Annotated in this window: 45 protein-coding genes and 1 pseudogene (1 of these 46 only partly in view); 29 read left to right on the forward strand and 17 right to left on the reverse strand. The window is 66.0% G+C overall.

Features of this window, described 5'->3' with window-relative positions; translation table 11 throughout:
• Positions 1 to 90 precede the first annotated feature (90 nt).
• The gene (locus AC3FOF_RS04385; RefSeq protein ID WP_017229276.1) at positions 91 to 1,437 is read left to right on the forward strand and encodes an MFS transporter; all 1,347 of its coding nucleotides are present in this window, start codon (positions 91 to 93) and stop codon (positions 1,435 to 1,437) included.
• A gap of 70 nt (positions 1,438 to 1,507) precedes the next feature.
• Here AC3FOF_RS04385 and AC3FOF_RS04390 read toward each other — a convergent pair whose 3' ends face one another.
• The 4 genes and pseudogenes from AC3FOF_RS04390 to AC3FOF_RS04405 form a co-directional block, all read right to left on the reverse strand.
• Positions 1,508 to 1,819 (reverse strand): non-heme iron oxygenase ferredoxin subunit, encoded by a 312-nt coding sequence (locus AC3FOF_RS04390; protein ID WP_488725876.1) that lies wholly within the window; start codon positions 1,817 to 1,819, stop codon positions 1,508 to 1,510.
• 39 nt (positions 1,820 to 1,858) lie between these two features.
• Complete coding sequence (locus AC3FOF_RS04395) at positions 1,859 to 2,332, reverse strand: nuclear transport factor 2 family protein (RefSeq protein WP_017229274.1); 474 nt, start codon at positions 2,330 to 2,332, stop codon at positions 1,859 to 1,861.
• Between the two features lie 3 nt (positions 2,333 to 2,335).
• Positions 2,336 to 3,592, reverse strand: coding sequence for an aromatic ring-hydroxylating dioxygenase subunit alpha (locus tag AC3FOF_RS04400; RefSeq protein ID WP_488725877.1), 1,257 nt, complete (start codon positions 3,590 to 3,592; stop codon positions 2,336 to 2,338).
• 41 nt (positions 3,593 to 3,633) lie between these two features.
• A pseudogene (locus AC3FOF_RS04405) lies at positions 3,634 to 4,620 on the reverse strand (2Fe-2S iron-sulfur cluster-binding protein).
• 117 nt (positions 4,621 to 4,737) lie between these two features.
• Between AC3FOF_RS04405 and AC3FOF_RS04410 the strand changes: the two are divergent.
• Entirely contained in the window at positions 4,738 to 5,640 is a 903-nt protein-coding gene (locus tag AC3FOF_RS04410; RefSeq protein WP_276263910.1) for a LysR family transcriptional regulator, read from the forward strand.
• A 348-nt stretch (positions 5,641 to 5,988) separates the two neighbouring features.
• Complete coding sequence (locus AC3FOF_RS04415; protein WP_488725921.1) at positions 5,989 to 7,074, forward strand: collagen-like triple helix repeat-containing protein; 1,086 nt, start codon at positions 5,989 to 5,991, stop codon at positions 7,072 to 7,074.
• 17 nt (positions 7,075 to 7,091) lie between these two features.
• Here the strand turns inward: AC3FOF_RS04415 and AC3FOF_RS04420 are convergent, their stop codons facing one another.
• Positions 7,092 to 7,985, reverse strand: a complete 894-nt coding sequence (locus AC3FOF_RS04420) for a LysR family transcriptional regulator (RefSeq protein ID WP_276263909.1) — start codon at positions 7,983 to 7,985, stop codon at positions 7,092 to 7,094.
• Between the two features lie 417 nt (positions 7,986 to 8,402).
• On the opposite strand from AC3FOF_RS04420, the gene AC3FOF_RS04425 reads away from it, so the two are divergent.
• From AC3FOF_RS04425 to AC3FOF_RS04440, 4 genes are read left to right on the forward strand one after another with little or no spacing between them, the layout of a single operon-like run.
• Positions 8,403 to 10,550: an FUSC family protein gene (locus AC3FOF_RS04425; protein ID WP_488725878.1), complete on the forward strand. Its 2,148-nt coding sequence runs from the start codon at positions 8,403 to 8,405 to the stop codon at positions 10,548 to 10,550.
• Positions 10,544 to 10,756: a DUF1656 domain-containing protein gene (locus AC3FOF_RS04430; RefSeq protein WP_430869496.1), complete on the forward strand. Its 213-nt coding sequence runs from the start codon at positions 10,544 to 10,546 to the stop codon at positions 10,754 to 10,756. Before AC3FOF_RS04425 ends, AC3FOF_RS04430 begins: the two co-directional genes overlap by 7 nt.
• Positions 10,753 to 11,670 (forward strand): efflux RND transporter periplasmic adaptor subunit, encoded by a 918-nt coding sequence (locus AC3FOF_RS04435; RefSeq protein ID WP_488725879.1) that lies wholly within the window; start codon positions 10,753 to 10,755, stop codon positions 11,668 to 11,670. The genes AC3FOF_RS04430 and AC3FOF_RS04435 overlap by 4 nt, the downstream gene beginning before the upstream one ends.
• A gap of 29 nt (positions 11,671 to 11,699) precedes the next feature.
• On the forward strand, positions 11,700 to 13,148 hold the full coding sequence (locus AC3FOF_RS04440) for an efflux transporter outer membrane subunit (RefSeq protein WP_488725922.1): 1,449 nt from the start codon (positions 11,700 to 11,702) through the stop codon (positions 13,146 to 13,148).
• Positions 13,149 to 13,174: 26 nt separating this feature from the next.
• On the opposite strand, the gene AC3FOF_RS04445 is transcribed toward AC3FOF_RS04440, so the two are convergent.
• Entirely contained in the window at positions 13,175 to 14,092 is a 918-nt protein-coding gene (locus tag AC3FOF_RS04445) for a LysR family transcriptional regulator (RefSeq protein WP_488725880.1), read from the reverse strand.
• Positions 14,093 to 15,088: 996 nt separating this feature from the next.
• Between AC3FOF_RS04445 and AC3FOF_RS04450 the strand changes: the two genes are divergently transcribed.
• The 10 genes from AC3FOF_RS04450 to AC3FOF_RS04495 all read left to right on the forward strand — a co-directional run bounded on the left by AC3FOF_RS04450 (position 15,089) and on the right by AC3FOF_RS04495 (position 28,678).
• Positions 15,089 to 15,658, forward strand: a complete 570-nt coding sequence (locus AC3FOF_RS04450) for a fimbrial protein (protein WP_488725881.1) — start codon at positions 15,089 to 15,091, stop codon at positions 15,656 to 15,658.
• A gap of 30 nt (positions 15,659 to 15,688) precedes the next feature.
• Positions 15,689 to 16,456, forward strand: coding sequence for a fimbria/pilus periplasmic chaperone (locus AC3FOF_RS04455; protein WP_488725882.1), 768 nt, complete (start codon positions 15,689 to 15,691; stop codon positions 16,454 to 16,456).
• A gap of 85 nt (positions 16,457 to 16,541) precedes the next feature.
• Entirely contained in the window at positions 16,542 to 19,391 is a 2,850-nt protein-coding gene (locus AC3FOF_RS04460) for a fimbria/pilus outer membrane usher protein (RefSeq protein WP_488725883.1), read from the forward strand.
• On the forward strand, positions 19,388 to 20,269 hold the full coding sequence (locus AC3FOF_RS04465; protein ID WP_488725884.1) for a fimbria/pilus periplasmic chaperone: 882 nt from the start codon (positions 19,388 to 19,390) through the stop codon (positions 20,267 to 20,269). The genes AC3FOF_RS04460 and AC3FOF_RS04465 overlap by 4 nt, the downstream gene beginning before the upstream one ends.
• A 107-nt stretch (positions 20,270 to 20,376) precedes the next feature.
• Positions 20,377 to 22,161, forward strand: a complete 1,785-nt coding sequence (locus tag AC3FOF_RS04470; protein ID WP_488725885.1) for a ShlB/FhaC/HecB family hemolysin secretion/activation protein — start codon at positions 20,377 to 20,379, stop codon at positions 22,159 to 22,161.
• A gap of 81 nt (positions 22,162 to 22,242) precedes the next feature.
• On the forward strand, positions 22,243 to 25,260 hold the full coding sequence (locus tag AC3FOF_RS04475; protein ID WP_488725886.1) for a two-partner secretion domain-containing protein: 3,018 nt from the start codon (positions 22,243 to 22,245) through the stop codon (positions 25,258 to 25,260).
• Between the two features lie 192 nt (positions 25,261 to 25,452).
• The gene (locus AC3FOF_RS04480; RefSeq protein ID WP_488725887.1) at positions 25,453 to 26,667 is read left to right on the forward strand and encodes a fimbrial protein; all 1,215 of its coding nucleotides are present in this window, start codon (positions 25,453 to 25,455) and stop codon (positions 26,665 to 26,667) included.
• A gap of 128 nt (positions 26,668 to 26,795) precedes the next feature.
• Positions 26,796 to 27,776, forward strand: a complete 981-nt coding sequence (locus tag AC3FOF_RS04485) for a pyridoxal-phosphate dependent enzyme (RefSeq protein WP_488725888.1) — start codon at positions 26,796 to 26,798, stop codon at positions 27,774 to 27,776.
• Between the two features lie 244 nt (positions 27,777 to 28,020).
• Positions 28,021 to 28,371, forward strand: a complete 351-nt coding sequence (locus AC3FOF_RS04490) for a hypothetical protein (protein WP_276267602.1) — start codon at positions 28,021 to 28,023, stop codon at positions 28,369 to 28,371.
• Positions 28,372 to 28,468: 97 nt separating this feature from the next.
• Positions 28,469 to 28,678, forward strand: coding sequence for a hypothetical protein (locus AC3FOF_RS04495; RefSeq protein ID WP_488725889.1), 210 nt, complete (start codon positions 28,469 to 28,471; stop codon positions 28,676 to 28,678).
• A 114-nt stretch (positions 28,679 to 28,792) separates the two neighbouring features.
• Here the strand turns inward: AC3FOF_RS04495 and AC3FOF_RS04500 are convergent, their stop codons facing one another.
• A complete protein-coding gene (locus AC3FOF_RS04500; RefSeq protein WP_017228310.1) occupies positions 28,793 to 29,236 on the reverse strand; it encodes a VOC family protein in 444 nt (147 codons plus the stop codon).
• 255 nt (positions 29,237 to 29,491) lie between these two features.
• Between AC3FOF_RS04500 and AC3FOF_RS04505 the strand changes: the two genes are divergently transcribed.
• The 3 genes from AC3FOF_RS04505 to AC3FOF_RS04515 all read left to right on the forward strand — a co-directional run bounded on the left by AC3FOF_RS04505 (position 29,492) and on the right by AC3FOF_RS04515 (position 34,403).
• Positions 29,492 to 30,151 carry a TetR/AcrR family transcriptional regulator gene (locus AC3FOF_RS04505; protein WP_488725923.1) on the forward strand — a complete coding sequence of 220 codons (660 nt, stop codon included), beginning with the start codon at positions 29,492 to 29,494 and terminating at the stop codon, positions 30,149 to 30,151.
• Positions 30,152 to 30,548: 397 nt separating this feature from the next.
• The gene (locus AC3FOF_RS04510) at positions 30,549 to 33,707 is read left to right on the forward strand and encodes a hybrid sensor histidine kinase/response regulator (protein WP_488725924.1); all 3,159 of its coding nucleotides are present in this window, start codon (positions 30,549 to 30,551) and stop codon (positions 33,705 to 33,707) included.
• A 45-nt stretch (positions 33,708 to 33,752) separates the two neighbouring features.
• Positions 33,753 to 34,403, forward strand: coding sequence for a response regulator (locus AC3FOF_RS04515; protein WP_017228307.1), 651 nt, complete (start codon positions 33,753 to 33,755; stop codon positions 34,401 to 34,403).
• A gap of 243 nt (positions 34,404 to 34,646) precedes the next feature.
• Here AC3FOF_RS04515 and AC3FOF_RS04520 read toward each other — a convergent pair whose 3' ends face one another.
• Both AC3FOF_RS04520 and AC3FOF_RS04525 read right to left on the reverse strand, forming a co-directional pair.
• Positions 34,647 to 34,979: a DUF2322 family protein gene (locus AC3FOF_RS04520; RefSeq protein WP_017228306.1), complete on the reverse strand. Its 333-nt coding sequence runs from the start codon at positions 34,977 to 34,979 to the stop codon at positions 34,647 to 34,649.
• Between the two features lie 324 nt (positions 34,980 to 35,303).
• Positions 35,304 to 36,101, reverse strand: coding sequence for a response regulator transcription factor (locus tag AC3FOF_RS04525; RefSeq protein WP_488725890.1), 798 nt, complete (start codon positions 36,099 to 36,101; stop codon positions 35,304 to 35,306).
• Positions 36,102 to 36,691: 590 nt separating this feature from the next.
• Here AC3FOF_RS04525 and AC3FOF_RS04530 point away from each other — a divergent pair.
• From AC3FOF_RS04530 to AC3FOF_RS04545, 4 genes are all read left to right on the forward strand, one after another.
• Positions 36,692 to 37,228 (forward strand): hypothetical protein, encoded by a 537-nt coding sequence (locus tag AC3FOF_RS04530; RefSeq protein ID WP_488725891.1) that lies wholly within the window; start codon positions 36,692 to 36,694, stop codon positions 37,226 to 37,228.
• A 996-nt stretch (positions 37,229 to 38,224) separates the two neighbouring features.
• Positions 38,225 to 38,749, forward strand: coding sequence for a hypothetical protein (locus AC3FOF_RS04535; protein WP_488725892.1), 525 nt, complete (start codon positions 38,225 to 38,227; stop codon positions 38,747 to 38,749).
• Between the two features lie 555 nt (positions 38,750 to 39,304).
• Positions 39,305 to 40,003 (forward strand): LuxR C-terminal-related transcriptional regulator, encoded by a 699-nt coding sequence (locus AC3FOF_RS04540; protein WP_488725893.1) that lies wholly within the window; start codon positions 39,305 to 39,307, stop codon positions 40,001 to 40,003.
• A gap of 188 nt (positions 40,004 to 40,191) precedes the next feature.
• Positions 40,192 to 42,546 (forward strand): ATP-binding protein, encoded by a 2,355-nt coding sequence (locus AC3FOF_RS04545; protein ID WP_488725894.1) that lies wholly within the window; start codon positions 40,192 to 40,194, stop codon positions 42,544 to 42,546.
• A gap of 97 nt (positions 42,547 to 42,643) precedes the next feature.
• Here the strand turns inward: AC3FOF_RS04545 and AC3FOF_RS04550 are convergent, their stop codons facing one another.
• Positions 42,644 to 43,546 (reverse strand): LysR family transcriptional regulator, encoded by a 903-nt coding sequence (locus AC3FOF_RS04550; RefSeq protein ID WP_488725895.1) that lies wholly within the window; start codon positions 43,544 to 43,546, stop codon positions 42,644 to 42,646.
• Between the two features lie 147 nt (positions 43,547 to 43,693).
• On the opposite strand from AC3FOF_RS04550, the gene AC3FOF_RS04555 reads away from it, so the two are divergent.
• The 3 genes from AC3FOF_RS04555 to AC3FOF_RS04565 all read left to right on the forward strand — a co-directional run bounded on the left by AC3FOF_RS04555 (position 43,694) and on the right by AC3FOF_RS04565 (position 46,684).
• Entirely contained in the window at positions 43,694 to 44,896 is a 1,203-nt protein-coding gene (locus tag AC3FOF_RS04555; protein WP_276267590.1) for an MFS transporter, read from the forward strand.
• Between the two features lie 60 nt (positions 44,897 to 44,956).
• On the forward strand, positions 44,957 to 46,273 hold the full coding sequence (locus tag AC3FOF_RS04560) for an SGNH/GDSL hydrolase family protein (RefSeq protein ID WP_488725896.1): 1,317 nt from the start codon (positions 44,957 to 44,959) through the stop codon (positions 46,271 to 46,273).
• A gap of 105 nt (positions 46,274 to 46,378) precedes the next feature.
• On the forward strand, positions 46,379 to 46,684 hold the full coding sequence (locus AC3FOF_RS04565; protein ID WP_017225381.1) for an NIPSNAP family protein: 306 nt from the start codon (positions 46,379 to 46,381) through the stop codon (positions 46,682 to 46,684).
• 42 nt (positions 46,685 to 46,726) lie between these two features.
• On the opposite strand, the gene pdxR is transcribed toward AC3FOF_RS04565, so the two are convergent.
• The 7 genes from pdxR to xsc all read right to left on the reverse strand — a co-directional run bounded on the left by pdxR (position 46,727) and on the right by xsc (position 55,984).
• Complete coding sequence (gene pdxR, locus AC3FOF_RS04570) at positions 46,727 to 48,241, reverse strand: MocR-like pyridoxine biosynthesis transcription factor PdxR (protein WP_488725897.1); 1,515 nt, start codon at positions 48,239 to 48,241, stop codon at positions 46,727 to 46,729.
• Positions 48,242 to 48,374: 133 nt separating this feature from the next.
• A complete protein-coding gene (gene sorB, locus AC3FOF_RS04575) occupies positions 48,375 to 49,025 on the reverse strand; it encodes a SorB family sulfite dehydrogenase c-type cytochrome subunit (protein ID WP_276267587.1) in 651 nt (216 codons plus the stop codon).
• Between the two features lie 11 nt (positions 49,026 to 49,036).
• Positions 49,037 to 50,290: a SorA family sulfite dehydrogenase catalytic subunit gene (gene sorA / locus AC3FOF_RS04580; RefSeq protein WP_276267586.1), complete on the reverse strand. Its 1,254-nt coding sequence runs from the start codon at positions 50,288 to 50,290 to the stop codon at positions 49,037 to 49,039.
• A gap of 60 nt (positions 50,291 to 50,350) precedes the next feature.
• Complete coding sequence (locus tag AC3FOF_RS04585) at positions 50,351 to 51,790, reverse strand: NAD(P)/FAD-dependent oxidoreductase (RefSeq protein ID WP_488725898.1); 1,440 nt, start codon at positions 51,788 to 51,790, stop codon at positions 50,351 to 50,353.
• Positions 51,791 to 51,827: 37 nt separating this feature from the next.
• Positions 51,828 to 52,244 (reverse strand): nuclear transport factor 2 family protein, encoded by a 417-nt coding sequence (locus tag AC3FOF_RS04590; RefSeq protein WP_017224017.1) that lies wholly within the window; start codon positions 52,242 to 52,244, stop codon positions 51,828 to 51,830.
• A 264-nt stretch (positions 52,245 to 52,508) separates the two neighbouring features.
• On the reverse strand, positions 52,509 to 53,870 hold the full coding sequence (locus tag AC3FOF_RS04595) for an amino acid permease (RefSeq protein ID WP_488725925.1): 1,362 nt from the start codon (positions 53,868 to 53,870) through the stop codon (positions 52,509 to 52,511).
• Positions 53,871 to 54,154: 284 nt separating this feature from the next.
• The gene (gene xsc / locus AC3FOF_RS04600; protein WP_488725899.1) at positions 54,155 to 55,984 is read right to left on the reverse strand and encodes a sulfoacetaldehyde acetyltransferase; all 1,830 of its coding nucleotides are present in this window, start codon (positions 55,982 to 55,984) and stop codon (positions 54,155 to 54,157) included.
• 230 nt (positions 55,985 to 56,214) lie between these two features.
• On the opposite strand from xsc, the gene AC3FOF_RS04605 reads away from it, so the two are divergent.
• A complete protein-coding gene (locus AC3FOF_RS04605) occupies positions 56,215 to 57,198 on the forward strand; it encodes an AAA family ATPase (protein ID WP_488725900.1) in 984 nt (327 codons plus the stop codon).
• Positions 57,199 to 57,206: 8 nt separating this feature from the next.
• On the forward strand, positions 57,207 to 57,671 hold the start of the coding sequence (locus AC3FOF_RS04610) for a cobaltochelatase CobT-related protein (protein WP_488725901.1). It continues 1,257 nt past the right edge of the window; 465 of the gene's 1,722 nt are visible here — the first part of the coding sequence; the start codon lies at positions 57,207 to 57,209; its stop codon lies off the right edge, out of view.

Raw genomic sequence — 57,671 nt, forward strand, 5'->3', positions numbered from 1 at the left:
CGGCGCGGCCGGGCCCCGCCTTGCGAATGCCCCGGGGGGCGCGGGCTTTGCCGGCGCCGACGATGCAAAACAACATCCGAGGAGACATAGATGAACACCACACCCACGGCCGGCCTGGACCGGCCGGTCCCGCTGCCGGGCGATACGCCGCTCGACGCCGCCAGCGAGGAGCACCGCATCATCGGCATGCTGACCCGCAAGCTGATTCCGTTCCTGGCCCTGATCTACGTGGTGGCCTACATCGACCGATCGGTGGTCGGCTTCGCCAAGCTTCACATGAATGCGGCGGTGGGCATCAGCGATGCATCCTACGGCCTCGGCGCGGGGCTGTTCTTTATTGGCTACTTCCTCTGCGAAGTGCCCAGCAACCTGGCGCTGGAGCGTTTCGGCGCGCGCCGCTGGTTCGCGCGCATCCTGTTCACCTGGGGCGTCATCACCATGGCGATGGCCCTGATCAACAGCGCCACCAGCTTCTACGTGCTGCGCTTCCTGCTTGGCGCCGCGGAGGCCGGCCTCTATCCCGGCATCCTGTACTTCCTGACCAAGTGGTTCCCGATGCGGCATCGCGCCCGCATCATCGGCCTGCTGGTGTTGGCACAGCCGGTCGCGCTGATCGTCACCGGGCCGATCGCGGGCTGGCTGTTGTCGACCACGGGGGTGTTCGGCCTGTCCAACTGGCAGACCCTGTTCGTGCTGAGCGGGCTGCCGGCGGTGCTGCTGTGCCTGCCCACGCTGCGCCTGCTGCCCGAGTCACCTGCGCAGGCACACTGGCTGGCGCCGGCGGACCGGGCCTGGATCGAGCGCGAGCTGGCGGCGGACCGGTCGGCCTACGCGCTCAAGTCGCATGGCAACCCGCTCAGCGCGCTGAAGGACAAGCGCGTGCTGCTGCTGTCGCTGCTGTTCCTGCCGTTCCCGCTCAGCATCTACGGCCTGTCGCTGTGGCTGCCCACCATCATCAAGCAGTTCGGCGTGACGGATGCCACCACCGGCCTGCTGTCGGCGGTGCCTTACCTGTTCGCGGTGGCCGGCCTGTACCTGGTGCCGCGCCATTCCGACCGCAAGGGCGAGCGCTACTGGCACATCATCGTGGTCTCCGCCATGGCGGCGGTCACGATGGCGGCCAGCGCCTGGTGCCAGACGCCCGCGCTGCAGTTCTTCTTTATCTGCCTGACGGCATTCTCGATCTATTCGATCCAGGCGGTGGTGTGGGCGTTGCCGGGCGAGTTCCTGACCGGCGCCAGCGCAGCGGTCGGCATTGCGACGATCAATTCCCTGGCCAACCTCGGCGGTTACCTCGGCCCTTACGGTATCGGGCTGATCAAGGACGCCACGGGCAAGCTTGCCTCCGGCCTGTACTTTCTTGCCGCCATGCTGGTGTTCGCGGTGATCATGACCTTCGTGGTGCGCGCCGCGCTGGAGACGCCGGCAAGGACCTGATCCGGGTGTTGGCCTGCTACGCCGGAGCTTATGCCGGAGCGCTTTGCGTGGCGCTCCGGCACCGTGGTGCCTACAGTGCCACGAAGACCGCTCCGTTTTCCACCTTCACGCTGTACGCCTGGATGTCGCTGGTCAGCGGCTCGCACATCGCCCGCCCGGTGCGCACGTCGAACTTGCCCTGGTGCAGCGGGCATTCGATTTCATGCCCGTCCAGGAAGCCGTCGCACAAGCGCGCGTTGCCATGGCTGCAAGCGTTGTCCGTGGCATAGATCTCGTCGCCCACGCTATACAGCGCAATCTCCTTGCCGAGCGCGCTGACCGCCACGACATCGTCCCTGGGGATTGCCACCAGGGGAATTACCTGTGTCCATTGCTTTGACATGGTTCGCCTCAAGTTCAGGAATCAGATCGGGTAGATGAATCAGATCGGGTAGATGATGGAATTCGCGATCATCTCGCTGTCGAAGACGCATAGCTTCGACTCGAATTTCAGCCCGTCCTCCGTGCGCCGGATCACGTCGATATAGCGGCCCACGTTGTACACGGTGGACAGCCCGTCCGGCTTGGTGCGAAAGACGGCGTAGCTGGCCTCGGCCTCGATCCGCTCGGGGCCGGCCTTCAGGATGCGCGGGATGCCCACCACGTGCCGCTGGTAGTACGGGTCATGGAAGATGGTCTCGGTGGCGCCGTAGATGCGGTCCTTGAGCATGCCGCGGCTCTCGAAGGAGAGCGTGGCGAGCGGGAAGCCGTGCTCATGGTTCTCGCGCGGCTGGAGCTTGTAGACGCATTCCTCGGTGAAGAAATCGGGCCACTTTTCCCATTCGTTGTTGTCGAGCGCGGCCGCATAGTCCGCGTACAGCGCGAGCAATTGCGTGTAGGTTTCAAAGTCGAGCATGTCTCAGGCCTCCATCACGCGGCGCCAGTAGTCGTACATGCCGCGGATCAGCGTCTCGGTCACCATATGGTCCGTGTTGCCGATCTCGCGCCCGCCCAGTTCCGCCACCGTCCGGTGGAATGGCTTTTGCTCGAAGCCTTGCTGGGAAAACTCGATCACCTCGCCGTCGTCCGCCGAGACGAAGCCGGCCGGACCGAACAGGTTGGCCTGGCGCAGGCGGCGCCGGGTCATGTCGGCATCATCGTCCTCGAAGCCGAAGTGCGTCCACACGAAGTTGAAGGTGCCGTGGCCGGCCGGCTGGATATGGCGCGTGGAGACCGAGTTGACCTGCTGCTGGATGATCACGCTCGGGAACAGCGTCATCATCACCGCCGTGGGCGCCCCCCACCAGGCTTCCGGCACCACGTCGAGGAAGCGGTCGTCGTGCAGGCTCATCTGTTCCTTGAAGCTCGACACGCCGCTGGTGACTTCGCCCTTGCCGCCCTGGCCGCGCGTCGAGATCATTGCCGCATGGCGGAAGTGCTCGTCCATCTTGAGTTCGGACTTGTTGTCGGCGCGCCAGAGCCCGAAGGTGACGAACCAGGTGTGCAGCAGTCCGGGGTGGTACGGGTCCTTGATGTTCTCCTGCATCAGCTTCCAGTTGCCCGGGATCTGCTGGCGGCTGTAGCCGAGGATGGTCAGCTTGCGGCCGTCGAAGACCCGGTCGAAATAGGCCAGGATGGCCGGCCCCAGGTAGTCTTCAAGCGGCGGCACCTCGTGGTCGAACGAGGCGAAGATCACGCCGTTGCGGTGTGCCACCTTCAGCTTGGTCAGCCCGTGCTCCTTCGGGTCGAAATCGGCGGGCATGCCGCCGTTGACCTTGCCGTCCAGCTTCACGCCGCGCCGGAACGGCACGCCGACCAGGTTGCCCTTGAGGTCGTAGTTCCACTGGTGATAGGGGCAGGTGAAGTCCTTGCGGTTGCCGGACCGCTCGCGGCAGAACTGCACGCCGCGGTGCGCGCAGACATTTTCCACCACATGGATATCGCCGTCCGCCGCGCGGCTGGCAATCACGGAGCGCTCTCCCACCACGGTGCGCTTGAAGTCGCCCGGGTTGGGGATTTCCGCCTCCAGGCCGATGTAGCACCAGTGTCCCGAGTAGAAGAAGCGCTCCAGCTCCTGGCGGTAGATGTCCTCGTCGGTATAGGCCCAGAAGGGAATCCGGCTGGATCCCTCGTCCTTCCATTCCCGTTTCCGGAATGCGATGGCTTGCTCGCGCATGTTTTGTCTCCGCGATGTTTGTGGTGGGTGGCTTACCTGCATTACACGCCGCTGGCATGGAATGCGTCGGCATGGATGTGTTCGGGATCGATGCCTTTCTGCCTGAGCAGGATGGAAGCGGCATCGACCATGACCGGGGCGCCCGCCACATAGGCGCGCCAGCCGCGCAGTTGCTCCCAGTCGTCGGCCACCGCCTTGGTCACCACGCCGCCCCGGAAGCCGTTGCCGTCGCTGGCCGATGCCACCACGACGTGCACCTGCATCGCCGCATGGCGCGACTGCAGCTCGCGCAGCCATGCCAGGCCATAGACGTCGGCATGCGTGCGCACGCCGAAATACACATGCACCGGATTGCGCATGCCGGCGTCCACCATGCCGCGCAGGATCGACAGGATCGGGGCCAGGCCGGTGCCGCCGGCGATGCAGACCACCGGGCCGTCGAACTTGCGTCGCAGATACGCGGTGCCCAGCGGGCCGCTGACACGGATGGCATCGCCGAGCTTGAGCTCCGACGCGACATACGAGGTGACGCGGCCATCCGGCACCAGCCGGACGTGGAATTCCAGTTCGTCCGCGCCTTGCGCCACCGCCATCGAGTAGGGGCGGACATGGTGCGGCGTGAACTGCAGCGTGGCGTACTGTCCGGGCTAGAATTCGAGCGGCTTGGGGATGCCTACGCGAATCCGCTTGATGTCGTGCGTCAGGTCCTCCAGGCCGATCACCGTGCCCTTGAGGGTCTTCGCCGGATGTACCACCACTTCGTCGAGTTCCGGGATTTCGATCGCGCAGCTTTCGACCAGGGTGGTCTGGCATGCCAGCACCGACTGCCCCGCGGTCATGGGCGCACGGGAATCCTCGGGGCCGGCAACCAGCGCCTGGCCGGCAACCACCTTGCATCTGCAGGTGCCGCATCGTCCGGCCATGCAGCTATAGGAAATGGGCACCTGGTTGGCCCGCAGCACGTCCAGCAGGTTATCGCCGGCATGCGCGTGGAGCGTTCGCTCCAGCGGGTGGACGGATACTTCCATGGGGCATGGTCTCCAGATCTTGTTCGACTGTGGCTGGTATATTGGAGCCGCTGGTAGAATAAATAAATAGAAAGAGAGTGATACGTGATATCACTACCAGTGATAAAAGGAGGCAAGATGGAGTTGCGGGAAATCGACCTGAACCTGCTGGTGGTGTTCAATGAACTGCTGCGCCAGCGCCGGGTTTCCGCGGTGGCCCAGACGCTCGGCATATCGCAGCCGGCCATCAGCAACGCACTCAACCGCTTGCGCAAGCTGCTTGGCGACGAGCTGTTCCTGCGCACCGCCAAGGGGATGGTGCCCACGCCGTTCGCGGAGAATCTCGCCGAGCCGATCGGCTTCGCGCTCGGCGCCATCCACAACACGCTCAATGCGCAGTCCGCCTTCGAACCGGCCACCAGCACGCGCAGCTTTACCATCGCCATGACGGATATCGGGGAGATCTATTTCCTGCCGGACCTGATGAAGCGGCTGTCAAAGGTGGCGCCCGGCGTGACCATCAGCACGGTGCGCAACCATACGGTGAACCTGCGCGAGGAAATGGAAAGCGGGCGCGTGGACCTGGCCATCGGCTTCATGCCCGACCTCAAGGCGGGCTTCTTCCAGCGCCGGCTGTTCCGGCAGCGTTATGTCTGCATCTTCCGCAAGGGGCACCCGCTGGCGCGCGAGGGCATGACCGTCAAATCCTTCAGCAGCGCCGAGCATGTGGCGATCGTGGCGGCGGGCACGGGCCACAGCATGGTGGATGAAGTGATCCAGCGCGCGGGCGTGCCGCGCCAGGTCCGCCTGCGCGTGCCCCACTTCGTGGCCGTGGGCCATATCCTGCAGACCACGGACCTGATGGCGGTGGTGCCGGAGGCCTACGCGGAGCGCACCCTGAAGCCCTTTGGGCTGGAAACAGCGCCATGTCCGGTGAGGATCCCCGACATCGTGATCAATGTGCTCTGGCACGCCAGGAACAACCGCGAGCCAGCCAGCCAGTGGCTGCGGCAACTGGTGTTCGAGGAGTTCTCCAGGTAGGCCTGCGCCATGCTCCCGTGCCCGGCGGGGCCTGGACCGGCCCGGACGTTACGTAACGCGTAACGGACAGGGAGGGGCGCCGGCGCCTGTCAGGAGCACCCGTCGAGAAGCGCCCGCTCTCCCGAGAAGTCAGACCTGGTGCGGGTTTCCGCGCTGCGTGAGCGGCCGCCCCGCGTGCGCGCGAAGACCCTGAAAAAAGCGGGCATGACAATTGCGGTTGCGCTGTGTCCCGAGAATGACCGCAATCACATGAGAGGTATGACAGTGCGCAATCAGCAGCTTTTCCTTGGTTTCACATTAGGCGCCCTGGTGGTGCTTGGCGGCTGCGCCAACGGATCCGACGGTGCCATGGGGGCGACAGGCGCCACGGGCAATGCCGGCGTCGCGGGCACCAGCGGAAACGCAGGCGCGGCAGGTAACTCCGGTGCCAAGGGAGACACGGGTGCCGCCGGCGCAAATGGTACGGCAGGTGCCACGGGAGCCACAGGCACTACTGGAGCAAACGGCGGCACGGGAGCGACGGGTGCCACTGGCGCAACAGGTGCCGCCGGCGCGACGGGTGCCACTGGCGCAACAGGTGCCGCGGGCGCGACAGGTGCCACTGGCGCAACGGGTGCCGCGGGCGCGACAGGCGCCACCGGAGCGACAGGCCCCGCGGGTCCCACCGGCCCCTCAGGCGCCACGGGGCCGTCGGCAATCAATCAGCTCGGCACTGTCATCGGCGGCGTGGGCACGGCAGTGGGTGGTCTGGGGACCGGCCCGCTGGCGGCCGTCACCGCGCCGGTGGGCTCCGTGGTCAGCCAGGCTGGCGGTCTGGTTGGCGGCCTGGGGCCGCAAGTCCTCACGGATCCGGTGAAGCAGGTCACCGGTACCGTCAGCCAGGCGATCGTTCCGCTCACCTCGACGCTGACCGGTGCAACGCAGACCCTTGGCACGGCGACCGGCTTGGGCCCGCTGGCCAACAACCTGCTCGGCACCGTGGGCGGTACCGTGGGCACGGTGGGGAACGCGCTTACCCGGACCAACGCGCCGGTGGTGTCCGGCGTGGGGGGTATCGTCACGACTGCCGGCACGGCGGTCGCCGCGCTGGGCGGCGTGGTCAACACGCCCGGCGGGAATGCCGGCGGCGGACCGCTGGCACCGGTTACCGGCCTCCTCGGCGGCCTGCCGGGAGGGCTGACGGGAGGGCTGGCGCCCGGGAGCGGGTCTGGTTTGCTCGCGCCGGTCACCAACCTCCTCAGCGGTGGCCCCGGCACGGTGGCGAACGGCGCGGGCAGCGGTCACGGCGCGCCGGGCGGCGCCCTGGCGCCGGTCGCCGGCCTGGTGGCAGGCGTGACCGGTGCCGTCAGCCAGGGCAGCGCGGGCGGCGCCAACGGACTGGTCGGCGGCTTGCTTGGCAACCTGACAGGCGGGCTGACGGGCACCAAGCCCTGAAGCGGCTGCGCCTTCGTTCAGGCCCCCAGCACTTCCCCGCACACTGACAACCAGGCGCGCGCCGCATGCGACAGGTAGCGGCCCGGCGACCAGATATGGGCCAGCGCCCAGTCCATGGCTGGCTCGGCCAGGCGTGCCACGGCCAGCTTGTCGTGGATGTGGAGCTTGGCCAGTAGCGGTTGCGGCAGGAAGGTGGTGCCCAGGCCGGCGGCCGCCATCGAGGCAAGGAAGTCCCAGTGCCCGCTTTGCGCCACCACGCGTGGTTCGATGCGGGCGTCCAGGAAGGCTTGGCGTAGCTTGCGCGTCAGCGAAAAGTCTTCCGTCAGCATCAGCAGGGGTTCGTCCCGCAGCGCCGCCAGGGTGACGGTCTTGCCCTTGGCCCAGCTCGCCTTGCGCGGTCCGGCCACCCAGATCGGGTACTTGGCGAATTCACGGGTGGCAAGGGACAGGCCGCTATCCCCGGGCAGCACGGTGGCACCGACCTCCAACTCGCCGCTGGCCACCTGCTGTTCCACCAGATGGCCGCCATGCTCGGCCAGGCTTAGCTCCAGGTTGGGATAGCGCTGGCGGAAGGCGCTGACGGCGGGCGAGAAGAACAGGTTGGCCATCGGCGGAATGCCCACCGTAAGCTGGCCGCGGCCGAGCGAGGACAGGTCGGCCACTTCCAGCGTGAGCCGGTGCACCACGCCCAGCGCCTCCTGCCCCCGCTCGTACACCACGCGGCCCACGTCGGTCAGGTGCACCTGCTTGCCCTCGCGGATCAGCAATGGCTGGCCGACCTCGTCTTCCAGCTGGCGTACCATTTTGCTGATGGTGGACTGGGTGACGTATAGGGAGGTTGCGGCCTGGGTGAAGCTCTTCAGGCGCACGGTTTCCACAAAATAGCGCAGGGCGCGGATATCGATGGGCACAGGGCACTTCCTTTGCCATGAAAAAAGCGAATAGGGTTTGTAATTTTAAATCATGTTCGGAATGGCCGCCAGTTGGCTACACTTTGCTTTCACGCTGTTCCCGACGCGATGCGGGGCAATGGCCGGCGGTGCCGGTCCGCCCCCCGCTCTGGCCGGGTGCCTTGTATGTGGCCCGGAAGCGTACCTGGAAGCCAAGGAAGACAAAATGAACGCCCGTGCGCAAACGCGCCCAAACGCCATCGCCGCCCCCCGTGCGATGCGCCTGTGTCCCGCTGCATCCGCCGCCAGGCGGAATCCCTAGCCCGCGGTTCCCGCCGAGCGGCCTGGCCGTTCCTATTCATCGCCCCTGTTCACCCGCGTGCCGCGCTGGCGTGAACGCATAGAGCGCCCCCATCAAAACAACAACAGGTTTGCGTCATGGCTAGCTGGCCGAGCGCACGGCAGTGGCTCTTTTCGCTGAAGGCGTTTGCCGCCTCGATGCTGGCGCTCTATATCGCGCTTGCGCTGGGTTTGCCCCGCCCTTACTGGGCCATGGCAACCGTTTACCTCGTGTCGCACCCGCTGACGGGCGCGACCCGCTCCAAGGCGGCCTATCGCGTGGTGGGCACGCTGCTCGGCGCGACCGCCGCCGTGGTCACCGTGCCCTTGCTGGTCAATGCGCCGGTATTGCTGATGGGGGCGATTGCGCTGTGGACCGGCGCCTTGCTCTATCTCTCGCTGCTGCAGCGCACGCCGCGCAGCTATGTGTTCCTGCTGGCGGCCTACACGCTGCCGATCGTGGCGCTGCCGGCCGTCACCGCGCCGGCGCAAGTCTTCGATATTGCCGTCGCGCGCATCGAGGAGATCGTGATCGGCATCGTGTGCGCCGGCATGGTGGGCGCCATCGTGTTTCCCGCCAAGGTGGCGCCGGCGCTGCGTGCGAGGTCCGCCACCTGGCTGGCGGATGCGGCGCTCTGGGCCACCGACATGCTGTCGGCCGACCCTGACGCCAATGCCACGCGCCACGGCAGCCGCCATCGGCTGGCCGCCGATATCCTCGCGCTGGACCAGTTGATCGTCCAGCTCTCCTATGACACGGAGAGCGCGGACACCCTGCGCCACGCGCGTGCCCTGCGCGAGCGGATGACGATGCTGCTGCCGGTGCTGTCGTCGCTGGCGGGCCTGTTGCAGGCGCTGCGGCAGCATGCGGCGGGCATCCCGGAACACCTGGCGCGCCATATGGCGGAGATGTCCTCGTGGATCCGCGCGGGCTTCGACGGCCCGGCGCCGGCCCTGGAGCCGGCGGCCGGGCCCTGGGCGGAATACGGGCGGGCGCCGGGCTGGCACGCCGGGCTGGTGGCCACCGCCAACGACCGGCTGCGCACGCTGGCGGAACTGTGCGAAGACTGCCATGCCCTGCAGCGCGGCATCGGCGACCGGGGAACCGGCGCCGATGCGCTACCGGTGCGCCCCGGCGACCGCGGCGCGCGGGTGGAGAAGGCCGAGCGGGCGCACCACCACGATCACGGCATGCTGCTGTTCTATGCCTGCTCGACCAGTCTCGCCGTGTTTTGCGCTGGACTGCTGTGGATCGCCTCGGGATGGGAGGACGGGGCCGGCGCCGTCGCGGTGGCGTCGATCACCTGCTGTTTCTTTGCCACCATCGAGGAGCCCCGCCCCGTGGCGCACACCTTTATGCGCTGGAGCACCTTTTGCTTCGCCGTCTCGTCCTTCTACCTGTTCCTGGTGGTGCCGAACGCGCATAACTTCGAAACGCTGGTGGGCATGCTGGCGCTGCCCTACATGGGCATCGGCATGCTGATATCCCGGCCGGGCTTCAACCTGATCGCCATGCTGCTGTCGGTCAACACGGCGTCCTTCGCCAATGTCCAGAGCATCTACGACACCAATTTCCTCGCCACTTTCAATGCCAGCCTCGCCAGCATCGGCGGCATGCTGTTCGCGCCCTTGTGGGCCATGACGACCCGCCCGTTCGGCGCCCGCGTGGCCGCGCACCGCCTGATCCGCGCCAGCTGGAAGGACCTGGCGCAAGCCGCCACGCGGCGCGAGTCTCCCGGGCAGGCGAAGCTCGGCGGCCGCATGCTGGACCGGCTCAGCCAGCTGGTGCCGCGGCTGGCGGCCAGCGACGACAAGATGTCCAGCGATGGCTTTGCCGAATTGCAGGTCGGCTTTGGCGCGCTCGCGCTGCAGCGCAATCTGACGCTCCTGAGCCCGGCCGCGCGCCGGGCGGTGACCCGGGTGCTGAACGCGATCGCCGGGCATTTCCGCGCGCGGCTGAAGGCAGGGCATGCGATGGCGCCGCCCGCCGCGCTGGCCGACCGCATCGACAAGGCGATCCTGGCCGTGTCCGCGCACGCGGATGGCAAGGGCGGCGTGGGCGACGCGCTTGCCGTGGGCGAAAGCGCGCGCGGCGCAATGGCCGCGCTGATCGCCCTGCGGGTCGCCCTGTATCCGGCGGAGCCGGCGTCAGCAGCGATGACGCGGCTTGCCGAGCCCGCGCCGCCGGCGTCCGTACCGTCCCCGCTGCCTTTGCCACTCCCGGCGCCTGCCCACACCAAATGCTGACAGCTGAAATCGACGTCTACGGCGTCTTCGTGCCCAGCCTGCTGGCCCTGATGTTCCTCACCTTCGTCATCACCGCCGGCATGCGCGCGGTGCTGGCCCGCGTGGGCTTCTACCGGCTGGTCTGGCACCGGTCGCTTTTCAATCTCGCCCTCTATCTGCTCGTGCTGGGCGGCGTGGTCGCCCTGGCCCGCTGGCTGCAATCATGAAATTCAAATTCCGCTCCCTGGGTCCCGTAGTGCTGACGTTGCTTGCCACGGTTGCCGCCCTGTTCGTCGCCAAGCATCTGTGGGACTACTACACCGTTGCGCCATGGACGCGCGATGGCCATGTGCGCGCCGACGTGGTGCAGGTCGCGCCCGATGTCTCCGGGCTGGTGACCCGGATCCTGGTCAAGGACAACCAGCGCGTGCAGCGTGGACAGGTACTGTTCGTGATCGACCAGGACCGCTACCGGCTGGCGCTGCAGCAGGCCCAGGCCAGCGCCGCAGCGCAGCGCGCGGCGCTGGCGCAGGCGCGCCGCGAGGCCGCCCGCAACCGCACCTTGTCCGAGGTGGTCGCCACCGAGGTCGTGGAGGAAGGGCGGGCCAGGGTGGAGCAGGGCGAGGCGGCCCTGGCGCAGGCCGAGGCGGCGGTCGGCCTGGCAAGGCTCAACCTCGCGCGCACCAGCGTGGTCAGCCCGGTGGACGGCTATCTGAACGATCGCCTGCCGCGCCTGGGGGACTACGTCAGCACGGGCCGGCCGGTCCTGTCGATGGTCGATGCGAACTCCTTCCACGTCGAGGGATATTTCGAAGAGACCAAGCTGCATGGCATCCGGATCGGCAGCCCGGTTGCCGTGCGCATCATGGGCGAGCACACCATGCTGCACGGCCATGTGCAGAGCATCGCCGCCGGTATCGAGGACCGGGACCGCAGCAACGGCTCCAACCTGCTGCCCAACGTGAACCCGACCTTCAACTGGGTGCGGCTGGCGCAGCGCGTGCCGGTGCGGATCGCGCTCGACGACGTGCCCGCGACCGTGCAACTGGTATCGGGCCGCACGGCGACGGTGTCCGTGAGCGAGCCGCGCAAGGTTGCCGGCCTGCGCCAGGCGGGCGCCTTGCCGGAGGCGATGCAGTGAACAAGCTCCACTTTGCGCAGCCGGCATGGATGGCAGCGGTCCTGCCCTTGCTGTTCGCCTGCACCACTGTCGGCCCCGACTACCACGTGCCGGAGCAGGCCGTGGCACGCGCGCCCGAGGCCAACGGGCCGTTGCTCGGCACGAAGGATGCCGCCATCTCGGTGGCGCCGGTACCGGACGACTGGTGGCGGCTGTACGACGATGCCAGGCTCGACAAGCTGGTCCGGCAGGCGCTCGCCGCCAATACCGATCTGCGGGTGGCCGCCGCCAACCTGCGGCGTGCCATCGCGATCTACCACGAGGTGGAATCGGAGAACCTGCCGCAGGCGGCGGTCTCCGCCAAGGCCGAGCGCGCGCAGGTCGCGGGCGAGAGCTTCCTGCTCAAGGAGAAGGTGCCGGTCTTCAACCTGGGCGACTTCGGCTTCTCCGTTTCCTACCTGGTGGACTTTTTCGGCAAGCTGGCGCGCGCCGACGAGGCCGCCCTGGCCAGCGCCCAGGCCAGCCAGGCCGCGCTCGATATGGCGCGTGTCAGCGTGGCAGCGGAAACCGTGCGCGCCTATGTGCAGGGCTGTGCCGCCATGCACGAACTGGAAGTCGCGGAGCACCAGCTCGCCCTGCAGGCGCGCGGTGTGGAGATTGCCGGCAAGATGGTGGCCGCCGGCCGCGGGCAGCCTGTGGACATGCTGCGGGCACGGGCGCAGGCCGAGACCTTGCGCGCCGCCTTGCCGCGCTTCAAGGCAGAGAAGGAGGGCGCGTCGTACCGGTTGGCGGTCATGCTCGGCAAGCCGCCCGCCGGGCTGCCCGAGGCCGAAACCGAGTGCAGCGAGGAGCCCCGGCTGCGCCAGCCGCTGCCGGTGGGGGATGGCGCCGCGCTGCTGAAGCGGCGGCCCGACGTACGGCAGGCGGAGCGCGAGCTGGCCTCGGCCACGGCGAAGATCGGCGTAGCCACCGCCGATCTCTATCCCTCGATCCGCATCGGGGCATCGGCCGGCCTGAGCGGCATCCTGAGCGATCTCGGCACGGGCCCCACGGCGCGCTGGGGCATGGGCCCGCTACTGACCTGGAACCTGCCGACCAATGGCGTGCGGCCACGCATACACGCCATGGAAGCCGGCGCCGACGCGGCGCTGGCCCGCTTCGACGGCGTGGTGCTGAAGGCCTTGCAGGAAACCCAGGGCGCGCTCAGCGCCTATACGCGGGAGCTGGAGCGCAACCAGTCCTTGCGCGTGGCGCGCGACGATGCCGATGAAGTGGCCCGGCAGCACCGGCGGCTATACCAGGCCGGCCGCACGCCGTACCTGTCCAGCCTCGATGCCGACCGTACCCTGGCCGGGGCCGAGGCGGCGCTGGCGGCATCGGACAGCCAGGTTGCCATGGACCAGATCAATCTCTTCCTGGCCCTCGGCGGAGGCTGGCAGAACAGCCCGAAGGTGGAGGAGCACGAGACGGTGGAACGCAAGGCGGGCGGGAACCACTGAGCGGCCTGGGGCGAGCCGCGTCGATATCAGAGTGCCACCCCCGGCTTCCTGCCGGCGACGTGCCGGACCGATTCGATAAAGCGCTGGATGCGGGGCGAGCGGCGCGCCGCCAGGTACGAAAACTCGATATCCACGCCCTCCGCCAGGTCGGCCAACGCAACGAACGCCACGGTCGGCGGACTGTGCAGCCGCGCACTGGCCGGCACCAGTGCACACCCCATGCCGGCAGCGACCAGTCCCAGGATGGTCGGGGTGTCGGTTCCGATCTGGACGACATGCGGCGCAAATCCGGCTCTCGCGCACGCGGCCATCAGGAGGCTGTGCTGCGCGCCGGACCTTTCCCGGTCGAACCAGACAAAGTGTTCGCCGGCGACGTCGGCAAGCCGGCGTGGGCGCGTTGCCTGCGTCGAGGCCTGCGCCGGCAACGCCAGCACGAAAGTCTCCCGGTACAGGGTGATGCCGCTCAGGGTGGCATCGTCCGGCGTACGCCATGCCATGATGCCGCCATCGAGCTCCTCGCTCCGGATGGCCTGCGCCTGCGGCAATGACAACAGCGGCTCGATGGACAGCAGGATTTCCGGGTTCCGCTCCCGAAAGTGCTGGAGGATCTCCAGCGTGACCGGCGAGGCCAGGTAGCTCGGCATGATGCCGAGCTTGAACGTGCCGGTCTGCCCCTGCGCGATGCGATGGGCGCGATCGCGCGCCCTCTGCAGCTCCTGCAGCGATTGCTTTGCATCCTGCAGGAAACTCAGGCCTGCATCGGTCAGTTGCACGCCTTTGGCATGACGCTCGAACAGCCGGATCCCGATGCTGCCTTCGAGATCCTGGATCTGTCGCGACAAGGCCGGTTGCGTGATGTTAAGCGCCCGGGAAGCCGCGATGATGCTGCCTTCTTCCGCCGCGGCTATGAAATATCGCAAGTGCCGGGTTTCAATATGGCTCATTCGCTCCTGATCCTACAAGTCGTAAAACGTAGTTAAGCATCGGTACTTCCCGTCCAGCATGCCGGTACCGGCCAGAGGCCGTTCCCCCGAGGGCGGCGCGCAATGCATGGATGGCGACGGAGGCACCGGCAGGCACTAGCCGCCAGCCGTCGATCGCCGGCCATCCTGATCGGCTACAGCCCATTTCTGCAGAAGCAGCGATAGACGGCAGGGACGCCCCGGGGCGTGAACTGGCGTCGGAGCGCTGTCATGCCATTCAGGGCTTCATAGGAATTTTCTCATAAAAATCCCGGCGTCTTCTGGCTGGATCCATGCTGGGGATGTCAATGAATTCTATTTGTGTTTCTTTGTTTTTTCAGGTTTTTATTGACTTCTATATATATAAATTTCCATTCAGTATTCAAGACAAATCTCATTGATAATTTTGTTTTTTGCTATTCATATAGTTTTATGTAATTGATTTATGTGTTTTGTATGCTTTTAGGTAATGTTTTTGTGTTGAGTTGTAGGTGGCGATTTGATGCCGCGCGTAAGTGAATTTGTATAGATAAAAAACATTGAAATCAGATGTAAATATAACTTTAAGTAATTGCATTGGCGTGGGGCGGTTCCGTGCGGATGAGGGTAGGCTGCCGAAGGCGGTGGGCGGCAGCAACCAGCATGGGGTGGGCGAATCGTGGGGTGAGCCTGGTGCGGCTGATCCGGTTGGTGGATTCAGGGTGGATTGTTTAAACTCAATTAATTATTTCGTGCGGAATAGAACCAGAAATTTCTGGGGTTGATTCTGGTTTTTGACCTATATGATTCGGTCACCGTCGAGTGACCTAGGTGTCACTGTGGGTCCGGTCCTGAATGAACCAGGCGTTCAGGGAGTCTGGCAGTAAACGGTACGGTCCCGCAGCCGGTGTGGCAGTTCCATTGCGAACCTGCGTTTAAACCGGGGCATCGCCAATAGATTGGTTCATACCCCAACTACCAACCAAAGAAGGAAATCACATGAAGCGCACTATCCTCGCTCCTCTGGCCGCCACCTGCGTGGCAATGGCCGCCATGGCTCCCTCGCTGTCGCATGCGTTCGATGGCCAGCTTGTCTTCACCGGTTCCATCACGGATGTCAGTTGCACCATCAACGGCCAGCAGCCGGGTGCCGGCAACCGGTACGAAGTGGACCTGGGCCGGGTGGACCCGGCCGTGTTCACGGCGATCGGCACGAAGTCTCCCAACGTGCCCTTCAACCTGGTGCTGGGTGGCGGCACTGCCTGCAAGAATGGTTCGAAGGCCTCCGTCTCGTTCGATACGAGCTCGGGCAATATCGATCCTGCCACCGGCAACCTGATCTTCCAAGGCAACGCGGTGGCGACGGGCGTGCAGCTCATGGTCAGCGACAACGGCAATGGCGCCACCGGCAAGATCGCGCTGAACCAGGCGCAGGCAACCCCGCAGGTGGCCACGATCGCGAACAATGCCGCAACGCTGTCCTTTGTCGCGAACTATGTCCAGACTGCCACCACCGTCAACTCGGGTGCGGCGGATACGTCCATCCGCTACACGATGGCCTACTACTAAACCGAGCCGGATTTAACTACTGGGAATGCCATGACGTCGGTCGCTCGCATCTCTTCCTTCCTTGCTGCAGCCGGCGTCGTGGCGCTTGCCGCCTGCTCCGGCATGGCGCAGGCCGCCATTGTCATACAGGGTACGCGGGTGGTGTTTCCCGCCGATGCCCGCGAGGTTACCTTGAGGCTGAACAACACCGGCGACGCGCCAGTTCTCGTGCAGAACTGGCTGGACGATGGCCGGGAGAATGTTCCGCCCGAGAAGATGAAAGTGCCCTTCACGATCGCGCCGGCGGTCGCCAGGGTGGAGCCCAGCCGGGGTGCGGTGCTGCGTATCGCCTATACGAAGGAGCCGCTGCCGCAGGATCGTGAGTCCGTATTCTGGCTCAATGTGCTGGAGGTGCCCCCAAAGCAGGAGGGGGACAAGAATGTGCTCCGGTTCGCTTTCAGAAGCCGCATCAAGGTGTTTTTTCGCCCAACCGAGCTGACGGAGGTCGATGCCGCCCCCGGCAAGCTCACCTGGAAACTGGCCACCGTGGATGGCCAGGGGACGGGAGGCAAGCCAGCGAAGCAGCTTGCGGTGGAGGTCAGCAACCCCACTCCCTACTACGTTTCCTTCGGCCGGGTGGAAGCCCAACTGGACGGCAAGTCCGTAGCCGCGGGCGGCGGCATGGTCGCCCCGCTCGGCAAGGAAACCTTCGTACTGCCGGAGGCCAGGCCCGGCAACCACGCCAGCGCCTCGGTCCGGTACGAAGTCATCAACGACTACGGCGGCCGCTACACCGAAGAAAAGCCGCTGGCGAATTGAGCGCCGGAAGTACCCCCCCGACTCCTCCCGCCGTGCTGCCGGTACGGCGGCTTCCAGCTTCCGCAGATAGGACAACCGTCGGTATATGCAATCCTCAGTACGCCTTGTTCGACGCCCTGGCCCGCCCGGCGGCAACGTTGTGGCCTTGGCGCCGGCTTCCCGGCTGGAGCGCCTTGCGCCACGCCTGATCGGCGCCGTGGCGGCGCTCGCGATGTCGCCGGTGGCGTGGGCCGCGGCAACCGCGGTGGCGGGGCAGGGCTCGGGATCGCGCCAGTCCATCGATATCGGCGCGCAGATCGGCGAGAGCCTGGCGCAGGAAAACAAGCCGGCGCAGGAGCGCGGCGCGGAGCATGCCCCGTCGCCCGGCAGCGAGCCTGAGCCGAAGCTGCTGGCCGCCCTGGACAGCAAGCGGGTGGTCTTCGACTCCTACATGCTGGCGCAGGGCCCCGAAGGCCTCACGATCGACACCAGCCGCTTCGAGCGGCCCGATATCGTCGCGCCGGGCAGGTATCGCGTTGAACTGCACGTCAACGGCAACTGGCGCGGCACCGAGGACATGGAGTTCAGGCCGGTTGCGGGCAAGGAAAGCGCGCAGGCCTGCTATGACCGCGATCTGCTCGTGCGGGCGGGTGTCGACCTGGCCAGGAGCGCACGTGGCCAGGATCCCGATAGGCCGCCCAACCCGCTGCCGCAGGGGCTGGTCTGCGACGATATCGGGCGCTATGTGCCCGGCGCCGAGCTCAAGTTCGACCAGGCGGAGCAGCGGGTCTATCTCTCCGTGCCGCAATACTACCTGCGGCTGACCACGTCGAAGAACTATGTCGATCCGCAGAGTTGGGACAGTGGCGTCCCGGCCATGCTGCTCAACTACAACACCAATATATTCACCACCGAGAGCCAGGGACGCAACGCCACCCAGGCCTATGCGGGCCTGAACCTGGGGGCGAATCTGGGGCCGCTGCGCCTGCGCCACAACGGCGCGCTCACGTGGTCGCCGCAGAGCGGCAGCCGCTACCAGCGCGGCTACATCTACGCGCAGACCGATCTGCCCGCGCTGCGCTCGCAACTGCTGGTTGGCGAGAGTTCGACCAGCGGCGAGCTGTTCGATGCGGTTTCCTTTCGCGGCGCGCAGATCTTCAGCGACGACCGCATGCTGCCCGAAGCGCAGCGCTACTACGCGCCGGTGGTGCGCGGCACCGCCAGCTCGAACGCCAGGGTTTCGGTCCATCAGCGCGGCTACCTGGTCTACGAGACCACCGTGGCGCCGGGGCCGTTCGAGATCGATGACCTGCAGGTGGCCAGCTACGGCGGCGACCTGCAGGTCACCGTGACGGAGGCCAATGGCGCCGCGCGTGTTTTCGTGGTGCCCTTCGCCACCACGGTGCAACTGCTGCGGCCCGGCGTCACGCGCTATAGCGTGACCGCGGGCAAGGCCAGCGATCTGTCGCTGCGAGGCAGCGGACAGTACATCGTCCAGGGCACGCTGCATCACGGCATCAACAATATGGTGACCGGCTACGGTGGCGTGGCCGTCGCCAGCAACTATATGTCCGGGCTGCTGGGCGGGGCGCTCAACACGTCCTTCGGCGGCTTCGGCGCCGACGTCACCTGGGCCAGGGCCACCGTGCCGAACGGCGACAGCCTGCGCGGCGCCAGCTTCCGTGTTTCGTACAGCAAGAACCTGCCCAATAGCGGCACCAACTTCTCGCTGCTGGCGTACCGCTATTCCACGGGCGGTTTTCTTGGGCTGCGCGACGCGCTGATGCTGCATGATGCAGTCGAACGCGGCGCAACCACCGATTCCTTTGCGCGCATGCGCAGCAGGGTGGATGCCAACATCAGCCAGCAGCTCGGCGCGAGCGGCGGCAGCATCTACCTCAACGGCTCCTCGCTCCAATACTGGAACCAGCGCGGCCGGGCGCTCAGCTTCACGCTGGGCTATAGCAACCAGTGGCGCGGCAACACCTATTCCCTGTCGGTGCAGCGGGTGCAGAACGCGGCGTCCGGCGGAGCCCTGTTCGGCGGCGCCAGCAGCGCCAACAGCACGCTGGTCAGCCTCAACCTGTCGATTCCGCTGGGGAAGTCGGCGCGCGGCGCTCCCGTCCTGAACACCTTCGCCACGCACGACGACCGTTCCGGCACCCAGGTCTCCACCGGCGTGTCGGGGCGCCTCGACGAAGGCGGCAAGGGCTCCTACTCGCTCTCCGGCACCTACGACGACCGGCGCCACGCCACCTCGGGCAACGCCAGCATCAACTACCGCCTGCCCGAGGTCACGCTGGGCGCCAGCATCGGCCAGGGGCAGGGCTATCGCCAGGCTTCGGCCAGCGCGCAGGGTGGCCTGGTCATGCACCCGGGCGGCATTTCCATGGCGCAGACCCTGAGCGAAACCATCGGCGTGGCCCATGTGGCGGATGCGCCGGGCGCCCAGGTCGGCTACGGCGGCGCCCGCGTGGGCCGGAGCGGCTACGCGGTCGTTCCCAGCCTGACGCCTTACCAGTTGAACAGCATCGATGTCGATCCCAGGGGCATGCCGGAGGACGTCGAGCTGAAAGTGACTTCGCGCAGCGTTGCGCCGCGCGCCGGCGCGGTGGTGATGCTCACCTACGAAACGCGCAGGGCCCGCCCCGTACTCATCAACAGCCGTATGCCCAACGGCGAGCTGCTGCCTTTCGCCGCCGCCGCCATCGATGCCGAAAGCGGCATGGCGATCGGCGCCGTGGGCCAGGGCAGCCGCCTGGTGGTGCGCAGCGAAAAGGACAGCGGCACGATCCGCGTCGAATGGGGCAGGAAGCCCGAAGAGCGCTGCGCGATCGACTACACCCTGCCGGCGCGCGCCGAGGGCAAACGCAGCGGTTACGAGATGCTGGATCTGGAGTGCCGTCCGCTGCCGGACGGTGGCGTGAACAGCAAGAAGCTGGCGGGGCGTCCGTGAGGTTGAACGTGCCCGCAGCGGTGCTGGACGGCAGCGATGCGGCAGCCCCATTCAATCCGGCCAGCATGCCCGATCAAGGGGGGCCGGGCAGCATGATCGATCCGATCAGCCCGGGCCGGATCCGTCGCGGGCCGCATTGCGCCCGGCCATGGCACGGCGCGGTGCTCGCGCTGGCCTTCCTGCTGGTCCTGGCGCCGGCCGGGGTGCAGGCTGCGCTGTCGATCATCGGCACCCGCTTCATCTACCCCGCCGATGCGCCGGAGCTGAACGTGAGGCTGCGCAATGCCGGCGCCAGCCCGATCCTGGTCCAGGCGTGGCTGGACCAGGGCGACGCCAATGCCGATCCGGCGACGCTGAACGTGCCCTTCATCCTGTCGCCGCCGCTGCTCAGGCTGGACCCCGAGCGCAAGACCGTGCTCCGGCTGCGCTACACCGGCGAGCCGCTCCCGGGCGATCGCGAGTCGGTGTTCTGGATCAATCTCCTGGAGGTGCCGCCGCTGGCCGAGGACAGCACCTATCTGCTGCGCCTCTCCTACCGTACGCGCATGAAGCTGCTGTTCCGGCCGGCGGGCTTGCCTGGCAATGCCGACGAAGCCGCCGGCCGGGTGACATGGGCGTTCGGCCCCGAAGGGAAGGAGGGCGGTGCCGTCCTGGTAGCGACCAACCCCACGCCTTACCACGTCTCGCTGGCGCGTCTGGAGATCCGGCGCGGCGTCGCGTCGGTGGCGCTGGACGGCCAGACCATCGCGCCGCTCGGCGTCACGCGGATCGCGCTGAGCGGCTTGAAGGGCGGCGCCGGGGACGAGGCGGTGATCCGCTACGAAGCCGCCAGGGATAGCGGCGAACTGGTTGTCGGGAATGCGCCAGTGGCAAGGTAGCGCCCGCGCGGGGACCGGCATTTTCTACGAGGGAAGACCTGGGTTTTCCAGGTTGTGGGCGGCGCATGCGCATCGCATGGGCCGGCCGTGAAATACATGTGATGGCGATGGAAAGAAATCAAATGACGGGCGGCGGCGAAACCTTTGTCGATGCCGATGTACGAGTTTGCCCGGCCGTTGCCGGGCGGGCCGTGCGGCGCGGCGCGGCGCTGCGCGCCTGCGGCGTCGGCCTGATGCTGCTGCTGCCGGCAGCGGGGCAGGCGCAGGTGCCTGGCGTGCCGAATGTGCCGAATGTGCCCAGGGCCGGACAGACCATGCGCGATCTGGAGACCGTGCGTCCGGAATTGCCCGCGCCGTCCGGCCTGGAGCTGGATTTGCCTAAAGCGGACGATCGCGCCGCGCCGGCCGCGCCCGAGGCGCCGGGGATACGCCTGAAGGTGCGGGGCTTTCGCATCGACGGGAACCAGGTATTCGACCCGGCGCAATTGCTGCCCCTGCTGGCCGACCTGAACGGCAGCGAACAGGACCTTGCCGGCCTGCGCGCGGCGGCGGACCGCATCACGGCGTATTACCACGAGCATGGCTATCTGCTGGCGCGCGCCTTCCTGCCGCAGCAGGATATCGAGGACGGCATGGTCCGGCTCGAAGTCGTGGAAGGCAGGTATGGACAGATCGCCTTGCAGAACGGGTCGCGTGTGTTCGACGGCGTGCTGCGCCAGCCCCTGTCGCGGCTCAAGAGCGGCGCGGCGGTCCATGGCGGGGAGCTGGAGAGCCGCCTGCTGCTGCTGAACGACATGCCCGGCATCGGGATCAAAGGCACCCTGCAGGCTGGCTCGGAGCCCGGTACCACCGACCTGCTGATAGAGGCGGAGCCCGGTCCGCTGGCCGGCGGCAGCGTGGAGGCGGACAACTACGGCGGCTTCTACACCGGCGAATACCGCCTGGGCGGCAGCGTCTACCTCAACAACCCGTTGCGGCTGGGAGACCAGTTGAACCTGCGCGTGCTCGGCAGCGACAAGCGGCAGCGCTACTACCGCGCCGGCTACCAGTTGCCGGTCGGGCCCTGGTCCACGCGCGTGGGCGTGTCGTACTCCGAGATGGGCTATCACCTCGGCAAGGATTTCTCGGTGCTGAAAGCACACGGCCGCGCCGGCATCCGCAGCGTTTTCGTCGCGCAGCCGCTGCTGCGCAGCCGTGCCTTCAACCTGAGCGCGCAACTGCAATACGACGACAAGCGGCTGCGCGACGAGATGGATCTGTTCGAAACCAGCGTGAGCAAGCGCGTGGGACTGTGGACCGCCGGCGTGAACGGCAACAGCCAGGACAGCTTGTTCGGTGGCGGGCAGACCGTGTTCTCGGCGAGCTACAGCACGGGACGGCTGCGCATCGGCGATCCGCTGACGGAACTCATCGACCGGATCAGCGCGCGGGCCGGCGGCAGCTTCAGCAAGCTGAACCTGAACGCGGCGCGCCTGCAGCAGCTGGGCAACCGCTTGCAGCTCTATGCCCAGGTCAATGCGCAATGGGCCGCCGGCAACCTCGACGGTTCGGAGAAGTTCGGCATGGGCGGGCCCAATGGCGTGCGCGCCTATGCGCTGGGCGCAGGCAGCGGCGACCAGGGCTGGCAGGCCAGCCTGGAGCTGCGCTACGCGGTGGCGCCCGGCTGGCAACTGAGCGCCTTCGTGGACAAGAGCGTGGTGGATATCAACAAGCAGCCCTGGACCAGGGAGCGCAACACGCGCCGGCTGACGGGCGCGGGCGTCGGTGGCGCCTGGGTGGGGCAGGGGCATCAGATCAGCCTGGCGCTGGCCTGGCCCGTGGGCCAGCGCGATCAAAGCGGGGGGCCGGTGCGCAGCCCCAGGTTCTGGGTTCAGGGCGCGCAGTACTTCTGAGCGCGCCGTGAGCCGTGTCGGTGCAGTACCCGTGCTGCCGGGATCCCAGCAGTTTTTTATATAACGTGGAATGAGGTCAATATGAACAAGAGCTACGCACTGGTCTGGAACCAGGCCCAGGAATGCTGGAACGTCGCCAGCGAAGGGACTCGCCGCCGCGGCAAGTCGGCCGGCGCCCGGCGCGTGATTGCCGCCGCCGTGGCGCTGCTGGGGCTGGGGGCGCTGGCGCCGGCGCATGCATTGCCGACAGGCCAAGAGATCGTGGCGGGCAGCGGCAACATCGCGCTCTTCAACAACAACCAGGGCATGTCGATCAACCAGTCGAGCGACAAGCTGATCATCAACTGGAGCACTTTTAACGTTGGCGGCAGAGAGAGGGTCATTTTCAACCAGCCCGGCAGCAATTCGGTTGCGCTCAACCGCGTCCTCAACGGGGGCGCCAGCGATATCCAGGGCCAGATCGATGCCAACGGCCGCGTGTTCCTGGTCAACCCCAACGGGATCGTGTTCGGGAACACTGCCCAGGTCAACGTGGGTGGCCTGGTGGCCTCGACGGCGGACATCAGCAACGCGGATTTCAACAGCGGGAACTACCGCTTTGCCGGCGGCGGGGGCTCGTTCGTAAACAATGCCGGCCGGATCACCGCCGGGCCGGGCGGCAGCGTGGCGCTGCTGGGCAGGACGGTCAGCAACACCGGCCTGATCGAGGCCAGGATGGGCCGGGTGGCGCTGGGCGCCGGCAATGACTTCACCGTGAGCTTCGACGCCGGCAACCTGCTCAACCTGCGGGTAAACGGCGGCGTGGTGGGCGCAATGGTGGAAAACGGCGGCCTGCTCAAGGCGGACGGCGGCCAGGTGCTGATGACGGCCCAGGCGGCCGGCAGCGTGCAGCACGCCGTGGTGAACAATAGGGGCGTGATCGAGGCCAAGACCCTGCAGGGCAATGCCGGCAGGATCACGCTGGACGGCGGCGGCGCCGGCGTGGTGCGCGTGGGCGGCAGCCTGAACGCCAGCGCCATGACCGGCCCCGGCAATGGCGGCACCATCGAGACCCGGGGCGCCGACGTGCAGGTGCATCTGGGCACCCAGGTCAATACCCAGGCCAACAACGGGCAGACCGGCACCTGGAAGCTCAGCGCGCTGGATGTCAACGTCAACCAGACCGCCGCCGGCGGCGCGAGCACCCTGCTTGGCGACACGCTCTCGCGCAACCTGGGCACCACCAATATCGAACTGGCCAGCACCGTCGGCAATCTCTCGGTCAACGCGCCCATCACCTGGAACAGCGGCAACCGGCTGACCCTGGCCTCGGCTGGCGACATCAACGTGAACGGCGCGCTGACCGCCACCGGCGTCAACGCCGGCGTGGCCATGGACGCCGCCAGCGATATCAACCTGAACGACAAGGTCACGCTCAGCGGGGCCGGCAACAGCCTGGCGCTGAACCATGGCGGCGCGCTGAACCTGAACAACGGCGCGGTGGTCACGCTGTCCGGGACGGGCGCGTCGTACAGGTCGAACGGCTTTGCCTATAACGTGATCCAGAACCTCGCGCAGTTGCAGGCCATCAACGACAATCTGGGCGGCTACTATGTGCTGGGCAACCGGATCAACGGCGGCAGCCTGAGGTCGATCGGCGGCGACTACGGCACGTTCTCCGGCATCTTCGACGGCCTGGGCAACACCATGAGCAACCTCTCGGTGACCAGCACCGGGCTTTTCTCCGGCCTGTTCGCGGCATCGTCGGGCCGCATCGGCAACCTCGCCCTGGCCAACCTGTCGGTCAACGCAACGTCGGGTAGCGTCGGCGCCGCGGCGATCGGCGGGCTGGTCGGGCAGAACGCCGGCACCATCTCCAACGTCACTGCCACTGGTATACGCCTCAGCAGCAACACCGGGGGCGCCCATGTGATGGGCGGCCTGGTGGGCCGCAACCTTGAAGGCGCCACCATCGACCGCGCCTCGGTGAGCCTCACCAATCTGAGCGGCAACAGCCTGCTCCAGTCGCTCGGCGGCCTGGTAGGCGAGAACGCGGGCCGCGTGACCCGCAGCACGACGGACGTCCAGCTCTCGGGCTATATGCAGCGCACCGCCATGGGCGGCGTGGGCGGCCTGGTCGGGCTGAACACCGGGGACAAAAGCTATATTGCTGATTCGTCCAGCCGCGGCCCCGTCGGCACCTACTATGGCGGCCTGAACGTAGGCGGCCTGGTGGGCTACAACCACGGCGGCGTGATCGAGCGCGTCTTCTCCACCGGCAACACCGGCGCCGCCGGCAATGCCATCGTCGGCGGCCTGGTTGGCCTCAACGACGCCGGCGGCCGCATTGCCGATGCCTACGCCAGCGGCCGCGTGAACGGCAACGGCGCCGTGGCGATCGGCGGCCTGGTGGGCCAGAACAGGAACGGCAGCCTGACCAATGTCAAGGCCAGCGGCGTTGTCACGGATTATGCCGGCATCGATGTGGGCGGCCTGGCCGGCAGCAACGACGGCGGCACCATCCTCGGCGCCGAAGCCACCGGCGCCGTGATCGGCGGCAGCAACAACCGCGTGGGCGGCCTGGTCGGCAGCAACTACAGCGGCACCATCCAGGGTTCGGTGGCGCGGGGCAGGACCGCCGGCGGCGCCAACAGCCACACCGGTGGCCTGGTCGGCTACAACGGCGGCGACCTGGTGGCGGTGGAAGCCAGCGGCGAGGTCTATGCCGGTGCGAACAGCTTTGTCGGCGGCCTGGTCGGCACCAATGTCGCCGGCGGCGACCACGCGATCGTGTCGGGCACGGCCAGCGGCAACGTCAAGGGGGAAAGCCGCAGCGTGGTGGGCGGCCTGGTTGGGCAGAACCAGGGCGTAATCCGCGCTTCGTCGTCCTCCGGCATGGTGAGCGGCGGCAGCTATGCGACGATGGGCGGCCTGGTTGGCCTGAACATGGGCGAGGTCAAGTACTCGAGCACGAGCAGCAGGCTCGGCTTCATACCGAACTATGGCCACGTCTATGGCGGCCTGGTCGGCGTGAACTTCGGCCTGATGGATGGCAACAACGTTTCCGGCTCTGCCGCCCTGGTGCCGCTGGCCGGCCTCAACTACGGCGTCATCCAGTAAGGCGCCCCGGCGTTCCTCCGGCCTGACCGACAGGCCCTGGCATGCCGTGTTGCGGCATGCCAGGGCATCCTGCCGGGCAATGGAGCACAAGGGAAGAGACGCGCAGGTGGCGGGGCCAATCGGGGCCGGGGTATCAGGGCCTCGTTACACCATCTCGAAAGATTGGGAATGCATGGGGATATGGAGAACGGTATGACGATGAATGAATTGCCAGGCGCAGGGCGGTCGGCGATTGCCCGGGGGGCACGCCAATCCGCGTGCCTGTCCCTTGCCATGCTATTGCTATTGCTGGGGCTGGCAAGCGGTAGTGCCCGGGCAGCATTGAAAAACGCCATGGCCATCAGCTGCACGCACCCCAATGCGCAGGAAATCATGCCCTGGACTGTGGTCAATCCCTTGACCAGCAGTACGGCCATTGGCACGGTGCTGATGGAACGGCGCTTCTCAATGACTACCTCTTTCTCACCTATCACGACGACTGAAGCCCACGAACTGGTCACAGGCGCACACTGGGTGGTGGGGTTTGGGCCTGCCATCGGCGCCGACGGCGTTGCCCCAACGAATATTGACGGCATCGGTTTCAAGTGGGAAGCGCTATCGCCGGACGGTGTCAATCGGCCCCTCACCAAGCAGACCGACCCGCTCGCTGTCAAGAAGATGGATGTCTACTATGACACCAATGGCCCGGCAGGGCCGGGAGCCGCCGTCACAAGCTACAAGCAGTTTCTGATCCTGACCCGGGACCCGAACACGCTCGGCCCGGGCGAGATCAAGGTGACCAGTATCGGCGGCGGCCTCCAGGTGAGGATCTACACGGTGGACTTTCCGACATCGGCCGGGGTGAGCCTGGGCAGTACGTTTGTCGTGCCCAACTCGGGCCAGGGATGCCGAGGGTTCCTTACCTTCGACAGCACGGGCATCATCAATATCATCGGCGGCCCTCCGCCAGTGATCCCGAAAAAATGCGACGTGGTGGCCAACCAGATCATTCCGGTCGATCTGGGGCGCGTTCCCCTCAGCCAGTTCAAGGCGCTCGGCGACACTTCGCCGCCGAAGCACTTCGAAATCGCCCTGAGCAATTGCGCGGTCAACGCCAAGCCCATGATCAGCTTCCGGGACAAGGCCTCGCCCCCCAACGCGGACAAGACGGTATTGCGGCTCAGCGCGCCGGCCGGACAAAGCGTGGCCCAGGGGTTCGGCATCATCATGACGCGCGAGGACGGCACCCGGGAGCGCATCGCCTATGGCGATCCCGGCGCCGCCAGGAAGTATGAGATGACGCTCGACAAGCCCGGCAGGAGCGCGAAGCTTCCGCTGTCGGCGCAATACCTCCGCACCGGCAGCGACGCCGAGCTGAAGGCGGGCTATGCGGGCGGCTCCGCCGAGTTCACATTCACCTTCCCCTAGCCGTCGCGGTGAGAGCGCCGTGGCTATGCCTGAAAAGTATGAGGTATCCACTTTTGAGGCATTTGACGGCATAGAGGCCCGGCTTCTACCATGCGGGATCACTCACGCCGCAATCCAGGACGCTCCCCATGGCCAACGCCGATATCGCTCTCCCAGACACTTCGCACACGGCATCGCGCGACCTTCCCCATGGGAGCCTGCACATCGTCACGCCGCTGCTGCGCTCCACTTCCTACTCGGCACGGCTGGGGCGCCCGGTGTGGTTCAAGATGGAAGCGCTCCAGCCGCCGGGCTCGTTCAAGGCGCGCGGCATCGGCCACGCCTGCCGGACCTACAAGGAGCGCGGCGCAAAGCACCTGGTCTGCTCTTCCGGCGGCAATGCCGGCATCGCCGTGGCCTATAGCGGGCGCCTTCTCGGCGTGCCGGTGACGGTGGTCGTGCCGGAAACCACATCGGCCGCCGCGCGCGAGCGCATCGCGCTGGAAGGCGCGGAACTCGTCGTGCACGGGCGCGCGTGGAGCGAGGCGAACGACTACGCGCTCTCGCTGGTGAAGCCGGACCATGCCTTCGTCCATCCCTTCGACGATCCCCTGCTGTGGGAAGGCCACGCGACCATGATCGACGAGGTTGCCGCCGCCGGCGTCAAGCCAGGCGCGGTGGTGCTGTCGGTGGGGGGCGGCGGCCTGCTGTGCGGCGTTCTTGCCGGGCTGCACCGGAACGGCTGGGGCGACGTGCCCGTGATCGCGGCCGAGACGGTTGGCGCGGCGTGCTACGCCGCGTCGCTGGCGGCCGGTGTGCCGGTGGATCTGCCGGCCGTCACCAGCATCGCCACTTCGCTGGGGGCGCGGCGGCCTTGCGACCAGGCGGTGGCGTGGTCCAGGCGGCATCCGATCGTCAGCCAGGTGGTCTCGGACAAGGCAGCCGTGGGCGCGAGCCTGCGCTTCCTGGCGGAGCACCGGATCGTGGTGGAGCCGGCGTGCGGCGCGGCGCTGGCCGCGCTGGAGCAGGCGCCGGCCGTGGCGCCGCCGGCATCGGATGTGCTGGTCATCGTTTGCGGCGGCGTGGGCGCGACCGTGGAACAGTTGCAGGCCTGGGACCGCGCATCCTGATGCTGCGGGGGGCACGTCCAGCGCATGCCGCCGCGGAAATCGGAAGTGAAAATTCCGACTGAAAACCAGACGTTTAATTCATCACAGGAATGGTTCGCGGTGACTACACTGTGAACCTGTACCGCGCTTCACGGCGCCGGTGCAGATAAAAGGCGAAACAGACGACATGCGGGACGCAGATCCGCCTATCCCGCTCCACTGCAAGTGGAAAGTGCCGCCCCATTCTGGAAAGAAAGCAGCAATCATGAATAAGAAGCTCTTCACGACCCTTGTTTCCGCAGCAGCCTTCGGCCTCTGCGTACTGGCCTCCTCCCAAGCCAATGCAACGGGTCCGAAAGATAGCACCAACGCCGGCGACAAATACGGCTACAACCTGCACAACGGCAAGCGCGACCCGTTCACCGACGGCGCCCGCATCGGCGACCCGCGCAGCCCGTTCACCGACGGCGCACGCGTCAACGACCGCCGCGACCCGTTCTCGGACGGCGCGCATGGCGCAGCGGGTTCCACGCTGGACCTCGCCGGCCGTGACCTGACCGGTGTGTCGGCGCCTCCCGCGCATGGCGCGCAAACGGACAGCCAGGCCAACGCCTGATCCTGCTCCGCCGGCCTGGCCTCGGGTTCCCTCGCCCGTGGCCGGGCCGGCAGATCTCCCGCTTCACCACGCAACGCCATCCAGTTACACCTCTCCCATGATTTCCACGAAAAAAATCGCGCTGGCGCTGTTGAGCGTCACGGCGCTTGCTTCCTCGGTGCCTGCATTCGCCGGTCCGGACTGGACCGTCATCGAGCGCGCACGCGCGCAAAAGCAGGCGCAGGCAAAGACGCAGGCGCAGACGCCCTGCGCGCTGAAGAACGATCAGGCGGCTTCGGCGCCTGGCGCCGACAGCAAGGCGAACTGAGTTGGCGGCCCCGCGCACGGCGCCGGGGTGTCGGGAGGGAGTGGGGCGCGGCAATGCGCAGAACAACCCGCCCGGCAGCCGTGGTAGCCATCAGGCGGGAAGAGAAGCGTGCGGCTATTTGTGTCCTTCCGGAGCCAGCACAATGACCATCCACGACACGCCGAAGCGGTCGGCGACCATGCCGAAACGGGGCGAATAGAACGTTTCGCCAAGCGGCATCAGGACCTGGCCGCCGTCGGCCAGCGCGTTGAATATGCGATCTGCGGCAGCGACATCGGGCGCTGTCACCGAAAGCGAGAAGCCCTGGAAGTTGGGCTTGCCCTGGCACCGGCCATCGGACAGCATGACCGTGGTCTCGCCGATCCGCATGGCCATATGCATGATCTTTTCCTCGGTGCCCGCCGCGGGGGCACAGGCACCCTCGGGCGGGGGAGATTGCGGCGGCGGCGCCTCCTTGAAGCGCATCAGCATGGTCACTTCGGCGTTCAGCGCCCGCTTGTAGAACTCGGCCGCTTCCTCGCAGCGGCCTTCAAAGAACAAATAAGGCTGGACTAGCATCTTGTCTCCTTCAGGCATTCTGGGTTGAGGGGGCAGTCTGAGGCTCCTGAAACGCTTTCGGGCTACAGGCTGCCGTGTGTCCCCGGCTGTCCGTGAGCCGGCGGAAACATTGTGTACACTGTCCACTACCATAGTAAAGAAAACGGATGCTGTCCACACGGAGGCGTAATGGCAGGGGGCAAGCACACTTCCTGTGCCGCAATCGAGGCCGCAGCCGGGGTGGCCGGGCCAGTGGAACCGGATGACCCGGACCGGATGAACCTGTCGGCTGCGGCATCACTGGCAGCCGGGCCGCCGGCGCGCAGCACCTACCGCCATGGCGACCTGCGGCGCGCATTGCTGGATGCCGGCATGGACCTTGCGCGCGACGGCGGCCCGGATGCGGTCGTGCTGCGCGAGGCCACCCGGCGTGCCGGCGTGGTGCCAAACGCCGCGTACCGGCATTTCGCCAGCCGCATGGATCTACTGCAGGCCGTCCGCTTTGCCGCGCTATCGGCGCTGGCAACGGCCATCGAAGCCGATTTGGCGGAACTGGACGACACCGCGCCGCCTGCCGATTTCGCGCGCGCCAGCTTGCGCGCGGTCGGTACCGGCTACATGCGTTTCGCATTGGCCGAGCCGGGGCTGTTCCGCACGGCGTTCTCGGTGCCGGACGAACTGCAAGGCGTGCCGGTCCCGGCCAAGGCCGGGGACAACGGGCTGAATCCGTTCCAACTGCTCGGGATGGCACTGGACCGCATGGCGGCGGCCGGCGTATTGCCGGCCGAGCGGCGTCCCGGCGCCGAGTATCTTGCGTGGTCCGGTGTGCATGGGCTGTCCATGCTGGTGATCGACGGTCCGCTGCGCGGCCTGGATGGCACCCTGGCGCACTCGCTCGGGCAACGCTTGCTGGATATGGTGGAAAGAGGCCTGTAGCTTCGGCGCGGGCCATGCTCTTCCATGGTAGCGACGAGGTGGACGTGCCTGGCTCTCGTTCCCACCAGGGGCGCGATCTGATCCGGGGCTATTGAGCTATGATCGGATCTGGTGTACACATTAAGATGCCCTATTTCCAGTGACACGTCAGTGACCCCTTTGTATTACGCAGGGTGGAGTGGGCCATCTCTCTCCTTTGGCGTGCGCGCGATGTCGGCCAGGCAGGGCGGCAGCGTGGCGGCGCTGTAAGGAATTCCATCATTCGCCCGGTCTCCATTGCAGACACGAATGCCTACCACTACCTGCAGCGCTCATGGAAAGCAGTCCGATCCGCCGCCTTGCCCGCGCGCAGAGGCAACTGAGTCTCGCGCTGTTCGGCGTCATTCCATTGGCGCTGATGCTGGCCGGCACCCTTTGCTGGGGCATGCTCCGCATCGTTGAAGACCAGGAAGAACTGATCGCCATCCACTTTTCCGAAATCACTGGCGATATCAGGGAACAGGAAGCTTTCCTGATGCGCCTGCGCGCGCGAGTCCAGGGCCTGCACCCCGACGACGACTCCGGCGATGTAAAGCTGCGGCGCATCGATTCGAGCGAGCGTCCCGGCGTGATGCTGTTCGAGGCGCGCGTACCGCGCTCGTCGGCCATGTTCAGCGTTGCCTGCGGGAGCGCGACGGGCTGTCCTCTGCAAGACCGGGCCGTGCTCCGCCTGGGTTCCATTTTCTCCGACTACTACAGCGCGTACTGGGCCGTATCCCGCTACCCTCCGGCGGATGTCTTCCTGGTTGCGGCGCATGCCGATGCCAGCGCCGGCATGCAGGCGTTCAGCGCGGTTCAGGAGAGCCGGCCGATTTCCCGCGACGCGTACGGCATGGTGTTCTCGATGGTCGCGCAGCATGCCGGCACGCCCTCGGGCGGGCGCGATGCTGCGTCGGGAGCGCTCAGGTGGCTTCGCGCAGATCCGTCGGACGGAGGCCAGGGCAAGATGCTGGCCGTCCTGCCGATCGACGCATCGGCGACGATGCCGCGAGCGCCGGTCTTCCCGAACGGCAGCCTCTACGCTGTCGCGTTGCTAAGCCCGGATAGGGTCGCCAATATTGGGAGTTTTCCTAAAGCGCCCAACTACGACGATTTCTGGCTGGAAGACAAGGCACGCATCACCATGGTGGGCAAGACGCCGACGCCCGCATCGAAGGCGGATGGCGTCACCTATGCCGCCGACGGCCTGTACTTCCGGCTCCGTGATCCGAGTGGCTCGTGGCTGGCGCTATACCGCATCGGCTATCCGACCCTCTTCCGCCATAACAAGGGCCTGCCTGTCACCCTGGCACTGCTGGCGCTACTCGGGCTGAGCGGTGGCTTGTCCTTTTTTCGCTGGTACCACCGGCGCGTGGTGGTGCCGGCGCGCCGTTTGCACGACAGGCTGGAGGAGAGCGAATCATTCAGCCGTGCCCTCGTCGAAACCGCGCCCGTGGCGCTGTGCGTCTGCAATCGCGCGGACGGCACGACGCTGTTCGGCAACCACCTGGCCAGGCAATGGCTGGGCCTGGATGCGTCCCAGAGCCTGCAGTCCGTGCTCGATAGTCCCGCCCAGCTCACGCAGGTGCTTGCAGCAACCCTGCCCGGGGCTATCGAGGAAATCCGGGGCAATGGCAGCAGGCCGCTCTCCCTGACTTTCGCGCCAACCCGCTACGATGGAAGCACCGTAGTCCTGTGCGCGTTCGCCGATATCAGCGCGCGCAAGGAAATCGAGCGGTCCCTGATCAAGCGAAAGCAGGACGCAGCCAATGCGAACGAAGCCAAGACCGCCTTCCTGGCCACGATGAGCCACGAAATCCGGACACCGTTATATGGCGTCATGGGTGCGCTGGAGTTGCTCGATCTCACCAGCCTCGGTACCGCGCAACGGCAGTACGTGCAGACTATCCGGAATTCGTCGGAAGTCCTGATGCAGATCATCAGCGACGTGCTGGATATCGCCAAGATCGAAGCGCGTCAGCTGTCGGTCGAGTCGGACGATTTCTGCCTGCTGTCGCTGGTGGCGGCGACAGTCAGCCGCTACGCCGCGAGCGCCGAGCAAAAAGGCTTGCTGCTGTACGCCTGCGTGGCGCCCGATCTGCCTGAACACCTGCGCGGCGATACAATGCGGATTCAGCAGATACTGAACAATCTCCTGAGCAACGCCATCAAATTCACCGAATCCGGTCACGTGATTCTTCGTGTCCGGCAAGTGACGGCTGATCGCGAAGATACGATGCTCCTGTTCCAGGTGGTGGACACAGGGGTCGGGATAGCGCGGGAACGTCAGGCGGAACTCTTTGCGCCGTTCTATCAGATAAACAGCAAGATGCATACGGTAAGCGGCGCCGGATTGGGTTTGTCCATCTGCATGCGGCTGGCAAAGCAGATGCACGGGGACATCCGCGTGGTCAGCGATCCTGGCCTGGGAAGCAGCTTTTCGCTGGTGCTGCCGCTGTCGAGCGCCCTGGCGCAGATGCCGTCGCCAGCGCTCGTGCTGACAGGGGAGCCCGTCCATGTGCGATCCCCCAGCAAGGAACTGACCGACAATGTGTGCGCATGGCTGAAGCGCTGGGGTGCATCCATCCGCACGGAGGACGATCTCCCCGGCGATACGGCGCGCCATGCGACCCTGGTGGACATGCTTGTCTCCTACCCGGTTCCCGAGGGCTGGAACGGTAATTACCTGTTTGCCACGAACCAGCCTGTCGTGGCCGACGCGGCCACATTCGGGGAGCATGGCCACCTGAATGCGCACAGCATGCGTGCAATCGGGCGCGCCATCGCCCAGGCCGGGGCGGGTGTGCCGGCGTCGGATGGGGGGGCTGCCCAACTGCTCGCCAATGGCATGCATCTTCGGGTCCTGGTGGCCGAGGACAACCCGATCAACGGTACCATCCTGAGGGAGCAGCTCGAACAGATCGGCTGCAACGTCGTTCTTGCATGCGACGGCGTGGACGCGCTGGCCCGATGGCACCCCGACCTGTTCGATGTCGTGATCACCGACGTCAACATGCCCAGGGCAAATGGCTACGAGTTTGCCGAAGCGCTGAGGCAGCAAGGCTATGACGGCCCCATTATCGGGATCACCGCCAATGCGATGCGCGAAGAGGAGCAGCGCTGCATGGATGCGGGCATGACGTCCTGGCTGGTCAAGCCATTCGACCTGGGGGCGCTCCGGTCCCATCTCAATCTCCCGCCAGCGTCCATCCGGCAAACGGTGGAAGCCGTCCCGGCGTCTCCGGCCAGTGCTGACGAGGCCGAGATCGTGCCGCTAAGGTTCCGCAGCGTGTTTTCCGAGACCATGCGCGGAGATCTCGCGGCGCTCCATCGGGCGATAGCGAATTCGTCCGCCGCCGGTGCGCTCGATACATTGCATCGTATCCGCGGCGCATTGGCTACCGTAAAATTGTTCAGGCTGGTGAAATGCTGCGAAGCCCTGGAAGAAGGTATTCGCGGCGAGGGCCTTCAACAAAGACAGAAGGCAGGCATAGCGCTGGTTGCCTCGCAGATCGAGGCTATTCTTGCTGGATTTTGATAATCAACCAAGCGGCGACTTCTCTTTACCCGATTTTCGAACTCCATGAAAAAAACCAAAATCATCTTAGCGGACGATCATCCCCTGGTGCTCATGGGCATACGCGAAGTCATTGAACAGGATCGGCATTTCGAGGTGGTTGGCTCCGCCTCGGGTCCATCGGACCTGATCGCCAAGATTCCCGCTGCCCAACCGGATATCATCGTCACCGACTATGCCATGCCCGGCGATCAGACGTTCGGCGACGGCCTCAAGCTTGTTGAATACCTGATCAGAACGTTTCCCGGCGTAAAGCTGCTGGTGCTCACCATGCTCACCAACCCGATCATCGTATCCGCCTTGTACGATGCGGGCGTGCACGGCGTGGTGTTCAAGGGCGACTCGCACAACGACATCCTCGCCGCCCTGGTCGCGATCCGGAGTAGCCGAAAATACACGCCGGCCTCCTTCCGGGAGTCTCTGCGCGAGAGTGCGGGCGCGGAATCCATTGGCGAACGACTCACGACGTTGTCGCCAAGGGAATATGAAGTGCTTCGCCATTTCGTTGGCGGCGAATCGGTTCAGGATATCGCCAAGCGCTTCAATCGCAGTATCAAGACCGTTAGCGGCCACAAGGTCTCGGCAATGCAGAAGCTCGGTGTCACAACTGACCAGCAGCTCGTTGCCTTCTGCATTGCCACCGAACTCTTCCAGTAGCAGGGCGCCAGTGGGGGGCTCCCGCCGGTCTTGGCAGGAATGAAGTTCTTCGCCGATCTGCGGGGAGAGCGAAGGTAACATGTCAGCCGAGCGTGGTCCTCTCGGCTTGTCTTGCCGGAAGACCGCTAGCCGTTCAACTTCGACGACGCGAAATTCGCAAACGCCGTCATCTCGTCCCGGTGGCGCAGGAGTCGCTCCGATCCGCCGAACTTGCCGAAGAGGCGTGCATGGGCGGAATGCGGTTCAGGCTGTGGCGACGACGTCTATCCGCAGTGCTTCCCCACCGGCCGCGATCGCGAGCAGGCGGTCGACGTTCGGGTGCGCACCCGGACGGTTGCGCGCGTCGACCGTATGCTCTGCGAACACCGCGAGACCGTGCTCGGCCGCATTGGCGTCCAGCGTGCCGAATGCTTGCTGGAGATAGAAGTACACCGCCAGGGAGCCCTGCTTGCCCGGCTTGTTCTCGATGCTTGCTACCACGGCGCCTTTGCCATCGACCAGATCGATGCGATCGATACCGTCGATAGCAGGCAGTTGCGCGAGGTTATCGTTGAATACGTTGCTCGTTTGAATCACTTAAGACACTCCGTTCTTTCGGAAAATTGCTTGGCGGGCCGTATCTTATCCGATCCGGTGCTGGACGCCGGCGAGCGCGCCGGCAATGCGTTGCCGGAAGGCGACGCGTCTACTCGTGCCGCGATTGCGCCTGGCCCGGTGGACCTGACGGACGCCACAATCGCCACCATGGACGCCGGTGACGAGCCCAAAAAAATACCCAGGCTGCCCGCAAAGGCCGCTTGGGTAGGTGAATGTCCGGGCAGGATGGGTCAGGCTCAAGCCGGAATCGGGATCAACGAATCGGGATCAACGAATCGGGATCAACATCAGTCGGGATCAACATCAGTCGGGATTGCTGATGCCGGCAACTGCAAGATCGCCCGAGACCGCGGAGGGCCGTATGCGTTTCGGCGAGGGCGTCGGCAATGCGCCTGGTTTCCGGTGCTCCCCGAGCACGTCCAGCCGGTAGCCGTGCGAGTAGATCACCGAGACCAGCACGCCGTTCGCGGTGCCGAGGGCCAGCGTCCGGCGCATGCGCGATACCAGGCCAGCCAGTGCGCGCGACAACGGTTGCAATTCATGTCCCCAGACGGCGCTCTCGATATCGGCGATGGACACCGCACGGCCCGCGTTCGAGAACAGCAGTACGGTCAGGCGGAACTCCTTGGGGGTCAGAGGAATACGCTTGCCGCGCAGGATCGCATGGCGGGTGACACAGTCTATCTCGTAAGGCCCTGCCTCGATCACCAGTCCCTTCCTGAAGCGGCCGCACGCAACGCGCCGGCTCAAGGCCAGGATCCGTGCCTGCAGCTCGCGGAAGTTGACCGGCTTGGTGATGTAGTCGTCGGCGCCGGCTTCCAGGGCCTCGACGAGCTCATCTTCGCCTCCGGCATCGGCCAGCACCATGATGGGCATATCCCATGCCCAGCGCACCATCCGGACGATGTCGATTGACGGCATGTCAGTGTGCGTGCGATCGATCAGCAGGAGGTCATAGCTCGCGCGACCGACATCGCGGATCAGCTCGCGCCCGGCGTCGAAGATGCGGCAGTTGAATCCCGCGGACAACAACATTTCGCGCAGGACCTGCACCCGGGCGGCTTGCCCTGTCAGCAGCGCGATATTCAGTGAGGCATTCATGCGGCAACAGATGGAAGGACTGACGGATACGGCGGCAATTGCCGATGCGGGAAGCATGGTGCACCTGCCTTTCTGCGTCTACCAGATAAGTCTTGAAGATTTGTTTAGATGATTTGATGAATCATTGTGTAAATGAAAATACAATATTTAAAATTGGTTCGTTGTTTTTAATTGGGGGGAATGAGGAGGGTGATGGCTGTCGGTAGAAGTTATCCCTGATTGGGGCGGTGCTCGCCGAATGCCAGCGGTGCCATCAGCGTCAGCGGCTCCCCGGGCGTATCGTCGGAATGGGGCATCGAGCATCGCCGAAGCGGAGCGCCGGCGCCGATTTCCAGGTACCTCCCTTCACGTCCCGGAGCGCGGTGCGGCCGCCGAAGAATTCAGATTAGTCTGATAGACGGCCCGGCAGATCAAATGAGACTATCGGTCATAGTGATTGTCGGCGGGGCGGCACCTCCGGCGTGGAAGGCGTGCCGGTGGCGCTGGCCGGCAGGTGGACTGCCTGCGGGGCGCGCCTGATCGCCAGCGGCTCGGGCGGCAGCGCTCACGCCTGACGTCCCATCCTTGGGTTCCTACGTATGAGGAGTGATATGAACCACATCGTGAAATTAATCGACACGCTCGCGCTTTGCATACCGCAACTCGATTCGAAGCCGCTGCTTGCCGGCGCGCCGGCAAGCGCCGACCAGGGGGAGATCCTGGGATGGCTGGCTGACCACCTTGAGCAGCAAGGGCTGCTGGTCTATGAGGAGTGGAAAGAGTACTTCGGAGAACTACCGGCGCTACGCCCGCTTTCCGGGATCGACTTCTCCGCGTATGACAGTACTTTCGTCGTTGGGCTGGTAGAGCACATCGACTGGGAAGAAGTGGACCCGGAGCTCACCTATACGCTGCCGTATGAGATGCCGTACTTGGAATATATCAACGGCTTCCTTCGGGATCATGGTTTGCGACTGGTGGATCTGCTTCCCTTCGAGAATGCGTACATTCTCTGCGTGAAGGACGACGAGACGCTGCTCGAACAGCTCAGCCAATGCCTCAAGCCATTCGATATGGACATCGACGTGCGCGAGGCGATGGATGCGCAGCAAGCGAAAGAACATGTTGAAAAGCTGCTCACCTCGTGAGCGTTGCCTCCATGCACGATCCCATTTCGTTCGATTGGAAAGCGCCCCTGTACGACGTGCTCGGGGTATTGCGACACGCATGAACAAACATGGCTTGCGATGCGTTGTACTGGGCGTGTGCACTTTTGCGATGACTGAACAGGCTCAAAGGCTGTCGATAAATTCAGTTTGCCCTGGAAATTCCCGAGCAGTGTCTATGCCGGCGCTAGCATTGGCGTAGACGCACACACGGCAGCGGGAAACAGGCCGGGGATTCAAGTTCGAGGATGACGAGATAGTGGATTATGTTCGCGCGCTGGTCGTGGCGGGAGCCAACCAAAGGGATGCGAATTCTCATGACCTCGATGCCTGGAAGACCCTGGAAAAGGTCAAGGGGGGAACTGTTGAGGTTCAAGGATGAAAAAGCCGCCCGTCGGCGAGAGGACGAAGCTCGCCTGGAGGCCGTAAAGCCCGAAGATCGTGACAGGGTGCTGTCAGGCATGCGAGAGGACTGGTATCCGGATGGGTTGGACCTGTCGCGCGGATCGTTGATGCGGCGCATCGAGCAGGCATTGCCCAAGCCGCCATGCAGGGTCGGTACCGATCCGTGGGGCTATCGCGTACTGATAGTGCAACCCGCATTGCCATGTGCAGGATGACGGGCCAGCTCACATCAGGCAGGGCAGTCCCTTCCAGTTGACTTCCAGCGAGAAGTTCGATGAACGAGTCGACTGCCAGCAAAGCGTCGGACACGCCATTACATAGGAAATCAACCCGGCTTCGCTCTTGCCCGGTGCGCGATACCAAGGAGTTCTCATGGCCAATCGGTCTTACCTCTACAGCCTCAGCAACCGGCCGTCCTCGTACGAGGACCGTCCGGAGACTATCTCCGGATTGTTTTAGCACGTGCCATGACACACAAGCCGGACGAGGCTTGCCTCCAATGGGCCGACTGGTTCAATCACCGCGGCTGCTTGAGCCAAGCGGCAATGTCCTGGGAAACCCGGGAGCGGTTCAATGGAGGTACTTGGAGGCAAGCGGAACGAGCGGATTGTTTACAACATGTACTGGATGGAGGCCACGCCGATGGCACGGAAGCATCTGAGCAAACTTGCTCCTGGAACTGCGGTGATGACTCTTGCCATTGCTTGCGCAATGGCTGGCGCATGGTGGTGGCTTAAAGCGCAGCACAGAGCGTCAGAACCTGTTCAAGTTGCCCAAGCATTTGTGGCCTATCTGAAAGCGGGACAGTTTGCCCAAGCCCATGGACTCACGATGAAAAACCCATACACGGGGCGCACGGTATCTGAGTTGGCAGACATTTCGCGCCGTAACTTATGCCAAGTGCAGGAGGGACGAATCCTATCGACGTTTCCTTTTCAATCCAACGGCAACCGGTTGCGCCGCTGGTTAATGGGCCAAGAGGTTGAGATGTCGCCGATCACGATCGAGTTCGACGGTAATTGTCCTTTCAATGTTACGGTTCGACGCACGCAGTCCAATGAATGGAAAGTTTCCAGCTTTCAGAGCCATGCGGGATAAGGGTACCCCTGCCTGATCCGATACTTCAGGGACGGAGGGCGTTGAGCGACGCAACGGCGCGTGCCGTGCCGACACGTTGCCTGCGAGCATGCGCGCGCCGCGCCTTGGGAATCTCGCGATGCCAGTGCAGGCACTCCCGCGACAGGCTCAGGTGCCATTGGACAACGCTTGCATTCGTTTGCCTGAAAACAAGAATTATCCTATTCCGCGATCGCTTGATTCTGGCGAAGATGTGCTGGTGCGCGTGCTGTCCGCAATCCTGCGGCGGATGCATCGTCGTGTGCCCCACGGAGCCGGACGATCGGAAGGGCTTTACAGCCGGTATTGGCGCCGCCTCGGCTCGGATTCCACCGGGAACCGTCCTCGCCTCTGATCCCGGAATCGCAGCAATGGCCATTCCCGGCCCGACGACAGGGCCGTCGGCACGGCGCATGGGAGCGCGCAGGCCGCGGTCCGATTCCGATGGCAGTTGCACGGAGTGGAGCGCCGCGTGGGGTGCGGTCGATAGGGCGTCGATTCGATAATGCACAGATTCGTTGAGCGGAGGGCATAGTCGTGCCAATCAGAGTTCTCCTTGCGGATGACCATTCCACGTCGCTGGCAAGGATGCGCCGGGTGTTGGCGCTGATGGACAATGTCGAGATCGTTGACGTACCCAGGCGTTCCACCGAATTGATGGAATTGCTGGGCCGAAACAAAATCGATGTCCTGCTTTGCGCCTTTCACCTGGCTGGTAGGCAGCCTGGAGATGGCATCGCATTGCTGGACCGTCTGCATGGTGTCTGTCCACACGTGCGCGTTGTCTTCATCACGACGTTCTGCAGCCCGCTTGTCCTGCGCGCCATGATTGTCTCGGGCGCCCATGGCTTGCTGATGAGAGGCGACTCGGACCTGGATATCGCAAGCGCCGTTCAAGCCGTCGCGCGGGGGCGCTTGTATATCGCGGCATCGGTGCGCCGCCTGATGTCGTATTCGCGGGCGGTGGACGAGCAGATCGACGCCTTTGCCAGCGATTGCATTTCGCCGCGAGAGACCGAGGTGCTCCGCCGCTATACGCGAGGCATGACGGTGGGCGAGATTGCCTCGGCGTTGGGCCGCAGCGTCAAGACCGTGAGCACGCAGCGTATTGCGGGCATGAAGAAGCTGGGCCTGGCAAACGACCGCGAACTGTATGAGTACGCGCTCGCATTCCGGTTCCTTCCCGCCAACGAGGATAGCGCCGTGATGGAGGAGGCCGATTCCAGGCAGGGATAGTGGCGCGGGCGGCCGAATGGATGGCTGAATGAGGCGGGCGCCAATGCATGGCGCCGACGTGGCCAAATATCCAGAATCGTCTGATATGAAAATAGACCGATCGCCCGCATTATTTAATAATGCATTTCCATCGACTTCGCGCAAGGCGCCGTGGCGTCAACATTTCGCCGCCGCGCGTAGCCGTCGTGATGCTATATCTTCTGGTTGTGGCGCTGCTGCTGTGTGCGGGCATGGTAGCCGTGCTGTACCTGCAGTCGGAGTTCGACAAGAGCATTTCAGCCTATCGGCGCCAAATGAATGCCGCGGCATATAACGCGCAGACATTTTTCGCACGACGGAGTTCGCTGCTGAAATCGCTGATCGATTCCATTTCCGAAGGCAAGGGGGAAGCGGTCCCGTTGCCATCGAGCGCGGCACACCGCATCGAAGGGATCCCGCTCGCGCTCGACAGGCAGCTGGGCAAGGGCTGGGCCCTGTACGTCACCGAACGGGACAGGGATGCAATCGCGCGGTCAGGCGCCCATCTGGTCTATTGGACGCCCGCGCAGTTCACCCAGGCCGGGCTGGAGAATGATCGCAGCGGAATCAGGGCGGCGATCTCGCGAGAGGTGACGGACACGTTGACGGCGCGCGATGCCCACGGGGATAACGCCGGGTCCGTTGTCTGGATCAGCGATGGCATGCATAACCGGCTTTATATGTTTGGCCGGGTCGATCCCGGCGAGAAGGCAGCCGGCTGGCTTGGGCTGGCGCTGGACAATGTCGAGCCGGGTCTGCTGCTTTCCAGTGCCGGTCTCGGCTATATGCTGCTGGACCGTCAGGACAACGTCGTTCTTGAAAGCCGGGAAGATGCCGAGCTAAGGCGGGATCTGGCGAGCTCGACGCGCGAGGATGCCTTTCTCCGGTACGGACCGGGCCCGATACCCCAGTACCTCACCCTCAGCAAGGCGGTGGGCGAGGATGGCTGGCGTATCGTGTATTTCATTCGCGCGAGCGCGTTGCTTAAAGCCGGCATGCCCGCCATCCAGCCGGCGCTGGGCATCTGCCTGTTGCTTGTCATCGGCATTGGTGCCGGCATCGTGTATGTCAACCGGCATCTGATGCTGCCCGCGCGGCGGCAGTTCAACCGCCTGATTGAAAGCGAAGCCTTCAGCCGCTCCATCATCGAGGCTGCCCCGGTAGCGCTGTGCGTGCTGCGCCGCCGCGATGGCAACGTGCCGCTGGCCAACGGACTTGCTCGAAGCTGGCTCGATCACGATGTGTCCTGGCGCGATGCCGCGCTCGCCACCGGCCGCTATCCGAGTGCTGGCAGGGAGCTGTCGCTGCATGATGGCCGCAGCGTCTACATATCGTTTGCTGCCGCGCGCTACCAGGGCGACGATGTGGTGATCTGTGCGTTCAATGACATCACGGCGCATAAGGAGATGGAAGCGGCCATGCAACTGGCCATACGACGCGCGGAAGCCGCCAACGAGGCCAAGACCGTCTTCCTGACTACCATGAGCCATGAAATTCGCACACCGCTTTATGGCATTCTGGGTACGCTGGAACTTCTCGCCCTGAGCACGACATCAGGGCAGCAGAGGGAGTATCTCAAGGCACTCGAAAGATCCTCGGCATCGCTATTGCAGGTGGTCGACAACACGCTCGACATCTCGAGAATCGAAGCGGGGAGCCTGATGCTCGAGCCGGCTGCTTTCTCGCCGCTCGAGCTGACGGAGGATGTGCTTTCCTCGTACGCCGCCCGTGCGGCGCGCAAGGGCCTGCTGATCTACGCCTGTATCGATGCGGACATTCCAGGGAGCGTCCTTGGCGACGCGGTTCGCGTGCGCCAGATCCTGAACAACCTCCTGAGCAACGCCATCAAGTTCACGCAGATGGGCCGGGTGGTGCTGCGCGCGCGGCTGTCGGCAAGGCGGCAGGACGGTGTCGAACTGATGTGGCAGGTGGCGGACACCGGCGTTGGCATCGCGGTTGCAAGCCAGGCGCATATTTTCGAGTCGTACTATCAGGCAAGCGGTAGCAGGCAGGCGACGGCAGGATCGGGACTGGGCCTTTCGATCTGCCATCGGCTCACCTATTTGATGGGGGGCGCTATCCAGGTTGTGAGCGAACCCGGCCTCGGAAGCCTTTTCTCGGTTACGCTGCCCCTTGCGCTGTCCATCGATACACCGGATCCGGCAGTACCCCGATTGCGGCCCGGCATGGTGCATGTGCGCTCGGATGTGAGGGAGTTTGCCACGCATCTGTGCGCCTGGCTTCGCCATTGGGGGGCTGTTGCGCAGCCATACTCCCCGACGCAGGGCGGCCAGCACAGGAGCGAGATATTGATAGACGCATTGCCCTCGGAGCGCAGCGAGGTTTTCTGGGCGGGGCTTCGGGTTCTGGCGACGCCGTTCGGGCCGGACCATCCGGAAAAGAGCGGGGGGACATGGCGGGTGAATGCATATAGCGTCAGGGCGATCGGTCTCGCAGTCCAGTTTGCGCAGGATGACGTCGCGCAGAGTGGCCGACCAGGCCCAGGCCCTTTCGACTCGCGTTGACGGCATTTGAGGTGAACGCGATGGCGCCGCTCGCTTGCGCGCCAGTCGCCGTGCAAGGCGTCGCAGCAGACAGTCCGGCCAGGCACATCGGGCGTCCTTACATCCGCACCCTCTCCACCAGGAAATCCAGCAATGTCCGCACCCGCGCCGGCAGATGGCGGCCCGGGCCGATGTACACCGCATGCACTTCTTCCAGGTCGCCTGGGTTGAACGCTTCCAGCACCGGCACCAGGCGTCCGGCGGCAATGTCCTCGCGCACCTGGAACAGGGCGATCCTTGCCAGGCCGAGCCCGCCGACGGCCAGGCGCCGCAACGCGTCGCCGTTGCTTGCGCAGGCGTTGCCGACGGGCGCCACCGCGGCGGGCTCGCCATCCACCAGTATCGGCCAGCCTTCGATGGCGCGCGCATAGCCTAGCTTCAGGCAGTTATGCCCGGCCAGGTCGGCCGGCACGCGAGGCGTGCCGCAACGCGCCAGGTAGGCCGGCGCGCCCACGATGACCATGCTGGTTTGGCCCAGCTTCCGCGCCACCAGCCGGGAATTCTTCAACGCTCCGGCGCGAATGGCCACATCGGTGCGTTCTTCCAGCAGGTCGATGACCTCGTCGGTCAGCACGAGATCCAGCTGGATATCCGGGTACCGCGCCAGGAATTCCGGCACCAGCGGCAACAGGAAGTGGTCGCCGAAGGGCACGTTGGCGTTGATGCGCACCCGGCCATGCGGCGCGGCGCTGGCGGCGGCGCCGCGCTCGGCGTCGTCCAGGTCTGCCAGCACGCGCACGGCGCGCTCGTGGAAGGCCCTGCCTTCGGCCGTCAGCTCGATGCGCCGGGTGGAGCGGTTGACCAGCCGCGCGCCCAGCCGCGTCTCCAGCCGGGCCACCAGCTTGCTGACAGCCGAAGGCGTCATGCGCAAGGCGCGCGCGGCGGCCGAGAAGCCGCCCTGTTCCACGACCCGTACAAAGACTTCCATCTCGCCTGAGCGATTGACGTCGAGCCGCGACATTGTGAATTCAATTCATAAATATTGTTCGTGCAGGCAGTCTACCGCATGAATCGGTGTATCCCCATACTTCCCTCCTGGCGGCGCACCCGGCATCGCCCGCGGCGGCTCTTCCGCCGCATCGCACGGAACCTGTCCTTCACGTCTCCCATGCCATTAGCCCTTTTTGCCCTCACCGCCGGTGCCTTCGGCATCGGCGTCACCGAATTCATCATCATGGGCCTGCTGCTCGAGGTCGGAACCGATCTCGGGGTCTCCATCGCGGCGGCCGGCCTGCTGATCTCCGGCTACGCGCTCGGCGTGGTGGCCGGTGCACCGCTCATGACGGCGCTCACCGCACGCTGGCCGCGCAAGACGGCGCTGCTGGTGCTGATGGTGATCTTCACCGTCGGCAACGTGGCCTGCGCGCTGGCACCGGACTACCACACGCTGATGGCCGCGCGGGTACTGACCGCGCTGGCGCACGGCACCTTCTTCGGCGTCGGCTCGGTGGTGGCCACTGGGCTGGTGCCGCCGCAGCGGCGCGCCTCGGCCATTGCCGTGATGTTCACCGGCCTGACCGTGGCCAGCGTGCTCGGCGTGCCATTCGGTACCTGGCTTGGCCAGGCCTACGGCTGGCGCGCCAGCTTTTGGGCGGTTGCCGCCGTGGGCCTGCTGGCGGTACTGGTGATTGCCGCGCTGGTACCTGCCGAGCGCGCGGCGCCGGAAGCCCCCGACCTGCGCCGCGACCTGCGCGCGCTGATGCGCCGGCCGGTGCTGCTGGGGCTGCTGACCACGGTGCTGGGCTATGCCGGCGTGTTCGCCGTCTTTACCTATATCGCGCCGATCCTGACGCAGATCACCGGGTTTGCCGACAGCGCGGTATCGCCCATCCTGCTGGTGTTCGGCGTCGGCCTGGTGGTGGGCAACCTGCTTGGCGGCCGGCTGGCGGACCGCCGCCTGCAGGCCACCGTGCTGGGCAGCCTGGCGGCGCTGGCGGTGGTGCTGGGCCTGATGACCTTTGCGTTGCATAGCAGGGTGCTGGCGGTGATCTTCGTCGGCCTGCTTGGCGTGGCCGCCTTTGCCACCGTGGCGCCGCTGCAGATGTGGGTGCTGGAGCGTGCCCGGGGGGCCGGGCAGAGCCTGGCGTCCAGCTTCAATATCGCGGCCTTCAACCTGGGCAACGCCATCGGTGCCTGGCTGGGCGGGGCGGTTATTACCCGGGGCCCGGGGCTGGGCGCGGTGACCTGGGTTGCCGCGCTGGTGCCGGTAGCGGCCCTGGCGGTGGCGTGGCTGGCCATCCGTCTCGAAGGCAGTACCCACGGCGGGCAGGCGGGCGGCAGCTCGGGCCTGTCTTCGCAGCCGCTGCACTGATGCGCGGCTCCGCCGAACCATTTTTCATGCTTCTTCTTTCATCTTCATCGAGAGCCAATCATGTCCGCAAGCCAATATCTGCAGCGCCTGCTGCCCACCGTCGCCCTGACCGCACTGTCGCTGACCGCCGCCGCGCCGGCCGCCGGAGCGGGGCCCGCGGGCGCCTCGCAGGACCAGCGCGCGGCCATGGCTGGCGACGCCGCCGGCAACTGGGTGGGCAGCTGGAGCGCCAGCCCGCAACCGGTCTGGGGGCCTGACTTCATCTTCCCCACTAATATCCCGGTCAGCGTCGAGCGCCGGACCATCCGCCAGGTGGTCCGTCTCAGCCTGGGAGGTGACAAGGTACGGGTGGAGTTATCCAACACCTACGGCGCCGAGCCGCTGCATATCGGTGAAGCGCGCGTTGCGCTCGCGTCGGCGAAGGCGGAGAGCCAGGGGCAGACCGTGCCCGGCACCGATCGCCCCCTGCGCTTCGGCGGCCAGCCGGAGATCACCATACCGCCGGGCGCAGCGGTGCTTAGCGATGCCGTCGAGTTGCCGGTGCCGCCGCTGGCCAGCCTGGCCGTCAGCCTGTTCCTGCCCGGTCCGGCGCGGCTCGAGACGTTTCACTGGGAAGGCCGCCGCACGGCTTATATCGCGGCGGGCAACGCCACGGCTTCCACGCACCTGGCCGAACCCGCCATCACGCCTGCCCGCATCGTGCTGAGCCATATCCTGGTCGATGCCGCGGCGCCGGCCAGGGCCGTGGTGGCGCTGGGCGATTCGATCACCGACGGCGCCGGCGCGACGCCGGAAACCGACCGCCGCTGGCCGGACTTTCTCGCCCAGCGGCTCGCGCCCGCCAACGTGGCGGTGCTCAACGCCGGCATCTCCGGCGCGCGGGTGCTGCGCGACCGCATGGGCGTCAATGCGCTGGCCCGCTTCGAGCGCGACGTGCTGGCCCAGCCGGGGGTGGCGGCGGTGATCCTGCTGATGGGCATCAACGACATCAGCTGGCCAGGCACGCTGTTTGCGCCGGAGGAACCCGCCATGCAGGCGCAGGCGCTGATTGCAGGCTATCGCCAGCTGATCGCGCGCGCCCATAGCCGGGGTGTGCGCATCGTCGGCGCGACCTTGCCGCCGTTCGAAGGCGCGCTGGAGGGGACGCCGCTGGACAACTACTACAACACGGACAAGGAAGCGCTGCGCCAGCAGGTCAATGCCTGGATACGCACCAGCGGCGCCTTCGATGCGGTGGTGGATTTCGATGCGCTGCTGCGCGATCCCGCGCATCCCGCGCGGCTGCTGCCGGCCTATGACTCGGGCGACCACCTGCACCCGGGAGATCGCGGCTATCGGGCGATGGCCGAGGCGATCGACCTGGAGGCCTTGCTGTAGGCCGGTGCGTTGCGGCTGCGCAGGCGGTAGCGTATGCTGGCGGCTGCCTGCCGGCGCCACGGAACAAGTCTTCACGCCGGCCGCCGTACTCATCATCACGCCAACATGATCACCTGCTACCTGCGCTATATCGTCGACGCCACCAAGCTGAAGGAGTTCGAGCATTACGGCAAGCTGTGGATTCCCCTCGTGGAGAAATTCGGCGGCCAGCATCATGGCTACTTCCTGCCGTCCGAAGGGGCCAACAACGTCGCCCTTGCCATGTTCTCCTTCCCGAGCCTCGCCGCCTACGAGACCTATCGCCAGCAGTCGTTCAATGACCCGGCGTGCCAGGCGGCATTCCGCTATGCGGAGGAGACACGCTGCATCGTCAGCTACGAGCGCAGCTTTTTCCGGCCGGTGTTCGGGTAGCAGGGCGGGCGGCTGGCCAGTGGCTCAGTGCCGCCGGCGCGGTCACCGCCCCATCGCCTGGCCGATCAGCTTACCCAGCAGCTTCACCCCTTCCTCGATCCGCTCGTCCGCAATGGCCGTGTATCCCATGCGGAAATGGGGCGAGGGCGCGTCGGTGGCGAAGAACACGTCGCCTGGCTCGATGATGACGCCGTGCGTGAGCGCGATCGCCGCGAGCTTGCGGGCGTCGAGCCCGGGCGGGCCTTCGACCCAGAACGAGGAGGCCCCCGGCGAGTTGTGCGCGCGCGCCTGCGGCAGGTGGCGCGCCAGCATTTCGCGCAGGATTCCCGCGCGGCGCTGGAAGATGGGCGCTACGCGCCGCAGCAGGGCGTCGTGGTGGCCCAGCGAGATAAACAGCGCGGTGGCGCGCTGGTTGTTGGCGGGCGGGTGGCGCAGCATGAAGCGGCGCAGCGCGCGCGCCTGCCGGATCACCGCGGCGGGGGCGACGATATAGCCCAGCCGGATGCCGGGCACGAAGGATTTGGACAGGCTGCCCACATAGATGACGCGGCCGTCGCGGTCCAGGCTCTTGAGCGCGGGGATGGGCTGGGTCAGCGCGGGGTTCTCGGTGTCGTAGTCGTCCTCGATCAGTACCACATCGTGACGGCGCGCTTCCAGCAGCAGGGTCTCGCGCCGCTCCAGCGGCATGGTGACGGTGGTGGGGCACTGGTAGCTGGGGGTGATGAAGGCGTAGTCGCATTGCGCCAGCCCGGCGTCCGGGCACAAGCCGGATTCGTCCACCGCCAGCGGAATCACCTCGCGCGCGCGCATGCCGAAGATATGGCGGGCGTCGTTATAGCCAGGCTCTTCCAGCCCGACCCGCGTGCCTTGCATCAACAGGTCGGCCAGCAGGTAGAGCGCGTGCTGCGCGCCCATGGTGACCATGATCTCGTCGGGGTTGGCCCACACGCCCCGGCGCGGCAGGATGTGTTTTTGCAATTGCTCGATCAGCAGCGGATCGTCGCGGTCGATCAGGTCCGAGGCCCAGCCGCGGATCTCCAGCACCGCCAGCGCCATGCGCGAGCATTCGCGCCAGTCGGCGGTGGGAAACAGCGCGGGATCGAACTGGCCGTAGATGAAGGGGTAGGGGTAATTCTGCCACTCGCTGGGTTTGACGATGGCGCGCTTGCCGGTCATGTCGGGCAGGCGCGCGGCCCAGTCGGGAGCGGCTTCCGGCCCCGATCCGGCATCGGCCGCGGGTGTTGCCTGCGGGGGCGCCGGCACAGGACTGGCCGCGCTGGGCAACTGCGCCACGACGAAATAGCCGCGCCGCGGCCTGGTTTCCAGGAAGTGCTCCTCGACCAGTTGCTGGAACGCCAGGATCACCGTATTGCGGGCGATGCCCAGCGTGGCCGCCAGATCCCGGCTGGAGGGCAGGGCGCTGCCTTCCGGCAATTGCCGGGCGAGGATGGCCGATACCAGTTGCTGGCGCAACTGTGCCTGCAGGCTGACGCCGGCATCGGGGGACAGTTGCAGCAACCGGTTCCAGAAAGTGTTCGCCTTGCCTAAGCTTGCCATGTCGCTCCGTTGCTGTGGCCGTCGCGCCGGCCCTGATGATCTGCGGCGGATGATGGGCGAAGCCGGCCGCCGGCGAAATGCGACTCGGCCGCAGGCCGGCGCCGGGCTTCCCGGCGATCCGCGGGCGGGTCCTTCAGCGGCCGAGAATCCATCCCGCCAGGCTTTGCAGGTCGTCCTTCGACAATCCTGCATAGGGGGGCATCGGCACCTGGCCCCACTTGCCGGCGCCGCCGGCGCGGATGTTCTGCTCCACCAGTGCCGCGGCGCCTGGCTGGTTCGCGTATTTTGCCGCCACGTCCTTGAAGGCCGGGCCCACTACCTTCTTTTCGACCGCATGGCAGGCGGTGCAGCCATTGGCCGTGAGCAGGGCCTGGGGATCGTGGCTGCCCGTGGCCGCAGCGGCAGCCGGTGCCGGCGCATTGCCTTGCACCGCGCCTCTGTCCGCATAAGCCGTGCGCTCCGCCCCGTAGGTCCTGGTCAGGTAGTCGACCATGGCCGGGATGTCTTCATCGGGGAAGGGCGCGCCAAAGGGCTTCTTCATCTTCCTGACCGTGGCGTCCCAGTAGCCGCGCGGCGACGAAGGCGGCTGCGTCAGCACGTATTGTGCCGAGTGGCAGGTCATGCAGTTTTGCCGCACCAGCTGGTAGCCGGGCAGTTCGCTCGGCGTATAGCGCGCGGTCTCGGGCGGCAGCGTGATTTCCAGCGCGTGCACGGCCGGCGCGCCGGCGAGCGCGGCCAGGGCGAGGGACCAGGCGCGAAAAGGGATCTGTCTGGTGGTATGCATGGCTGTCTCCTTCATGCCGCCACCACGCGCGTGGTTTCCACCACGTTGCGCATGTAGCCGGCCGGGTTCCACAGCGCGGTGAGGGGCTGGCTCTGGCCGATACGGTTGCTGGCGCGTACCTTCAGCTCGTACTCGCCCTTCTTCGGCGGCGTGAACGCGGCCGTCCACTCGCGGAAGGAGTAGCGGCCCAGGTCCTTGCCGAGCTGCGTGGCGCGCCAGGTGCGGCCGCCGTCCACGGACAAGGCCACTTCGTCGATGCCATAGCCGCCGTCGAAGGCGATACCCCGCAGCACGGTCTGGCGGCCGGCGTGCAGCCTGGCGCCATCTTCCACGCTGGTGATGAAGGAGCGCACGTTGAAGCGGTTGATCGGCACCGTGCGCGCGGGCGCGGAGCCCGGTGCCACGCAGGCGCAGGCGTTGTCGGGGATGCGGTAGGCGGCGGTCATCCAGAAGCCGTCGAACGGCTTGTCGAGCACCTGGATGTCGGAGAGGTGCTTGACCCAGTAGGTGCCATAGTGTCCAGGCACGATCAGGCGCAGCGGGTAGCCGTTCAGCATGGGCAGGTCCGCGCCGTTCATGGCCCAGGCCAGCATCACCTCGCCGTCGCGCGCCTGGTCGATGGACAAGGCCTTGACGAAGTCCGGGCTGCCTTCCAGCGGCGGGTGATCCAGGCCGTCGAAACTCACCTGCAGCGCGCCGGCCTGTACCCCGGCTTTGTCCAGCAGCGCTTTCAGGGGCACGCCGGTCCAGCGCGCATTGCCCATGGCGCCGTTGCCCAGCTGTCCGCCGTTGGCGCGTGGGGCAAAGAAGCCCCGGCTGTTGCCCGAGCACTGGTTGACCGCCACCAGGTCCACCGGGCCGGCCAGCCGCCGGATCTCGTCGAGCGAGAGTTCCAGCGGCGTATTGACCTTGCCGCCCACGCGCAGCCGGTAGGTCTGCGGATCGATGCTGGTGGGGATGCCGCTCCAGTGATAGCGCACGAAGAAGGCGTCGTTGGGCGTGATCAGGCCATCGTTGAACACCCTGAAGGGCGTTTCCAGCTGCGGCGGCCGGCTGGTCAGCAGGATCAGCGGTCGCTTTTGCGGGAAGGCTACCAGTTCTCGCTCGCCGTTTTCGAAGGGGAGTTCGATGCGATCGGCGGCGATGGCCGCCAGCGCATCGAGCGCCGGGTGGGCCAGCGCCGCGCCGGCGCCGATCGCGCCGAGCGCCCGCAGCGCGCCGCGGCGGCCCGGTTGGGGTGATACGGGATCATGGTCTCGGGCCATGCCGGCCTCCTCGTCTTTTGTGGGTACAGCGGTATCGGGCGGCACCGCCCCGGTCCGACTTCAGATCACTTCGTCCTTCATGTGATACCAACGGTACAGGAACCACTGCCCAAAGCGGCGGAACGGCGCGAACGCCTGCGCTTCCACCATCTCGCGCACGTTCGGGAACGGCAGCGCCGAACGGAATATCGGCAACTCCGGCCCGGCGCTCTTGCCCGCGATCAGCGCCGCCATGCGCTTGCCGGCCTGGGCGGAATACATCACGCCATTGCCGCCATAGCCCATCGCGTAGTAAATGGTCTGGGCCGGGTCCGGCTGGAAGATGCGCGGCATCATGTCGTGGCTCACATCGACCCAGCCCCACCAAGAATAGTCGATCTGGATGCCTTCCAGCGCCGGGAACTTGCGGTGCAGGTCGCCAACGAGCTTGTCCTTGTATTTATGCTGCGGCGCATCGTTGCCGGTGATGGCGCTGCGGCTGCCGATCTGCAGGCGGCCGTCCGGCATCAGCCGGTAGTAGTGCCGCAGGATGCGCGTGTCGGTGATGACCTGCGTCGTGCGGAAGTTGCATGCCTCGCGCTCGGCGGGCGTCAGCGGCCGGGTGACGATGGAGTTCGACAGGATGGGGAACAGCCGGTTCTTCAGTTGCGCATGCAGGCTCGGCGACGTGTAGCCGCCGGTGGCCACGCCCACCGCGCGGGCACGCACGATGCCGCCCGGCGTCTTGAGATAGTGCACGCCGCCGCGCGTTTCCCAGCTCAGCACCGGGCTGGAGGGATGCACCCTGGCGCCCAGCGCGCGTGCCTTGCGCAGGTAGCCGAAGGCCAGCTTGCCGGCATGGATGCCGATGCCTTCGGGCTCGTGCATGGCGCCCGCGGCTTCCTTGTCGTCGACGTATTCGCGCTTGACGGTGTCGGCATCGAGGATGCGCGCGTCGTACCCGAACACCTCGCGCAGCACCTTGGCTTCCTTCTCCAGCCCCGGCATGACCTTGGCCCGGTGGGCGATGTACAGATGGCCGCCCGGCTGCGGATCGCAGTCGATGTCCTTGATCAGGCCCTTGAAGGTCTGCATGCCGTCGCAGACTTCCTCGTGCAGCCGCAGCGCGGTATCCAGGCCGTAGCGCTGGATCCATTGCGAGCGCTTGAGCCGGCCCGAGGCGCACTGCGCCTGGCCGCCGTTGCGCGTGCTGCAGCCCCAGCTCACGCGGTTGGCTTCCAGCACGGTGGCTTTGATGCCGTGCTCCTGGGCCAGGAAGATCGCGCAGGTCAGGCCGGTGAAACCGGAGCCGATGATGGCCACGTCCACGTCGATATCGTGCGTGATCGGACCGTCGTCCGGCGGCGGCTCGCCGGCGGTGCCGATCCAGTAGGTGGGGGCGTACTCGCGGCCCTGGCCGGGCGTGGGCGCGACCAGGGGGTCGTAGGCCGGGTCGTACGGCTTCGAAGGCGCGGTGGCGCGGCCTTCGGGCAGGATCAGTCTGGCGGCGGTGGCATCCATTTCAGTCTTCCTCTTGTACCCGTGATGGGGAATGGATTCAGCTGCCGGCGCGCGTTGCCGTGGCGTTCGCGGCGACGGGCGGACGGTCCTTGCGGTAGGCGTTCTTCACCGCGATCTTGCCGTCGCGGAAGGTGAATACATCCACCATGCGCGCCTCGATGCGCGTGCCGTCGGCCTTGGTGCCGCGGAAGGTCGATTCGCTCACGCCGCGCTCGCCGGCCACGAAATGCTCGCCGTCGAGCCATGCCGCATCCGGGAATGCCTGCCATGCCAGCTGGAAGCCCTCGCGTACCGCGTCGCGGCCCTTGAAGCTGCGGCCGAACAGCTCGCTGCCGGCCACCGCATGGAACACGCAATCGTCCGCCATGAAGCCCATCAGCGCTTCGATATCGTGGCGGTTCCAGGCGTCGGCGAAGGCTTGCAGGGTTGCCGCGGTAACTTGGTGGGTGGTCATTCGAGTCTCCTTGATGTCGTTGATCGCATCGTTGATCGCTTGCGTGCCGCACGGACCGATGCGGCTTATGACTGCAGCATAGAGAGGTGGCGCGCAATGCTGTAGGGCCAGATCCCGTAAATCGTTTGGGCCAGCGTGCCGGGCAGGCGCGGGCCTGCCGAGGCGGAAAGGGTGCGCCGCGGCTGGCGATGTTTTTCTTTTGAGGGGAATCCGCGATGGCATGCGTCGCGGAAGGTGGATCGGGCCAGGGGGCCCGTCAGCCGGTCAGTCGGCGCGGCGTATCTCGGGCATCCGCGCAGCGCCGGTGTGCTTGCGGCATTGCTGGCGCACGGCAAAGGCCAGCAGCAGGATGCCCAGGCTGGCGATGCCGAGCAGCAGCGGGGTCCGCTGGTCGGGGATAAAGGCCATGGCCACGACGATCCCGGCCATGCCGGCGATGGCGAGATAGGTCAGGTAGGGGAAGGCCCACATCCGCACCTTGAGCCGCTGCGGCGCTTCGCGTTCCAGGCGCGTGCGCAGGCGCAGCTGCGAGAGCGCGATCAGGATGTAGACGAAGATGGCGACCGTGCCATACGAGTTGACCAGGAAGGCGAACACCTTGTCCGGCGACACATAGGACATCACCACCGCGCCGTAGCCGAACAGCGTGGCGAACAGGATGGCCCTGACCGGCACGCCATTGCAGCTCAGCCTGGCCAGGGACTTGGGCGCATCGCCGCGCTTGGTCAGCGCAAACAGCATGCGCGACGAAGCGTAGAGCCCTGAGTTCAGCGCCGACAGCACCGCGGTCAGCACCACCGCGTTCATGATCTGCGCCGCTGCCGGAATGCCCATGGCCTTGAGCGCGCTCACATAGGGCGTGGCGATGCCTGCCGAATTCCACGGTACCAGGCACACCACCAGCAGCACGGAGCCCACGTAGAACACCAGCACGCGGGTGATGACCGAACTGGTGGCCTTGGCTACCGCCTTCTGCGGTTCCGCGGTTTCCGCCGCGGCGATGGTGACGATCTCGGCACCGAAGTAGAAGCCCGTTGCCGCTACCGCGCCGGTCAGCACCGGCATGATCCCGTTCGGCGCGAAGCCGCCATGCACGGTCAGGTGGGCCACGCTGGCGGTGGCGCCCGGCCACATGCCGAGCACGAACAGGCCCGCCAGGAACAGGAACACCACGATGGCGGCCACCTTGATCGAGGCAAACCAGAACTCGAATTCGCCGAACGACTTCACCGAGATCAGGTTGGTCAGCGTCAGCATCACCAGCAGCACCAGGCTGATGCTCCAGGCTGGCACGTCGGGCAGCCAGAACTGCACCAGGCTGGCCCCGGCCACGGCCTCCAGCGCGACCACGATCACCCAGAAATACCAGTACATCCATCCGGTCAGGAAGCCGGCCAGCTCACCCATGGCCGGGCGGTCGCTCCAGGCCTCGCGGGCATATTCGTAGAAGGAGCCCACGGTGGGCAGCGCGCACGCCATCTCGCCCAGCATGCGCATTACCAGCACCACCAGCAGGCCGGTAATCAGGAAGGAAATCACCGCCGCCGGTCCGGCGGACTTGATGACGACGCCGCTGCCGACGAAAAGGCCGGCGCCGATCACACCGCCCAGCGCGATCATGGTCATGTGGCGCTGCTTCAGCCCGTGCTTCAGGCCGCTTGACTGCTGCTCATCGTGAATCACTTTGCTTGTCTCCTGCATTACCCAGGGTCATGCGCCGCGGTTTTTATAGTAGGTCGGCGATGGGCTCGCCGCCGGAATCCGCGGTCGTTGCGGGGAGGCGGCGCATAGGATACGCGCCGCCTGCGCCGCGAAGGTCGGATCATCGCTTGCCCGGGCGCGATGCGGTATCCGGGCAAGCGATGATCGCGCGCTTGGTGGCTTGGCTGCTTGCGGCCTCGCTCAGCCGCTCAGACGAAGTCCTTGTACTTGTCGAGCATGCGGACCGGTTTGGCGAGGGCGTCGCGGCGGAAGGGGTCGCCGAGCTCGCGGGTGCACATGATCTCGATGATGGTGGTCTTGCCGTGGTTCATCTGCAGGTCGATGGCGCGCTTGAGCGCGGGGCCGACGTCCTCCAGCCTGTCGACCACGATGCCTTCGGCGCCCATGGCGCGGGCGATCTCGGCAAAGCTCTGGTTGTCGAGCTCGCCGGCGACGAAGCGGCGGTTGTAGAAGTCGACCTGGTTCTTCTTCTCGGCGCCCCACTGGCGGTTGTGGAAGACCACGGCGGTGACGGGGATGTTGTGGCGCACGCAGGTCATGGTCTCCATCAGGCTCATGCCCCAGGCGCCGTCGCCGGCGTAGGACACGGCGGGGCGGTGGGGTGCGGCGACCTTGGCGCCGATGATGGCGGGGAAGGCATAGCCGCAGTTGCCCCAGCTCATGGCGGCGAAGAAGCTGCGGGGCTGGTTGAAGCGCAGGTAGCTGTTGGCGACCGAGTTGATGTTGCCGATGTCGGTGGACACCATCACGTCGTCCGGCATGGCCTTCTCCAGTTCGCGCAGCACCTGGCGCGGGTGCAGGTAGTGGCCGCCACCCGGCGTGCGCTCGTGCTTCTGCTCCTCGATCATGTCGAGGCTGTAGGGGTCGCGCTCGTGGGTCCACTCGTCGAGTTCCTTCTCCCAGGCGGCCTTCTCGGCGGCGATCTGGCCGGCGCGGTCCTCGCGCGAGGCGTCGCAGGCCAGGGTGCGGCCGGCCAGGCGCTCGGTCAGCGCCATGGCGGCGGCCTTGGCGTCGCCGCAGATGCCGACCGAGATCTTCTTGACCAGGCCGAGCATCTTGTGGTCGGCATCGATCTGGATGATCCTGGCGTGCTTGGGCCAGTAGTCCATGCCGTGCTGGGGCAGGGTGCCGAAGGGTCCGAGGCGCGAGCCGAGGGCGATGACGACATCGGCGCGGGCGAGCAGCTTCATGGCGGCCTTGGAGCCCTGGTAGCCGAGGGGGCCGCACCACAGCGGGTGGCTGGCGGGGAAGGAGTCGTTGTGCAGGTAGCTGTTGACGACGGGGGCGCCGAGGCGTTCGGCGAGGGCCTGGCATTGCGCGATGGCATCGGCCATGACCACGCCACCGCCGGAGATGATGACGGGGAATTTAGCGTGGGCGAGCAGTTCGGCGGCTTCGTTCAGGCGCTGGTCGCCGCCGGGGCCGCGGTCCAGGCGCTGAGGCTGCGGGATGTCGGCCTTGATCTGTCCGTAGAAGTAGTCGCGCGGGATATTGAGCTGGGTGGGACCCATCTCGGCCATGGCGCGGTCGAAGCAGCGGCCGGTGAATTCGGCCATGCGGGCCGGGTGGGTGACATGGCCCTGGTACTTGGTGAATTCCTGGAACATGGGGAGCTGCCTGGCTTCCTGGAAGCCGCCGAGGCCGATGCCCATGGTGCCGGCCTCTGGGGTGACGATGACCACGGGGCTGTGGGCCCAGTAGGCGGCGGCGATGGCGGTGACGCAGTTGCTGATGCCGGGGCCGTTCTGTCCGATGACCACGCCGTGGCGGCCGGAGACGCGGGCGTAGCCGTCTGCCATGTGGCCGGCGCCCTGCTCGTGGACCACGGGGATGAGGCGGATGCCGGCGGGGGCGAAGATGTCCATGGCGTCCATGAAGGCGGAGCCCATGATGCCGAACATGTCGGTGACGCCGTTGGCGGCGAGGGTCTCGACGAAGGCTTCCGAGGGGGTCATGGCCTGCGGGCCGGCGGCGGCGGGGGCGCTAGCGCCGAGGGATTCGGGGAGGTGTTCGCTCATGGTGGTCAGTCTCCAGTTTTAGGTGCCAAAGCGGAACAAGGTGTTCCGAAAAAATTTAATTGATTGGAATGTAGAGTGGGGGTGCAAGATGGTCAATAGGGTAAACCAATAAATCGGAATGATTTGTCTCTAAAATAGAAACTGAACTATGATGGGTCAGACTGCGGCAGGCTGCACACGCCGCGCGCCCATTGCGCGCCGCCGCCGGACAGGTGCAGAGGAGACAGAAAATGAACGATATCGTGACTGGCAAGCCCGACAGAATGGTCGCGGTACGCAGCCTGTTCGGCATCGATTCCGGCTTGACGGTGCCGGCGTTCAGCGAGCGCGACGACCATGTGCCGGACATCGACGAGGCCTACCGCTTCAATCCGGAAGTGACGCTGGCGATCCTGGCAGGCTTCACCCGGGACCGGCGCGTGATGGTGCAGGGCCTGCACGGCACGGGAAAATCGACCCATATCGAACAGGTGGCGGCCCGTCTCAACTGGCCGTGCGTGCGCGTGAACCTGGACGGACATATCAGCCGGCTGGACCTGGTGGGCAAGGACGCCATCGTGGTGCGGGATGGCCGGCAGGTGACCGAATTCCAGGAGGGCATCGTGCCGTGGGCGCTGCAGCGCCCGGTGGCGCTGATCTTCGACGAATATGACGCGGGCCGCCCCGATGTGATGTTCGTGATCCAGCGCATGCTGGAGCGCGACGGCAAGTTCACGCTGCTCGACCAGAACCGCGTGATCCATCCGCATCCCGCCTTCCGCATGTTCGCCACCACCAACACCGTGGGGCTGGGCAACCTGAACGGCATGTATCACGGCACCCAGATGCTGAACCATGCGCAGATGGACCGCTGGAATGTGGTCGCGACGCTCAACTACCTGCCGCGCGCGGAAGAAGCCGGCATTGTGCTGGCCCGTGTGCCGGAACTGGCCGACGAGGCCGGCCGCGCGCTGGTCGAGTCGATGGTGAGCGTGGCCGAACTGACGCGCAAGGGCTTTGCCACGGGCGACCTCTCCACGCTGATGTCGCCGCGCACGGTGATCAGCTGGGCCGAGAACTGCCAGATCTTCCGCGATCCGGCGCTGGCGTTCCGGCTGAGTTTCCTCAACAAATGCGATGACGCCGAGCGGCCGGTGGTGGGGGAGTATTTCCAGCGCTGCTTTGGCAGGGAGCTGGAGGCCGCGTCCGGCGACGCGCCGCAGGTGCACCGATGAGCGCGCCGATGACTGCGCAACGGCAGGCCGCCCGCCGCCGCCAGCAGCGTGAGTCCCTGTGCGCGGCGGCGGTGCGCGCCCTCACTGGCGACGCCGCGTTGCACTATCGCGATGGCCGCCTGTGCCACGGACCGCTGCCGCTGCCGCTGCATGCGCCGCATCTGCGTACCGATCCGCTCGCCGACGGCTTTTCCGCCCAGCGCGGCGCGGCGGACGGTTCGGCCTTGCGGCTGGTGCATTCCGATGCCGACCTGCACCGCCGGATGTGCCCGGCGGATCCGGTCGCGCGCCTGGTGTTCGAACTGCTCGAGCAACTGCGCTGCGAATCGCTGCTGCCCGCCGGCATGCCGGGCCTGGCGCGGAACCTGCGGCACCGCTTCGAGGGCTGGTCCCGGGCTTTTCATCGTGCGGGCCTGGCGGAGAGCCAGCTGGGCATCCTGCTCTACACGGTGGCGCAGATAGTGTGGTCGCGC

This window comes from Cupriavidus sp. 96C5-1 (assembly GCF_057798855.1).

Bases quoted from the DNA above. Each gene is read 5' to 3' on its own strand.
- AC3FOF_RS04430 (WP_430869496.1), top strand. From the start codon at position 10,544: ATGCTGACAGCTGAAATCGACGTCTACGGCGTCTTCGTGCCCAGCCTG.
- AC3FOF_RS04585 (WP_488725898.1), bottom strand. From the start codon at position 51,790: ATGGATGCCACCGCCGCCAGACTGATCCTGCCCGAAGGCCGCGCCACC.
- AC3FOF_RS04605 (WP_488725900.1), top strand. From the start codon at position 56,215: ATGAACGATATCGTGACTGGCAAGCCCGACAGAATGGTCGCGGTACGC.
- AC3FOF_RS04545 (WP_488725894.1), top strand. From the start codon at position 40,192: ATGCTATATCTTCTGGTTGTGGCGCTGCTGCTGTGTGCGGGCATGGTA.
- AC3FOF_RS04515 (WP_017228307.1), top strand. From the start codon at position 33,753: ATGAAAAAAACCAAAATCATCTTAGCGGACGATCATCCCCTGGTGCTC.
- AC3FOF_RS04450 (WP_488725881.1), top strand. From the start codon at position 15,089: ATGAAGCGCACTATCCTCGCTCCTCTGGCCGCCACCTGCGTGGCAATG.
- AC3FOF_RS04435 (WP_488725879.1), top strand. From the start codon at position 10,753: ATGAAATTCAAATTCCGCTCCCTGGGTCCCGTAGTGCTGACGTTGCTT.
- AC3FOF_RS04415 (WP_488725921.1), top strand. From the start codon at position 5,989: ATGGGGGCGACAGGCGCCACGGGCAATGCCGGCGTCGCGGGCACCAGC.
- pdxR (WP_488725897.1), bottom strand. From the start codon at position 48,241: ATGGCAAGCTTAGGCAAGGCGAACACTTTCTGGAACCGGTTGCTGCAA.
- AC3FOF_RS04565 (WP_017225381.1), top strand. From the start codon at position 46,379: ATGATCACCTGCTACCTGCGCTATATCGTCGACGCCACCAAGCTGAAG.
- AC3FOF_RS04470 (WP_488725885.1), top strand. From the start codon at position 20,377: ATGGAAAGAAATCAAATGACGGGCGGCGGCGAAACCTTTGTCGATGCC.
- AC3FOF_RS04425 (WP_488725878.1), top strand. From the start codon at position 8,403: ATGGCTAGCTGGCCGAGCGCACGGCAGTGGCTCTTTTCGCTGAAGGCG.
- AC3FOF_RS04395 (WP_017229274.1), bottom strand. From the start codon at position 2,332: ATGCTCGACTTTGAAACCTACACGCAATTGCTCGCGCTGTACGCGGAC.
- AC3FOF_RS04390 (WP_488725876.1), bottom strand. From the start codon at position 1,819: ATGTCAAAGCAATGGACACAGGTAATTCCCCTGGTGGCAATCCCCAGG.
- AC3FOF_RS04500 (WP_017228310.1), bottom strand. From the start codon at position 29,236: ATGCTAGTCCAGCCTTATTTGTTCTTTGAAGGCCGCTGCGAGGAAGCG.
- AC3FOF_RS04440 (WP_488725922.1), top strand. From the start codon at position 11,700: ATGGCAGCGGTCCTGCCCTTGCTGTTCGCCTGCACCACTGTCGGCCCC.
- AC3FOF_RS04595 (WP_488725925.1), bottom strand. From the start codon at position 53,870: ATGACCATGATCGCGCTGGGCGGTGTGATCGGCGCCGGCCTTTTCGTC.
- AC3FOF_RS04495 (WP_488725889.1), top strand. From the start codon at position 28,469: ATGATTTCCACGAAAAAAATCGCGCTGGCGCTGTTGAGCGTCACGGCG.
- AC3FOF_RS04530 (WP_488725891.1), top strand. From the start codon at position 36,692: ATGAACCACATCGTGAAATTAATCGACACGCTCGCGCTTTGCATACCG.
- AC3FOF_RS04460 (WP_488725883.1), top strand. From the start codon at position 16,542: ATGCAATCCTCAGTACGCCTTGTTCGACGCCCTGGCCCGCCCGGCGGC.
- sorB (WP_276267587.1), bottom strand. From the start codon at position 49,025: ATGCATACCACCAGACAGATCCCTTTTCGCGCCTGGTCCCTCGCCCTG.
- AC3FOF_RS04485 (WP_488725888.1), top strand. From the start codon at position 26,796: ATGGCCAACGCCGATATCGCTCTCCCAGACACTTCGCACACGGCATCG.
- AC3FOF_RS04455 (WP_488725882.1), top strand. From the start codon at position 15,689: ATGACGTCGGTCGCTCGCATCTCTTCCTTCCTTGCTGCAGCCGGCGTC.
- AC3FOF_RS04535 (WP_488725892.1), top strand. From the start codon at position 38,225: ATGGAGGTACTTGGAGGCAAGCGGAACGAGCGGATTGTTTACAACATG.
- AC3FOF_RS04550 (WP_488725895.1), bottom strand. From the start codon at position 43,546: ATGTCGCGGCTCGACGTCAATCGCTCAGGCGAGATGGAAGTCTTTGTA.
- AC3FOF_RS04410 (WP_276263910.1), top strand. From the start codon at position 4,738: ATGGAGTTGCGGGAAATCGACCTGAACCTGCTGGTGGTGTTCAATGAA.
- AC3FOF_RS04525 (WP_488725890.1), bottom strand. From the start codon at position 36,101: ATGAATGCCTCACTGAATATCGCGCTGCTGACAGGGCAAGCCGCCCGG.
- AC3FOF_RS04505 (WP_488725923.1), top strand. From the start codon at position 29,492: ATGAACCTGTCGGCTGCGGCATCACTGGCAGCCGGGCCGCCGGCGCGC.
- AC3FOF_RS04480 (WP_488725887.1), top strand. From the start codon at position 25,453: ATGACGATGAATGAATTGCCAGGCGCAGGGCGGTCGGCGATTGCCCGG.
- AC3FOF_RS04400 (WP_488725877.1), bottom strand. From the start codon at position 3,592: ATGCGCGAGCAAGCCATCGCATTCCGGAAACGGGAATGGAAGGACGAG.
- AC3FOF_RS04445 (WP_488725880.1), bottom strand. From the start codon at position 14,092: ATGAGCCATATTGAAACCCGGCACTTGCGATATTTCATAGCCGCGGCG.
- sorA (WP_276267586.1), bottom strand. From the start codon at position 50,290: ATGGCCCGAGACCATGATCCCGTATCACCCCAACCGGGCCGCCGCGGC.
- AC3FOF_RS04385 (WP_017229276.1), top strand. From the start codon at position 91: ATGAACACCACACCCACGGCCGGCCTGGACCGGCCGGTCCCGCTGCCG.
- AC3FOF_RS04510 (WP_488725924.1), top strand. From the start codon at position 30,549: ATGCTGGCCGGCACCCTTTGCTGGGGCATGCTCCGCATCGTTGAAGAC.
- AC3FOF_RS04490 (WP_276267602.1), top strand. From the start codon at position 28,021: ATGAATAAGAAGCTCTTCACGACCCTTGTTTCCGCAGCAGCCTTCGGC.
- AC3FOF_RS04555 (WP_276267590.1), top strand. From the start codon at position 43,694: ATGCCATTAGCCCTTTTTGCCCTCACCGCCGGTGCCTTCGGCATCGGC.
- AC3FOF_RS04590 (WP_017224017.1), bottom strand. From the start codon at position 52,244: ATGACCACCCACCAAGTTACCGCGGCAACCCTGCAAGCCTTCGCCGAC.
- AC3FOF_RS04475 (WP_488725886.1), top strand. From the start codon at position 22,243: ATGAACAAGAGCTACGCACTGGTCTGGAACCAGGCCCAGGAATGCTGG.
- AC3FOF_RS04560 (WP_488725896.1), top strand. From the start codon at position 44,957: ATGTCCGCAAGCCAATATCTGCAGCGCCTGCTGCCCACCGTCGCCCTG.
- xsc (WP_488725899.1), bottom strand. From the start codon at position 55,984: ATGAGCGAACACCTCCCCGAATCCCTCGGCGCTAGCGCCCCCGCCGCC.